This window comes from Acidilobus aceticus (genome assembly GCF_055392325.1).
Window position 1 is genome coordinate 449477 of record NZ_AP042407.1, and the last position, 57671, is coordinate 507147.

General features: G+C 52.2%; 59 protein-coding genes and 4 tRNA genes (2 of these 63 running past the window's edge). 39 read left to right on the forward strand and 24 right to left on the reverse strand.

Translation table 11 applies throughout. The annotated features are described in order from the left end of the window. The 3 genes from ACZ5OO_RS02415 to ACZ5OO_RS02425 all read left to right on the forward strand — a co-directional run. Positions 1 to 375: the final stretch of a hypothetical protein gene (locus ACZ5OO_RS02415; RefSeq protein ID WP_013267076.1), read on the forward strand. 1110 nt of this gene lie to the left of the window's left edge; 375 of the gene's 1485 nt are visible here — the last part of the coding sequence; its start codon lies off the left edge, out of view; its stop codon occupies positions 373 to 375. A 93-nt stretch (positions 376 to 468) separates the two neighbouring features. Further along, positions 469 to 1260: a KaiC domain-containing protein gene (locus ACZ5OO_RS02420; protein WP_013267077.1), complete on the forward strand. Its 792-nt coding sequence runs from the start codon at positions 469 to 471 to the stop codon at positions 1258 to 1260. A gap of 99 nt (positions 1261 to 1359) precedes the next feature. Beyond that, positions 1360 to 2580: a methionine adenosyltransferase gene (locus ACZ5OO_RS02425; protein ID WP_013267078.1), complete on the forward strand. Its 1221-nt coding sequence runs from the start codon at positions 1360 to 1362 to the stop codon at positions 2578 to 2580. 72 nt (positions 2581 to 2652) lie between these two features. Here the strand turns inward: ACZ5OO_RS02425 and ACZ5OO_RS02430 are convergent, their stop codons facing one another. Together ACZ5OO_RS02430 and ACZ5OO_RS02435 are read right to left on the reverse strand one after the other, a co-directional pair. Beyond that, a complete protein-coding gene (locus tag ACZ5OO_RS02430; protein WP_013267079.1) occupies positions 2653 to 4665 on the reverse strand; it encodes a DUF460 domain-containing protein in 2013 nt (670 codons plus the stop codon). A 1-nt stretch (position 4666) separates the two neighbouring features. Next, entirely contained in the window at positions 4667 to 5578 is a 912-nt protein-coding gene (locus ACZ5OO_RS02435; protein WP_464078409.1) for an RIO1 family regulatory kinase/ATPase domain-containing protein, read from the reverse strand. A gap of 262 nt (positions 5579 to 5840) precedes the next feature. On the opposite strand from ACZ5OO_RS02435, the gene ACZ5OO_RS02440 reads away from it, so the two are divergent. Next, the gene (locus ACZ5OO_RS02440) at positions 5841 to 6203 is read left to right on the forward strand and encodes an ArsR/SmtB family transcription factor (protein ID WP_013267081.1); all 363 of its coding nucleotides are present in this window, start codon (positions 5841 to 5843) and stop codon (positions 6201 to 6203) included. A 101-nt stretch (positions 6204 to 6304) separates the two neighbouring features. Here ACZ5OO_RS02440 and ACZ5OO_RS02445 read toward each other — a convergent pair whose 3' ends face one another. From ACZ5OO_RS02445 to ACZ5OO_RS02480, 8 genes are all read right to left on the reverse strand, one after another. Continuing rightward, complete coding sequence (locus tag ACZ5OO_RS02445) at positions 6305 to 6757, reverse strand: hypothetical protein (protein WP_464078410.1); 453 nt, start codon at positions 6755 to 6757, stop codon at positions 6305 to 6307. Positions 6758 to 7013: 256 nt separating this feature from the next. Continuing rightward, positions 7014 to 8444: an MFS transporter gene (locus ACZ5OO_RS02450; RefSeq protein ID WP_013267083.1), complete on the reverse strand. Its 1431-nt coding sequence runs from the start codon at positions 8442 to 8444 to the stop codon at positions 7014 to 7016. Positions 8445 to 8453: 9 nt separating this feature from the next. Further along, the gene (locus tag ACZ5OO_RS02455) at positions 8454 to 9842 is read right to left on the reverse strand and encodes a COG1361 S-layer family protein (protein ID WP_013267084.1); all 1389 of its coding nucleotides are present in this window, start codon (positions 9840 to 9842) and stop codon (positions 8454 to 8456) included. A 184-nt stretch (positions 9843 to 10026) separates the two neighbouring features. Then, positions 10027 to 10488, reverse strand: a complete 462-nt coding sequence (locus tag ACZ5OO_RS02460) for a helical membrane plugin domain-containing protein (RefSeq protein WP_013267085.1) — start codon at positions 10486 to 10488, stop codon at positions 10027 to 10029. 14 nt (positions 10489 to 10502) lie between these two features. Further along, entirely contained in the window at positions 10503 to 11672 is a 1170-nt protein-coding gene (locus ACZ5OO_RS02465) for an NAD(P)/FAD-dependent oxidoreductase (protein ID WP_464078411.1), read from the reverse strand. A gap of 101 nt (positions 11673 to 11773) precedes the next feature. Further along, positions 11774 to 12181, reverse strand: coding sequence for a DUF1641 domain-containing protein (locus ACZ5OO_RS02470; protein ID WP_464078412.1), 408 nt, complete (start codon positions 12179 to 12181; stop codon positions 11774 to 11776). A gap of 11 nt (positions 12182 to 12192) precedes the next feature. Then, positions 12193 to 13410: an NAD(P)/FAD-dependent oxidoreductase gene (locus ACZ5OO_RS02475; RefSeq protein WP_464078413.1), complete on the reverse strand. Its 1218-nt coding sequence runs from the start codon at positions 13408 to 13410 to the stop codon at positions 12193 to 12195. Then, the gene (locus ACZ5OO_RS02480) at positions 13407 to 13820 is read right to left on the reverse strand and encodes a DsrE/DsrF/DrsH-like family protein (RefSeq protein ID WP_013267089.1); all 414 of its coding nucleotides are present in this window, start codon (positions 13818 to 13820) and stop codon (positions 13407 to 13409) included. The genes ACZ5OO_RS02475 and ACZ5OO_RS02480 overlap by 4 nt, the downstream gene beginning before the upstream one ends. 152 nt (positions 13821 to 13972) lie before the next feature. Between ACZ5OO_RS02480 and ACZ5OO_RS02485 the strand changes: the two genes are divergently transcribed. The 9 genes from ACZ5OO_RS02485 to ACZ5OO_RS02525 all read left to right on the forward strand — a co-directional run bounded on the left by ACZ5OO_RS02485 (position 13973) and on the right by ACZ5OO_RS02525 (position 23936). Further along, entirely contained in the window at positions 13973 to 14398 is a 426-nt protein-coding gene (locus ACZ5OO_RS02485) for an AAA-associated domain-containing protein (protein ID WP_048812858.1), read from the forward strand. A gap of 166 nt (positions 14399 to 14564) precedes the next feature. After that, positions 14565 to 14668, forward strand: a tRNA-Lys gene (locus tag ACZ5OO_RS02490). Positions 14669 to 14832: 164 nt separating this feature from the next. Next, the gene (locus ACZ5OO_RS02495) at positions 14833 to 15084 is read left to right on the forward strand and encodes a DNA-directed RNA polymerase subunit H (protein WP_048812859.1); all 252 of its coding nucleotides are present in this window, start codon (positions 14833 to 14835) and stop codon (positions 15082 to 15084) included. Positions 15085 to 15097: 13 nt separating this feature from the next. Continuing rightward, positions 15098 to 18628: a DNA-directed RNA polymerase subunit B gene (locus ACZ5OO_RS02500; RefSeq protein WP_048813021.1), complete on the forward strand. Its 3531-nt coding sequence runs from the start codon at positions 15098 to 15100 to the stop codon at positions 18626 to 18628. Positions 18629 to 18639: 11 nt separating this feature from the next. After that, positions 18640 to 21309: a DNA-directed RNA polymerase subunit A' gene (gene rpoA1 / locus ACZ5OO_RS02505; protein WP_013267093.1), complete on the forward strand. Its 2670-nt coding sequence runs from the start codon at positions 18640 to 18642 to the stop codon at positions 21307 to 21309. A 77-nt stretch (positions 21310 to 21386) separates the two neighbouring features. After that, on the forward strand, positions 21387 to 22646 hold the full coding sequence (rpoA2, locus tag ACZ5OO_RS02510) for a DNA-directed RNA polymerase subunit A'' (protein ID WP_052296733.1): 1260 nt from the start codon (positions 21387 to 21389) through the stop codon (positions 22644 to 22646). Between the two features lie 10 nt (positions 22647 to 22656). Continuing rightward, entirely contained in the window at positions 22657 to 22971 is a 315-nt protein-coding gene (locus ACZ5OO_RS02515; protein WP_013267095.1) for a 50S ribosomal protein L30e, read from the forward strand. 22 nt (positions 22972 to 22993) lie between these two features. Further along, the gene (locus ACZ5OO_RS02520; RefSeq protein ID WP_013267096.1) at positions 22994 to 23446 is read left to right on the forward strand and encodes a NusA-like transcription termination signal-binding factor; all 453 of its coding nucleotides are present in this window, start codon (positions 22994 to 22996) and stop codon (positions 23444 to 23446) included. Between the two features lie 52 nt (positions 23447 to 23498). Beyond that, positions 23499 to 23936 (forward strand): 30S ribosomal protein S12, encoded by a 438-nt coding sequence (locus ACZ5OO_RS02525; protein ID WP_013267097.1) that lies wholly within the window; start codon positions 23499 to 23501, stop codon positions 23934 to 23936. A 230-nt stretch (positions 23937 to 24166) separates the two neighbouring features. Here the strand turns inward: ACZ5OO_RS02525 and ACZ5OO_RS02530 are convergent, their stop codons facing one another. Then, positions 24167 to 24658 (reverse strand): bifunctional nuclease family protein, encoded by a 492-nt coding sequence (locus ACZ5OO_RS02530; RefSeq protein ID WP_013267098.1) that lies wholly within the window; start codon positions 24656 to 24658, stop codon positions 24167 to 24169. Positions 24659 to 24784: 126 nt separating this feature from the next. Between ACZ5OO_RS02530 and ACZ5OO_RS02535 the strand changes: the two genes are divergently transcribed. The 6 genes from ACZ5OO_RS02535 to ACZ5OO_RS02560 all read left to right on the forward strand — a co-directional run bounded on the left by ACZ5OO_RS02535 (position 24785) and on the right by ACZ5OO_RS02560 (position 29618). Continuing rightward, positions 24785 to 25396 (forward strand): 30S ribosomal protein S7, encoded by a 612-nt coding sequence (locus tag ACZ5OO_RS02535; protein WP_013267099.1) that lies wholly within the window; start codon positions 24785 to 24787, stop codon positions 25394 to 25396. Positions 25397 to 25487: 91 nt separating this feature from the next. Beyond that, the gene (gene tuf / locus ACZ5OO_RS02540) at positions 25488 to 26801 is read left to right on the forward strand and encodes a translation elongation factor EF-1 subunit alpha (RefSeq protein ID WP_148217186.1); all 1314 of its coding nucleotides are present in this window, start codon (positions 25488 to 25490) and stop codon (positions 26799 to 26801) included. A 27-nt stretch (positions 26802 to 26828) separates the two neighbouring features. Continuing rightward, positions 26829 to 27140: a 30S ribosomal protein S10 gene (rpsJ, locus tag ACZ5OO_RS02545; RefSeq protein ID WP_013267101.1), complete on the forward strand. Its 312-nt coding sequence runs from the start codon at positions 26829 to 26831 to the stop codon at positions 27138 to 27140. 161 nt (positions 27141 to 27301) lie between these two features. Beyond that, positions 27302 to 27387, forward strand: a tRNA-Ser gene (locus tag ACZ5OO_RS02550). Between the two features lie 82 nt (positions 27388 to 27469). Then, the gene (locus ACZ5OO_RS02555) at positions 27470 to 29293 is read left to right on the forward strand and encodes an ATP-dependent DNA ligase (RefSeq protein WP_013267102.1); all 1824 of its coding nucleotides are present in this window, start codon (positions 27470 to 27472) and stop codon (positions 29291 to 29293) included. A gap of 13 nt (positions 29294 to 29306) precedes the next feature. Then, positions 29307 to 29618: a ribonuclease P protein component 4 gene (locus ACZ5OO_RS02560; RefSeq protein ID WP_013267103.1), complete on the forward strand. Its 312-nt coding sequence runs from the start codon at positions 29307 to 29309 to the stop codon at positions 29616 to 29618. Here the strand turns inward: ACZ5OO_RS02560 and ACZ5OO_RS02565 are convergent. Continuing rightward, entirely contained in the window at positions 29615 to 30418 is an 804-nt protein-coding gene (locus ACZ5OO_RS02565; protein ID WP_013267104.1) for an SDR family NAD(P)-dependent oxidoreductase, read from the reverse strand. The two genes, ACZ5OO_RS02560 and ACZ5OO_RS02565, sit on opposite strands and share 4 nt — an antisense overlap. Before the next feature lie 101 nt (positions 30419 to 30519). Further along, the gene (locus ACZ5OO_RS02570; RefSeq protein ID WP_013267105.1) at positions 30520 to 31353 is read right to left on the reverse strand and encodes a putative RNA uridine N3 methyltransferase; all 834 of its coding nucleotides are present in this window, start codon (positions 31351 to 31353) and stop codon (positions 30520 to 30522) included. Positions 31354 to 31583: 230 nt separating this feature from the next. Here ACZ5OO_RS02570 and prpB point away from each other — a divergent pair, with 230 nt between their 5' ends. Then, entirely contained in the window at positions 31584 to 32528 is a 945-nt protein-coding gene (gene prpB / locus ACZ5OO_RS02575) for a methylisocitrate lyase (RefSeq protein WP_013267107.1), read from the forward strand. A 93-nt stretch (positions 32529 to 32621) separates the two neighbouring features. Here the strand turns inward: prpB and ACZ5OO_RS02580 are convergent. Then, positions 32622 to 32709 (reverse strand) — tRNA-Leu (locus tag ACZ5OO_RS02580). Between the two features lie 84 nt (positions 32710 to 32793). On the opposite strand from ACZ5OO_RS02580, the gene ACZ5OO_RS02585 reads away from it, so the two are divergent. The 9 genes from ACZ5OO_RS02585 (at position 32794) to ACZ5OO_RS02625 (ending at position 37330) form a co-directional block, all read left to right on the forward strand. After that, positions 32794 to 33183 (forward strand): PadR family transcriptional regulator, encoded by a 390-nt coding sequence (locus ACZ5OO_RS02585; protein WP_048813024.1) that lies wholly within the window; start codon positions 32794 to 32796, stop codon positions 33181 to 33183. Positions 33184 to 33270: 87 nt separating this feature from the next. Further along, a complete protein-coding gene (locus ACZ5OO_RS02590) occupies positions 33271 to 33531 on the forward strand; it encodes a hypothetical protein (RefSeq protein WP_464078414.1) in 261 nt (86 codons plus the stop codon). A gap of 71 nt (positions 33532 to 33602) precedes the next feature. Next, positions 33603 to 34655, forward strand: coding sequence for a diphthamide biosynthesis enzyme Dph2 (gene dph2 / locus ACZ5OO_RS02595; protein ID WP_048812861.1), 1053 nt, complete (start codon positions 33603 to 33605; stop codon positions 34653 to 34655). A gap of 147 nt (positions 34656 to 34802) precedes the next feature. Beyond that, positions 34803 to 35405, forward strand: coding sequence for an METTL5 family protein (locus ACZ5OO_RS02600; protein ID WP_013267111.1), 603 nt, complete (start codon positions 34803 to 34805; stop codon positions 35403 to 35405). Next, on the forward strand, positions 35386 to 36015 hold the full coding sequence (locus ACZ5OO_RS02605; RefSeq protein WP_148217188.1) for an exosome complex RNA-binding protein Csl4: 630 nt from the start codon (positions 35386 to 35388) through the stop codon (positions 36013 to 36015). The genes ACZ5OO_RS02600 and ACZ5OO_RS02605 overlap by 20 nt, the downstream gene beginning before the upstream one ends. Further along, positions 36015 to 36626: a DUF2067 family protein gene (locus ACZ5OO_RS02610; protein WP_013267113.1), complete on the forward strand. Its 612-nt coding sequence runs from the start codon at positions 36015 to 36017 to the stop codon at positions 36624 to 36626. Before ACZ5OO_RS02605 ends, ACZ5OO_RS02610 begins: the two co-directional genes overlap by 1 nt. Then, positions 36616 to 36921, forward strand: coding sequence for an RpoL/Rpb11 RNA polymerase subunit family protein (locus ACZ5OO_RS02615; protein ID WP_013267114.1), 306 nt, complete (start codon positions 36616 to 36618; stop codon positions 36919 to 36921). The genes ACZ5OO_RS02610 and ACZ5OO_RS02615 overlap by 11 nt, the downstream gene beginning before the upstream one ends. Continuing rightward, a complete protein-coding gene (locus tag ACZ5OO_RS02620) occupies positions 36918 to 37211 on the forward strand; it encodes a hypothetical protein (protein ID WP_048812862.1) in 294 nt (97 codons plus the stop codon). The genes ACZ5OO_RS02615 and ACZ5OO_RS02620 overlap by 4 nt, the downstream gene beginning before the upstream one ends. Before the next feature lie 34 nt (positions 37212 to 37245). Beyond that, positions 37246 to 37330 (forward strand) — tRNA-Leu (locus tag ACZ5OO_RS02625). An 8-nt stretch (positions 37331 to 37338) separates the two neighbouring features. On the opposite strand, the gene ACZ5OO_RS02630 is transcribed toward ACZ5OO_RS02625, so the two are convergent. From ACZ5OO_RS02630 to hemL, 5 genes are read right to left on the reverse strand one after another with little or no spacing between them, the layout of a single operon-like run. Further along, complete coding sequence (locus ACZ5OO_RS02630) at positions 37339 to 39291, reverse strand: molybdopterin biosynthesis protein (protein WP_464078544.1); 1953 nt, start codon at positions 39289 to 39291, stop codon at positions 37339 to 37341. A gap of 12 nt (positions 39292 to 39303) precedes the next feature. Further along, a complete protein-coding gene (locus ACZ5OO_RS02635; RefSeq protein ID WP_013267118.1) occupies positions 39304 to 39978 on the reverse strand; it encodes a uroporphyrinogen-III synthase in 675 nt (224 codons plus the stop codon). Further along, a complete protein-coding gene (cobA, locus tag ACZ5OO_RS02640) occupies positions 39951 to 40736 on the reverse strand; it encodes a uroporphyrinogen-III C-methyltransferase (protein WP_148217189.1) in 786 nt (261 codons plus the stop codon). The genes ACZ5OO_RS02635 and cobA overlap by 28 nt, the downstream gene beginning before the upstream one ends. A 1-nt stretch (position 40737) precedes the next feature. Further along, on the reverse strand, positions 40738 to 41634 hold the full coding sequence (hemC, locus tag ACZ5OO_RS02645) for a hydroxymethylbilane synthase (RefSeq protein ID WP_013267120.1): 897 nt from the start codon (positions 41632 to 41634) through the stop codon (positions 40738 to 40740). After that, on the reverse strand, positions 41631 to 42890 hold the full coding sequence (gene hemL / locus ACZ5OO_RS02650) for a glutamate-1-semialdehyde 2,1-aminomutase (protein ID WP_048813026.1): 1260 nt from the start codon (positions 42888 to 42890) through the stop codon (positions 41631 to 41633). The genes hemC and hemL overlap by 4 nt, the downstream gene beginning before the upstream one ends. 189 nt (positions 42891 to 43079) lie before the next feature. Here hemL and ACZ5OO_RS02655 point away from each other — a divergent pair, with 189 nt between their 5' ends. Beyond that, positions 43080 to 43367 (forward strand): hypothetical protein, encoded by a 288-nt coding sequence (locus ACZ5OO_RS02655; RefSeq protein ID WP_048812863.1) that lies wholly within the window; start codon positions 43080 to 43082, stop codon positions 43365 to 43367. Here the strand turns inward: ACZ5OO_RS02655 and ACZ5OO_RS02660 are convergent. The 4 genes from ACZ5OO_RS02660 to ACZ5OO_RS02675 all read right to left on the reverse strand — a co-directional run bounded on the left by ACZ5OO_RS02660 (position 43357) and on the right by ACZ5OO_RS02675 (position 49418). Next, complete coding sequence (locus ACZ5OO_RS02660) at positions 43357 to 44943, reverse strand: HD domain-containing protein (protein ID WP_013267123.1); 1587 nt, start codon at positions 44941 to 44943, stop codon at positions 43357 to 43359. The genes ACZ5OO_RS02655 and ACZ5OO_RS02660 overlap by 11 nt on opposite strands. A 72-nt stretch (positions 44944 to 45015) precedes the next feature. Then, complete coding sequence (locus tag ACZ5OO_RS02665) at positions 45016 to 46020, reverse strand: SIS domain-containing protein (protein ID WP_464078415.1); 1005 nt, start codon at positions 46018 to 46020, stop codon at positions 45016 to 45018. A gap of 165 nt (positions 46021 to 46185) precedes the next feature. Then, entirely contained in the window at positions 46186 to 47274 is a 1089-nt protein-coding gene (locus tag ACZ5OO_RS02670; RefSeq protein WP_238523601.1) for a coiled-coil protein, read from the reverse strand. Between the two features lie 5 nt (positions 47275 to 47279). Next, the gene (locus tag ACZ5OO_RS02675; RefSeq protein WP_464078416.1) at positions 47280 to 49418 is read right to left on the reverse strand and encodes an acetate--CoA ligase family protein; all 2139 of its coding nucleotides are present in this window, start codon (positions 49416 to 49418) and stop codon (positions 47280 to 47282) included. 209 nt (positions 49419 to 49627) lie between these two features. Here ACZ5OO_RS02675 and ACZ5OO_RS02680 point away from each other — a divergent pair, with 209 nt between their 5' ends. Together ACZ5OO_RS02680 and cyaB are read left to right on the forward strand one after the other, a co-directional pair. Beyond that, entirely contained in the window at positions 49628 to 51838 is a 2211-nt protein-coding gene (locus ACZ5OO_RS02680) for a CDC48 family AAA ATPase (protein ID WP_013267128.1), read from the forward strand. Between the two features lie 10 nt (positions 51839 to 51848). After that, positions 51849 to 52388: a class IV adenylate cyclase gene (gene cyaB / locus ACZ5OO_RS02685; protein ID WP_464078417.1), complete on the forward strand. Its 540-nt coding sequence runs from the start codon at positions 51849 to 51851 to the stop codon at positions 52386 to 52388. Here the strand turns inward: cyaB and ACZ5OO_RS02690 are convergent. Further along, on the reverse strand, positions 52375 to 52830 hold the full coding sequence (locus ACZ5OO_RS02690) for a 30S ribosomal protein S19e (protein WP_013267130.1): 456 nt from the start codon (positions 52828 to 52830) through the stop codon (positions 52375 to 52377). The two genes, cyaB and ACZ5OO_RS02690, sit on opposite strands and share 14 nt — an antisense overlap. Positions 52831 to 52890: 60 nt before the next feature. Between ACZ5OO_RS02690 and ACZ5OO_RS02695 the strand changes: the two genes are divergently transcribed. From ACZ5OO_RS02695 to ACZ5OO_RS02725, 7 genes are all read left to right on the forward strand, one after another. Next, positions 52891 to 53487, forward strand: coding sequence for a PNPOx family protein (locus ACZ5OO_RS02695; RefSeq protein WP_464078418.1), 597 nt, complete (start codon positions 52891 to 52893; stop codon positions 53485 to 53487). Further along, a complete protein-coding gene (locus tag ACZ5OO_RS02700; RefSeq protein WP_013267132.1) occupies positions 53441 to 54151 on the forward strand; it encodes a hypothetical protein in 711 nt (236 codons plus the stop codon). Before ACZ5OO_RS02695 ends, ACZ5OO_RS02700 begins: the two co-directional genes overlap by 47 nt. 130 nt (positions 54152 to 54281) lie before the next feature. Further along, positions 54282 to 55556: a molybdopterin molybdotransferase MoeA gene (locus tag ACZ5OO_RS02705; protein ID WP_464078419.1), complete on the forward strand. Its 1275-nt coding sequence runs from the start codon at positions 54282 to 54284 to the stop codon at positions 55554 to 55556. 50 nt (positions 55557 to 55606) lie between these two features. Beyond that, on the forward strand, positions 55607 to 56383 hold the full coding sequence (locus tag ACZ5OO_RS02710) for a PIN domain-containing protein (RefSeq protein WP_013267134.1): 777 nt from the start codon (positions 55607 to 55609) through the stop codon (positions 56381 to 56383). Positions 56384 to 56457: 74 nt separating this feature from the next. Beyond that, positions 56458 to 57036: a vWA domain-containing protein gene (locus ACZ5OO_RS02715; protein ID WP_048812864.1), complete on the forward strand. Its 579-nt coding sequence runs from the start codon at positions 56458 to 56460 to the stop codon at positions 57034 to 57036. Between the two features lie 54 nt (positions 57037 to 57090). Next, the gene (locus ACZ5OO_RS02720) at positions 57091 to 57297 is read left to right on the forward strand and encodes a DUF5622 domain-containing protein (protein ID WP_013267136.1); all 207 of its coding nucleotides are present in this window, start codon (positions 57091 to 57093) and stop codon (positions 57295 to 57297) included. 60 nt (positions 57298 to 57357) lie between these two features. After that, a protein-coding gene (locus ACZ5OO_RS02725; protein ID WP_013267137.1) for a 50S ribosomal protein L6 crosses the window boundary here: on the forward strand, positions 57358 to 57671 show its 5' portion. 235 nt of this gene lie beyond the right edge of the window; the window shows 314 of its 549 coding nt (coding positions 1-314); the start codon lies at positions 57358 to 57360; its stop codon lies off the right edge, out of view.

Genomic DNA, 57671 nt, shown 5'->3' on the forward strand with positions numbered 1-57671 from the left:
CTAGCTGTGCTTAAAGGAGAGGCCGCGACCGTGCTGATAACGGCATGGTCCCTGATATACATGGCCAGGTTTATGATATCAGTTGCAATTTACTACTCCAAATTTGTCCCCGACTACGGGAAGTCGGTTATAAGAAGTTACGCTGGGAGACTTCTAGCTTATGCGGCTTTAGCCGTTCTGTTTTCGCTCCTCTTTAAGCCGCTGGAACCCCCCAGCAAGAGTCTCTTGAAATCAATATATGTTCTTGCGGAGATGGGCGTGCCATACCTTGCAGCTTATTATGGGGTTATAATATTGATAGACAAGAGCCTAAGGGCTACGGCTGTCAGGCTTCTTAGGTCTAGCTTAAGGCAGTGGGAGGCGGCGTCCAGCTGACGCAGGAAGGTTTTCAAGAAGCAAGAAAGAGATCTTAGGCCTAAAGTCAAAATATTAGCTTTGAGCCCTACAAAGTACTAGGAAGCGCGGAGGATGACCGTGCACATAGAGAGGCTTTCAACAGGGGTTCTTGGTATAGACAGGATGTTGGCAGGCGGTATACCTAGGGGCTTCTTTGTAGCAGTTGTTGGAGAGCCAGGCACAGGGAAGACCGTTTTTGCGCTTCATTATGCATGGCAGGGTATAAAGGATAACGACAAGGTGATTTATGTAACCACGGAGGAGAGCCGGGAAAGCATAATAAAGCAGGCCAAAATGTTTAACATGGATCTGGATAAGGCTGTTGACGAAGGCAAGGCTATAATAATTGACGCCCTCCTTAAGTCCCAGAACGACGAGTGGTCCCTGGAAGAGGTTGACGTTGAGGCTCTTGTAAACAAAGTAATAGAGGCTAAGAGGAAGCTGGGGTATGGCAGATCAAGGCTGATAATTGACAGTATGAGCACGTTCTGGCTTGACAAGCCTGCTATGGCGAGGAAGTACAGCTATGCCGTAAAGAGGGTCCTCTACAGGTGGGATTTTACCGTGCTCATGACAAGCCAGTACGCTATAACAACGTCCAGCGCCTTTGGGTGGGGGCTTGAACATGTGGCCGATGGCATAATAAGGTTTGGAAGGAAAGTTGTAGGTGGGGAGCTTAAAAGGTACATCTTAGTTGAAAAGATGAGGCAGACCCCTCACGATCTTAGGGTTAATTATATTGACATAAAGGATGGCGAAGGGCTTGTAATACTAGGGCCCGCCAACTTCAGTAAGGAGGATCTGGCGCTACCTGAGGATGTCAAGAGAAGGATAAGGTCTGCAAACAAAGATTTAGGCCCATGAGCAAATGTCGACATCAGGTTAACTTCCTTGAGCGTCCCGTTGAATTAGGGTATAATTTAAATTTGTGGGGGGTCTGAAACCCCGCAGGTGAGCGTATAAGTGACAAGGAACATAGTGGTTAGGCAGTTAAGTCAACAGCCCATAGAGGACACAGAAGTAGAGCTAGTTGAGAGGAAAGGCCTTGGTCATCCCGATTATATAAGTGACGCTGTGGCTGAAGAGGCCAGCAGGCAGCTTAGCGCTTACTATAAGGAGCACTTCGGCACCATAATGCATCATAATCTGGACAAGGTGCTGCTGGTAGGAGGTCAGGCCTCACCCAAGTGGGGAGGAGGTGATGTTATAACTCCTATATACATCATAGTGTCCGGAAGAGCCACGACGGAGGTCAGAACTTCGTCGGGAATAGAGGAGGTTCCAGTGGGAAGGATTATAATAAAGGCAGTGAAGGACTGGATATCAAGAAATCTCAGGTTCCTTGACCCCGAGGTCCATGTAGTGGTTGATTATAAGGTAGGGAAAGGCAGCGCGGACCTCAGGGGAATATTCGAGTCGAGAACCGCATCTTACAGGGCGAACGATACCAGCTTCGGAGCGGGCTTCGCGCCCCTCAGCACGCTTGAGAGGCTGGTCTTTGAGACCGAGAGATTGCTCAACAGCAAGGAGTTCAAGTCAAGGGTTCCAGCCTCAGGCGAGGACGTCAAAGTAATGGGTCTCAGGAGGGGCAAGAGCATAGAGCTGACAGTAGCTGATGCCATAGTCAGCCGTTTTGTGAATGGTCCGGAAGAGTACATGAGCGTGAAGGAGGAGATAAAGGACGCCGTGCTTAATCTAGCAAGCAAGCTGGCACCGGGCTATGACGTGAAGGTTTACATAAACAGCGGCGATATACCTGAAGAGGAGGTCTTCTACCTTACAGTCACGGGAACCAGCGCTGAGCATGGGGACGACGGAGCCACAGGAAGAGGCAACAGAGTTAACGGGCTGATAACTCCCATGAGACCTATGAGCCTCGAGGCAGCGGCTGGCAAGAACCCTGTAACCCACGTAGGCAAGATTTACAATGTGGCAGCTATGGAGATCGCACAGCTGATATACGCTAAGGTGCCCAACATAAGGGAGGTCTATGTAAGGCTCCTCGGACAGATAGGGAGGCCCATAGACGACCCGCTAATAGCCGACGTGTCTGTAATACCGGACAAGGGCGCTCAGCTCACCTCTGACTCCAGGCAAGAAATCGCCAGCCTCATCGACGAGTACATGTCCAGACTGCTAACGCTCTCGGACAGGTTCCTTAAGGGGGAGGTACAGCTCTATTAGAGTTAGCGCGTTCATTTTCTTTGCCAGCCCGCACGGAGTTCTATTAGGGCCGCATATCCGCAACTAAGATCTTTAAGGCGTGGAGCCTTTGCCTCTCATGGCTCTGTACTCGTTAAGCAGGCTTAACAGAGCGGCGTCAGAGCTTTCCTGGGACTTGAGTTTTGCTATGAATTCCATGGCATCACTTATTACTTTAGAGCTAACGAAGTATAGCCCTGCTACCTGTATTATAGCGTATTCGTTAACTCTGAGGGGGGCTATTCTGCGATTCTTGGCCGCGTTAGCCAGCGGCGAGTCAGCATCGTTGACAAGTATGGCCTTCACTCCAGCTTTAGAAAGGTACTCTACTGCGTTACTGTCAAATGCTGTAACATTGTCTACTATAACTACTTCGTTAGCGCTTATGGGGCCGAGTTGCTCCTCAGACCTTTTGAGCTGCGAGCTTCTCAGCTCACTTACTCTCCGGGCGACAACCAGTCTTCCCGAGGCCACATCAACGAGTACCCTTCTGAGGCTCTGAATTTCCTCTTGAAGGTGTTCCTGCTCTCCCTGAAGCTTAGCAAGCGAGGATTCAAGCTCTGAGACCCTTCCCTTGAGAGCCCTTATCTCATCATCCTTAAGTAGTTCGGCTTTGAGCTGCTTCTTGGCAAGATAGAGCTCTCTTTCCTCATAGAACAGCCTCTGGCGCAGGTCTTCAAGCTGCTTCTCGAGCGACATCTTCTGAGCTTCGAGGAGTTCAACCTTTGAACTATCTGCGCATGGCTGTTGCACTTGTTGCCTATTAATAACGTTCATGCTTTCGTATTTCTCATCAATATTGCCTAAAAGCTTTGCTATCTGTTTCTCTACAGCCTCAGCCAGGGTGGCCCCCTTCACCACATCGGCTTTAAGCTCATCTATATCTATGTCAAACTCTAGCTTTGAAGCGTAGGCCTCCACCTGTGAGAGCTTGTTGTGATATTCTATGAACGCCCTATATGCTGCTGCAAGGGAATCCCTTTCATGTGGGGTCTTTGGTTTAAGCTCTGAATTCGCGGTGGCTCTTGAAGCGAGGTACTCCTTCTCAGCCACGGACATGTTATAATTAGGCAGGTAAAGCTGAGCGCCTAACTGGGCGGCGAGCTTTCTAATGAGCTCAGGCGGGTCTGCGACATCTGTAGTCACAATAACGGGCTTTCCAAGGCTTGAGACTATGCTGACTATCTTACCTCTGTCAAGCTCTTTATAGCTGCCCAGGTGCAGTACCCTGCCTTCAAGGTCAAGCACGGCAAGGCCTGTAGTCATGCCAGCGTCGACGCCAACTATAAGGGGCCTTGACGGCTTCGACGTCGCGCCGCCAAAAACAAGCTCGCCTTCGTATTTGGTCTCTATCCTTATGGAATAATCTATGCCGCGGTGCGGCCTGACTATTCCTATCAGCTTCTCGCGGGGCGCATATACAATGAATATGGCTGAATCAAGCCCTCCTTCGCTCGTCTTGTAGAAGACGTCATAGTCTATGTTGGCATTATCTAGGGCCTCCTTCACTTTGTCTGCCGCTATTTTGACAGAGGCCCTTATCCTTCTCTGATATCTTGCCTGGCTCCATCCCCCACTTTTAGTGTTTCGTCCCCTGCTTACTACTATGTACGTCTTCTCCCTGCTGAAGCCTACACTTTGGCCTCCTCCTTTAGCCACTACGGCAGCCACTATGAACGCCGTCCTCATTGGCGAAAGCTTGGAGGAAGCGACGTCAATGCCAGCCCTCCTAGCAGCTTCCAGAACGTCAACTAGGCCATCCTCAGTGGCGGTCGCCTGAACGAGCTTAGTGCCAGGTGGCAGCAGGGAAAGAAGCCTGGCTATGCTCTCTGTCGAACCGTCAAGGGAGAGCTCCATGACATTATCTGAAGCTATGGATCTGGGCCTATATTCCCACGCTAGCCTTATAATTGTTGCTAGGGGCACGGACTGATGCTTTGCAATGAGCTTAAGGGACTGGTCTATGATAACTACCGAGTACTTAGCTCTATTGGTAGACGAGAGAGGGCTCCCGGACTCTATGTCTACGCCCATGTAAAGTTCCTGGGGTGCCCCCTCTGAGGACATGTCAGCCGTTCCCCACAACTCTCCTGATTAGGTCCTCAGCTGAAAGTTCCAGGCCAAAGCTTTTATTAAAATATGAGGCAAGCCTTCTTAGATCCTCCATGAGGGCCTCCCTAGCTCGCGGGTCTGAGGCATCTATGTATTGAGGCCAGTCTATTATGTAACCGTTTATATCATCATTTTTCTGCACAACCATTATGTTATAAGGGCTTAAATCGCCGTGCACAATGCCTACTTCCTTGAACGCTATAGTGACGGTGTTTATGACGTCATCGAGCACCTTGAGAGCCTGCTCCCTGCTGAGAGCCCTATACGATATAAGTTCGGTTCCATCTAAATATTCTGTAACAACACAGTGTAGCTCAGAGGTTATAGGTTTAGGCACCAGGCCTCCCATCCTGCTTACCATAACTAGGGCTCTCAGCTCTCTCCCAGCGCTTTCTATAGCTACGTCTATCCATTGCGCTCTCTCGAGGACCCTTCCATAGCTTCTTTTCTTGGCTAGCGTTCTGAAAGATCTGGCCCCCTCCTTGTGGAACTTCAGCGAGACAGGGCTGCCCGAAGGGGTCCAGGCCAAGTACACATCGCTTTCCTTGCCGACACCTACTTTATCGCCAACTCTTTCAATAACGCCCCTTCTGATAAGTCTAACTACTGAGAGGACGTCAAGGCCAGCGAAGGTGAGCTGATAGGCGTGCTCCCCAGACACTATTTTTGATCTCAGGAGGCCCGAGTCCGTTAACCCGGAAAGGGCCTTGACAGTCAACTCGTGAGGTACCTTGGATACGGCCTCTATAACGCTAATCGGTACAAACGAAAACTTCCTGTGCATCCTATAGATGGATATGAGTAGCTCGCGTGAGACATCATCAATAGCCCGTATTCTATCGTTTAATGTCAGCGTTGGGAGCACCACCTCAGCTTTAATTGGGAGGCGAAAAAGCTTAAGCACATGGGCTTTTTAAACCCCTACGTCCTTTTAATTTGGATTTTATTAAGTAGAGCTTTTATCATAAGGTTACAAGGATGTTCTTTACTACCTCATGATGAGGTTTTATATGTATGCATGAAGCCTGTTTAAGTATGTGTACCGCACATACTAAGCTTGAATACAAAAAAATATTAACTCAGTACAAATATAGTAACATATGACTGCTAAAGAAAAGGTGAGGGGGCATATGGAGGAGAGCATACCAACAAAAGAGGGAATTTATCCGAGAGATGGTACCCTTTACGTTGTTGGCTCACGCGCAATAGCAAAGGTCTCATCTGCACTGGCAAGCGAGAGCAGGGCAAAAATTCTGGCCATACTCCAGAAAGGGCCTACAGACCTTGAGGACATAGCCACGCTTATAAACCAAAGCAAGGCCAACGTGAGCAGCCAGATAAGGAAGCTTGAGGAGGCAGGCATAGTCAGGTCTCATTACGTGCCGGGACAGAGGGGTATCAAGAAGGTAGTGGAACTTATGATAAACAAGATAGTATTTATGATAACGCCTGAGCAGGAGCACGGTATGAGCCAGACAGGCCCCAAGAGCTGAAAGGGATAGGTTCAAGGGCCGAAGTTAATTAGGACCTCGCAGATGGAGTTTCTTCCGTTACGCGCACGTCATAGCATGAGGTCCACATGTTAGTTTGGCCATTAGAATTTTACAATGTAAATGTCTCTCTTTGATATGTTAACATACATGGCTCCTGAGATCTTGCAGTCGGAACCTTTATTTAGTAGCAAGGCTTCCCACTTATCGCCGAAGAAATCCCTTACCTTGGAGCCAAGTACCTTAAGCTCGTTTAAATTAGTCGCGCCAGTTAAGAGCGCTCGGGGTATGGGGAGCCTCAAATAAGAGGGGGTTGCCACGTAGAATTCGTCGGCCGCGCAGGAGTATTTAAGAGCCTTCACTGCTATCTTGGCTTCCATGTATTCTTCTGCTCTGTCAATGAACATGGGAGGCAGGTAGCCGGTCTCAACCTCTACAATTAGACTTCTATCATAGCCCTGAGCATAAACATCAGCAATATGGACATCGTCTATCTGGTGTTCGATTGACACGTCGAACCCCAGCTCCCTTAGCTTCTCAGCGACTATCAGCTGCACGGTAGCGTGAAACCTTGAAACCTTAGAGAGCCTCTCTCTTTCGATGACCTCAGAGGTCCTTTGCCTCGAGGCGCCCCCGTCTCTTAGAAAGATAGCTAAAGCTTTACATTACAACTTCTATAAATTGCATCAGAACAATGTAAATGCTAAAGTCGCCACTCATACCGTTATTATGGCCACGACGCAATTGAGAATACCTACATCTCAAAAATTTAATTAACATGGAATGACCAAGATGGCCGTTGCAGGCTAAGCTCTAAAAAGCTGTAACGTGACGCTTCTGTCTGAGGACATAGTTCTTAGTGAAGAGTGAAACCACTAGTGTAGCAAGTGACGCTAAAGCTCCAATATAGAAGATGTAGTTAAAGGCAGTGCTGCTGCCCTCTGAAAACATGAAAAGCCTTCCAGAGAACTCGAAGGGCAGGTAAGCCCTGTAGGTTGTCAATAGCGTAGCAGCTAGGACAGGGCCAACTGAAGAGCCCAGGAACCTAACCATGGTGTTGAACCCTAGGCTCACAGTCACGCTGTCAGCGGGCACTGAGACAGCTATCATGTTAACTATGGGCACCATTATGGACACTATGCCTACCCCCGTCACGAAGGAGTCTATGGCAAGCTGAAGGGGCCCTGACCTGTTTATAACGAAGAGCATGAAACCAACTGTTGAGACCAGTGAGCCATATATGAGGACCGGCTTGGGTCCCAGCGTTGAGGTGGCGTGGCCAACAAGGGGAGAAATGACTATCATTGCGAGCGTCGCTGGGAGCAAGGACATGGCAGCATCGATGACCGAAAGGCCCAGACCATAAGGCGGAGACTCCTCCGCGAAGTATATAACTCCAAGGTAAAGCATAAACATGGCAACGCCTGATATGAGGCCTGCTATGTTAGCTACCATCACATTTCTCTGTCTAAGTAGGTCAAGCCTTATCAACGTCCTTGTAGACCTGGTCTCATATATAAAGAAGCTGAAGTAAAGCGCTGCTCCCGTAATTAAAAGCGGCAGCTGGGCTATCGTAGTCCATCCTCTGTAGGGAGCCTCGGTTAGGTACAGAAGGATTAGCGCTGTGCCCAAGGAAAGGAGCACCGTGCTGACATAGTCTATGCGTTCATGGCTTACAGGGGGGTAGGACTCCAACACTATCAATGAAGCCATGAGCATCACTATTGAAAGCCCAAAAGCTATGTGAAACATGGCACGCCACCCCAGGTACTCCTCTATGTAGGCGCCTGCTATCATGCCTATGGTCATGCCTATGGCAACCATAGCGCTCAGTATTCCCTGCGCCACGGCAACTAAGCGACGCGGGAACGTGTCGGTTATTATGGAAAGCCCCAGCGGGAACAGTGTGAAGCCGAATCCCTGAACGGCTCTGGCGGCTATGAGCGCGAATATGTTAGGCGCGAAGCCAGCGGTGAGAACTGCTATAGAGTAGAAAGACAAGGCAATCATGTAGAGCTTCTTCTTGCCATAAACGTCGCCCATCTTTCCAAAGAGAGGCGCCACCGCAGCGCCAACCACCAGGTACGCTGAGACGACCCACGCGGCCTCCTCATTGGTTGCTGCAAGCGCTGACTGAATGTGAGGCAACGACGGTATGACCATGGCTTCAACGTACATCGTTAGCATAGTTACTAGCGTCAGGTCAGCCAGTATGACATAGGGGCTTCTAGAGGCCCTTTCCATTAAGCGACATCACCTTCTTCTTGCGCCCACCACAGCCATGGCCACCAATATTATGATTACGACAGCTGCTATTACATATAGTATAGTGTTAGACGAGCCGCTAAGCGACGACATGCTAAGCTGGAAGCCAGCGCCAACCTTTACCGGGACCAGTATAATTTGATGCATCACCTGCATAGTTGGAGGCTGATACCAGGTTATCATCAACGGCAAGTAATAAGTCCCAGGCCTTATACCGGAGCTCACGGAGATGACGAATGTAACGTTTTGGGCCTCGCCACTGCTGAGATCTCCAACGCTTTCATTCATGAAGTCAACTGCCAACAGGGGGTTCTCGCTGGAGGGCACGTATGGCGTGAAGATAGGGTTGGGCAGCAGTGTTGCGGTGACGTACTCAGCCTTACCATAACCTACGTTGGCCAGCTCCACAGTTACATAGGCGTTTGAGGCGCCAACGGATATTGGGCTGTGGTATGCATTTATGGCTGCAAAGTATGCCGAAGGTCTTAGATATAGGCTTATTGGCACTAGGTAGTATCCCCCGGAGTAAGTTACATTAATGTAAACTGTGGTGTTGAGAGGCTTTGGTGCACTAAAGTAGCCGAAGGGGTAACTTGTTACCTGTGTAACGTTAGCTATAGCCAGCGGCACGCTAAGGTTAACTATGTGGCCTGGCGGCAGGTAGCCCAGCTTTATTGTTGACATGTTAGGGTACAGCATGCTCAGGGGGCTCTGAGGCTCCACTTTAACCGTTACGTTGGAGGCCAAGCTATTGCCCTCATTTTCAAGGTATATCTTGAGGACAGCAGCGCTTTCGCCGGCGTAGAGGACCTCTGGGTAGGTGCTGTAGCTCACCACTACAACCTTCGAGTACCCAGTTATTGCCACCTCAACAGGAAGCGAGCTCGTCCCCTTCACAGTCACTGTTTCGCCCGTAGGCAGCCGTTCCTCAACGTAGTAAGTCAGGTTAACGGTTACATTGTAAACCCCCGGCGTGGCATTACTTGAGACGTTGTAGAGGGACACCAGCCTCAGGCTGCCCCCAGGTTCAAGCAGCGGCACAAATGCCTCAGGGGCAGGCTCGCCCTTCACCAAAGTTAATGGGTAAGAGTACTTCACGTAGGCAGTGACGTTAAACAGCTCTACTGGACCCAGGTAGTAGATCATGACGGTGAGCGGCAGGAACGAGCTTCCAGGGGATGCCTGAAGAGGCTGTGAAGAGTTAAGACCCCAGTAACTTATAGCTGTAAAAGTAGGCTTTAGGCTCTGTGCAGAGGCATTAAGCTGGCCGCCGCTGACCATCATCAGCGTCGACATCGCTAAGAAAAACATGATTGCTATGAGGATCACCCTTAAATTTCTCGGCACTGCGTTCACCGCTAATATTACGAAGCTCAATATATAAAAGTATTACTCTTAGATAGTGGTCGCTGTTGTTAAACTTAGGGCGTGAGGACATCATAAGAGTCCTATCTAACGTCATCCGCGCTAATAATTACCATGCTATTAAGAAAATGGTTGTCAACATGGCATCCTAGCTTATCAAAAAGCTCTGGTTGGGGTTACAGCTTGCTATGAGCGTCTACGATTTAGATTGACCTTTACTTCTTGCGCAGGCACCTAGCTGTTTTGCTATATCTAGCAGTATCCCAAGGCCCTGGGATATGTCTGGGTCGCTCAGCGCGCTCATCAAGCCTAGGAGGCCGACCTTCCTTGGATGACTTAGGTCGAGCTTCGCCAGGGACTCTATGGTACATGACGTCAGGTCTGTCAGGGTGTTCTGGGCGTTTGCCAGGTCCATGGCGTCAACCTTGGTTATGCCGTTGCTTACTGAGGCCAGTAGGGCCATGAGCCTCATCAGGGCTGGGTCGGTGGCTGCCGAGAGGAACGAGTCCTCCGCCTTGTCCGCGAGGTAGGAGATCATGCCCAGCAGGCCGCTCCTCTTCAGATTTACTATGGCGTCGAGGAGCTCGGCAAGGGCTTGGGCCTGAACCTCAGGCGGGACGGACTCTGCAGGGGTCTCCTGCTTCTTGGCCTCTGCCATATCCTCTCACCTCCTCAGAACTTAAGCCCGTCTATCCAGCCGTGGTAGAAGGACTGCTTGAGCAGCCTTCCAATCGAGTAGACGCCGGTGAAGTAGCACTTGAAGGCGTACGTTCCCTTGTTGGGGTCGAATGGCAGCTCGCAGGTGCCAGCCCAGCCCTTGTCGCCGGCGTAGCCAACGCACGACACTGGGCTTGGGACAAACGATGGTCCGAAGCCTCCAATGAGGTCGCTGACTATATTGGTTGCGGCGGTTATTGCCACTGACTCTACAAAGACGCCGGCCAGCCCTATGCCCATGGGGGGCAGCGAGTGCTCGCTGACCATATAAATGTCGTCATACTTGGGATGCCTTGCGTTAGGCAGGGCAGGGGCCCACCTTGGGTCCTGCTTAAAGACGAAGTCCTCGCCGCTGTTGGCAAGGGCCTTTGGGAGCCTAGGCGGGGGCACTTTAACAAGCAGGTCATACTTGAACTCGCCGCTGGCAGTTATTACTTCCTTCTTGCTCGGGTCCACCTCCCTGAGCTTCGAGTTAGGCACATATTCCACTCCGTACTGCTCCAGCTGGTCAGCAAGGAACCTAGATATGGAGGGTCCCAGCGGCGCTATGGGAGCTGGCATCGGATCTATTAGCCTTATGCTGACCTTCTTGTTTCTTGCCCTAAAGAAGGCTGAAAGCGCGGTGGCAGCCTCGTATGGATAGATGCCACACCTGAATGGCAGCTCTGGTATCAATATAGTTATGTTCTGGCCGTCTTTAACTTGGTTCAGGGCCTCCTTCATCTTAATGGCACCATCAAGGTCGTAGTTGTGAACGCCATCCTTGTCTAAGCCTGGGTAGGCACTCCACCCGTAATCTATGCCTAAGGCTACCACTAGATAGTCGTACTGGTACTTGCCTCTAGCGCCCACGATGGTCCTATTAGCGGCGTCTATGGACTGTATTTCATCTACAGCAGCCTTAATTCCATACTTTTCCATGTTCTGTATAGGCGCCCTTGTATCGTCAGAAGTAGCGTAGCCGAGCGCCACATCGAAGAAGAGTGGTGGCATAAAGTGATATGGGTCCTTATTTATAACGGTGACTTCTGCATCAGCGCCGCTCTGCTTAATGCCGTCAACAATCCTCTTTGCGGCGACGTAACCACCAATGCCTCCTCCAGCTATTACTATCCTCTTGGTCAAAATCCCACCTTTCTTTTAGGTGGCCAGGAAACAGGCGTACAAAGGCGTATAAAAATAATACATCACGGACTTTCTTGACGTTTTAAGTAAACGCGGAGAGGCTACTTCGGGTTCGCTGGGCGTGCCGCCCCAATCGCCTTTGCAACGTTAAGCACTATGGCCAGTCCCTTTATGACGTCCCTGTCGCCCAGCAGCCTCATTAGGTCACTTAAGTTGTTAGCCTGAGCCTCAGCGGACAGGGACGAAGCTAATGACCTTAGAACGCCCACGTCAAGGCTATCTATAGCGTCGGCTACAGCGTTGAGCTTCTCCAGGGTTTCAGGTCTAGTAAGCCTCTCAAGGAGCTGCATTATCTGAGGTAACCTATCTATTATGAGCAGGGTCTCAGGCGTCACCAACAACCTAGCAACGGCCCTCAGCAGCTCCTCGTCTGAGAGCAGCTCGTTCAGCGTGGAGGCTATGTCAAGAAGCCTCTCAAGGGCCTCCGCCTGCCTTTCGACCTGCGCCATGGGGCCTCACCTCACGGGAACATCTTCCATAGCTTCTCAGGCGACGTGGCCTCAAAATAGACGTCAAATATGGGGTCCCAGAACTCTGGGTGCTTTAGGACGTCCCAGTAGGTGTCCGCGAAAAGCCTCTTCATTATGAAGAACACCCCCTTAGGCGGCAGCTTGACGGAGGGGTGATTGAAGTCGCTTATGACGAAGGTGCCCATTTCAAACCCTATCTCTGTGGGGCAGTTGGTTCTTCCAGTGTTCTGGGCGCTGAGGCCAAGCAGCCTCTTCTCGACGACCTTGGCCTCCAGGTGCGCTGTCACCCCAGTTCTAACAGTGGTTGACGTGGAGGAGTCGCCTATTGCAAACGCGTCGTCAAAGTCCCCTATGCGGTTGGTCAGCTTGTCCGCCTTTACGAATCCGTCTTCCGTTTTTAGGTCTTCCGGGACCACCTTTACCTTTGGACCCCTGTGAATAGGGACAACTATAGCTGCATCAAATGAGAGCTCCCCTCCCTCAAGCGAGGTCATCTTCCTGTTATCAACGTCCACAGTATCAACTGTAAAGAAAGTCTCTATATTAATTCCCCTCTCCTTAAGTATGGGCTCTAAGACTTCGTTAAACGTCTCGGCAGGGTAAGCCCTTGGGTATGGGACCGCTAAGGTTATCTCGACCTGGCCTCTCACGCCCCTGGCCCTCAAGGCCTCATCAGCCAGCAGGGCGCCCTCGTAAGGGGACGGAGGGCACCTGTGGCCAGGGTCGGCCACCGCTATTACAAGCTTGCCCTTCTTAAGGCTGTTTATCACGTTAAACGTCCTCCAGGCGTTGTCGGGCGTGGAGTGGAAGTCGCCATAGAGGGAGACCAACTTGTCATTTCCTTTAATTGCCGTGTGATCTATGGATAGTCCTGGAGCTAAGACAACTACATCATAGTTGATGGACCTGCCTGACCTTGTAAGGACTGTCCTGTTATTAAGGTCCACGGTTTCAACGGAATCTATGAGAAGGTCCACATTTTTCTTTACTAGCCCTACAAGCTCCCTTTTCAGCTGCGAGTCATCGCCCCTGAAGGCTATCTGAAGCAGCTGGGGCAGGTAGTAATGGTACGGGGTGTCATTTATTAGGGTTACGGAAAACCCCTCCCTCCTTGCAAGCGAGTTTGCAAGTATTAGGCCTCCAGCGCCGCCGCCCACTATTACAACCTTTTGCCTTTTCTGGGGCTGCATGAGGCCCCACCAGCTCATATGAAGATAACCTGCCCGCCCTCGGCCTCCTGCAGGAAGGTTGCCACGCCAACCACGTCATCAATAAGGCTTGGGTCAAAGTCCTCCTTCTTAAGGCCCATCACTTGCGACATCATGCTGCATGCATAGATCTTGGCGCCCATGTTCTTGGCCTCCTTAAGCATGTCAAGCCAGCTTGGCACGTTATTCATCTGCATGCCTTTAGCCAACTCTGGCACCATAGCTTCGAACTCCTTGGGCCAGGTGGGCTGAGCTGGCTTCTTGAGGAACCTCAGCAGCGCCCAGCCCGTCACAAAAACCCTGACTTCATAACCTAGGGCAGCGGCCCCCTGTGATATGACCCCAAGGGGTATAAGCTTGTCCTCCGTTCCCGAGAACACAATAATCGAGAGCTTACTCAACCTGTTCACCTCTATATAGAGAAAGGGTCCCTGAGATTTAAAAAGTTATGCAGGACGAAGATCTATACATAGGAAAACGTGGCCTTCCTACTGCTAAAAGGCTATAAGTTTGCGCTCAGTAACTTACACATTAGGAATTGGTGAATCATGAAGTGAAAACTTTGCCCCCCGTAACTCTTGACCAGGTGCTAGGGCTAGTGAGGTATATAGCCACCTCAGGAGGAGTCGTTGACTCGTCCAGGTTAGACGAGCTCCTTAACGTTGATATGGACTTATTGCCTCACGTCGTCGACGCAGCGGTCTCCTTGGGCCTCCTGAGGGAGGACAAGGGAAACCTTGTAATAACCAGCGAGGGCAAGAGGGCTGTGGAACTGCAGGGCAGGGAGCTCAGGCTGCTGATAAAGTCACTGAGCGATGATGTAGAACCATTTAAGGATATATTTGATGTAATAGGGGATTCTGATTCGATAAGGAGGTCCCAGTTAGAGAGCATCCTAAGGCACTCAGGCTATACAGACATAGAGGCCGCACTCCCAGTATTTGTGGAGTGGCTGGCCTACATGGGGATAACGACCATAGAGGATTAAGGCGTTATTAACGTTGTTCTAGTCCTGTTAGGAGGATCTAATTGCAATGCATAGGCCGTGCATTTATCTACTCTACTATGATCAGGTATAGCATCAATATCATCATTAGAATCGCTGACGAAATTGATCAGATTTAAAAAACTTCTTAGGGACTACGGGCTTTGGTGGGCCCGTAGCTCAGCCAGGATAGAGCGGCGGGCTTTTAACCCGTAGGCCGCGACGCCCAGCCGCGGGCGGAAGTCCCGGGTTCGAATCCCGGCGGGCCCGCCACAGCCCTGAAGGGCTCCTCCATGTTCTACTGTGCAGCGGTTCGAGGGCTTATCCTCATTGGACGATCCATAGTTAGGCGCAAATCTCCTGAGAGACGTTAGCGCTTCAGTTAACTAGATAACCTCGGGGTCCAACCAGAGGCTGTAGGAGGGGTGCTAGGTAGTTTGCCATCTGCTAGACCAGATGAAAGGATACTTAATCACGTACTTGTGCCAAAGCATCGTATACTGAGCATAGAGGAGGCGGTTGAAGTGCTTAATAAGCTTGGCGTTAAGCCATGGCAGCTTCCGAGGATCAGCGCCAACGACCCCATTATTAAGCTGCTGGGAGGCAAGCCAGGAGATATTGTTGAAATAGAGCGCAACTCGCCCACTGCAGGGAAACACGTAGTTTATAGGGTAGTCGTGTCCTATTGAGTGGGTGAGCTTAATGACGTCTGAGCAACTAACCAAGGATGACCTATGGATCGTATTCAGGCAGTACATACGCGAGACAGGGCTTGCCAGACAGCACCTGGACTCGTATAATGCCTTTGTGACGGAGCGCATGCAAGAGATAGTTGATTCCTTTGGGGAAATAAGGCCTCTTTATAAGCAGGTCAGCAGGAGGAGGGAGGCAGCCCCAGAGGAAGGTCCTGATATAAAGATAGTGCTTGGGAAAATACGCATAGGCGAGCCCCAGGTAAAGGAAGCTGACGGCAACCTGAGACGCAAGGACGTAACGCCCCTAGAGGCAAGGCTCAGGAACTTCACGTACTCTGCTCCTCTCTTCCTTCAGATGAAGCTTGTAGAAAATGGCACCGAGGTCTACAGCGACGAGGTAAAGGTGGGAGACTTCCCCATAATGGTTAAGTCTGTCATCGACCCGCTCTCTAAGGCCAGCTACAGGGAGCTCCTGGAGGCCGGCGAGGACCCTAACGATCCCGGAGGCTACTTCATTATAAATGGCAGCGAGAGGGTAGTGGTGGCTCAGGAGGACCTGGCAGTAAACAGGATAATAGTGGGGGTCTCAACGGCTAACACCGCAAAGATAACGCACAGCGCTAAGACCGTTTCAACAATACTTGGCCTGAGAAGGCAAGTTATAGTAGACAGGATGAGCGACGGATCCCTTGAGGTAAGCATGAGCAGGCTTAACTATAGAATACCATTCATAGTGATGATGAAGGCCCTCGGGCTTGAGAAGGACGCGGAGATAGCGGCCGCAGTTTCGCCAGACCCCGACGTGCAGAGGGAGCTGCTGCCGAGCTTTGAGAAGGTTAGCGCTGCCATAAGGACTAAGGAGGATGCCCTGGAGTTCCTTGGCAACAGGATAGCGACTGGGCAGCCCAGGGAGATAAGGATACAGCGCGCGGAGGAGTTCATAGACACCCAGTTCTTACCCCACATAGGTCTGACGCCCGCCGACAGGCTCGCTAAGGCATACTTCCTCGGTGAGATGGCGAACAGGGTCCTGCAGCTTTACTTAGGCAAGAGGCAGGAGGATGACAAGGATCACCTGGCTAACAAGCGCCTAAGGCTCGCGGGTGATCTCATAGCAGAGATCTTTAGGGACGCATTCCAACAGCTTGCGACCCTGATAGCAAGCGAGCTCGAGGAGTACATAAGCCAGCACAGGAAGGTGAGGGACCTGAGAAGCCTGGTGAGGCCTGATATCATAACTGAGAGGGTGAGGGCTGCCCTGGCGACAGGCAACTGGACCGGCAACAGGACTGGAGTGAGCCAGGCGCTTGACAGGACCAACTGGATGAGCCTGCTCAGCCACCTGAGGAGGGTCATATCACCGCTGAGCAGAGGGGAGTCGAACTTTGAGGCCAGGGACCTGCATGGAACTCACTGGGGAAGGCTTTGCCCGTTCGAGACGCCGGAGGGCATAAACTGTGGCCTGGTCAAGAATTTGGCCATGACGGCCTACATATCGGTTGGCGTTAACGAGCAGCACGTGAAGAACATACTAATGAGCATGGACTTGATACCTCTGGACGATGCAATTAAGGAGATAGCAAGCGGTGAGCCTGAAGCCATAGAGAAGTACACTAACATGGCCAAGGTGTTCCTCAACGGTAAGCCCATAGGCTACGTTCAGGACGGCGCGGAGCTGCGCAGGAAGCTTATAGCTATGAGGAGGTCAGGAAGCTTAAGCTATGAGGTGAGCGTCGCCTACATAGAGCAGGGCGGCATCAAGGAGGTTTACATAAACACCGATGAAGGTAGGTTGATGAGGCCCGTCATAGTTGTCGAGAACGGCAAGCCAAAGCTGACGAAAGAGATGGTCGAGAAGGTTAAGCGCGGCGAGATGTCCTTCTGGGACCTGGTGAGAAACGGCGTTATAGAGTTCCTGGACCCTGACGAGGAGGAGAACGCCTATGTTGCCGAGTCCCCCGAGGAGGTGACCCCTGAGCACACCCACCTGGAGATGTGGACGCCAGGCATATTCAGCGTGGTCACGTCAATAACCCCGTTCTTGGAGCACAACCAGAGCCCGAGGAACACCTACCAGGCGGCCATGGCAAAGCAGGCCCTAGGCCTTTATGCGCTGAACTACCAGTACCGCATGGACAGCCACGCCTACCTGCTTCACTACCCGCAGAAGCCTATAGTTCAGACGAGGTCGCTTGAGGAGATAGGCTATAATGATAGGCCCTCGGGGCAGAACTTCATTGTTGCAATAATGCCCTACATGGGCTACAACATGGAGGACGCAATAATAATGAATAAGACAAGCGTCGATTATGGCCTTGGAAGGGCTCACTTCTTTAGGGTATATACAGTCATGGAAAACACCTATGCTGGTGGCCTTAAGGACACCATAACTGTCCCCTCACCAAAGCTTTATGATCATAAGGGAGATCAGTATTACACCAAGCTAGGTCCAGATGGAATCATAGAGCCTGAGGTTGAGGTTGATGGCGGAGACGTGCTTGTAGGCAGGGAGAGCCCGCCAAGGTTCCTCGGCGAGGAGCGCGTTATGAGCTTAGGAACCTTAACCAAGAGGGACACGAGCGTGCAGCTGAGGTATGGGGAGCACGGCGTAGTAGATACAGTGCTCATAACTCAGACCACCGACAGGAACCTGCTGGTGAAGGTAAAGGTCAGGGACCTGAGGATACCTGAACTTGGCGATAAGTTCGCAAGCAGACATGGACAGAAGGGAGTCGTTGGCATGCTTTACCCCAAGTACGACATGCCTTACACCGAAGACGGCATAGTCCCTGACATTATAATTAACCCGCACGGAATACCTTCACGTATGACCGTGGGACAGATACTTGAGCTCATAACGGGTAAGGCTGCAGCCATGGAAGCTAGGTATGTTGATGGCACACCGTTCTATAAGGATGACGTTGATCAGTATAAGATCATACTAATTAAACATGGTTACAGCCCTGACGGAACAGAAGTTATGTATGACGGCCGTACAGGCCAGCTGCTTGAGACGCCGATTTCCATAGGTGTAGTCTTCTATCAGAGGCTGTACCACATGGTAGCCGACAAGATGCACGCCAGGGCTACAGGTAAGGTGCAGCTCCTCACAAGGCAGCCTACAGAGGGCAAGGCCAGGCAGGGAGGTCTAAGGTTCGGAGAGATGGAGAGGGACTGCCTCGTAGGTCACGGAGCAACCATGCTGCTAAGGGACAGGATGCTCGACGGCAGCGACGCCTACACAATGTATGTCTGCACGCTGTGCGGTCACGTAGCTTGGTACAACAGCAGGAAGAACGTATATGAGTGCCCGATACACGGTGAGAACGGTGACATAAAGCCCGTGAAGGTGCCTTACGCGTTTAAGCTGTTCCTGCAGGAGATCATGAGCATGGGAATTAAGCCCAGGATTGAAGTCTCTGACAGGATCTCGCTCCTGGACAGGATCTCGCAGGCTGGCATGTCTAAGCTAAGCGCCGCCACTAATGGAAACCAGGGTAACAATGACAAGAGTAACGGCAATGGAAGCTCTTCGTGAGGTGACAGGCCATGTCGTACAGCCCGGGCGAGGAGCGCGAGAGGTACACAATTAGCGGCATAAGGTTCAGCCTCCTGAGCCCTCGCGAGATCAGGGAGATGGCCAAGGTAACTGTGATAAGACCAGAGATATACGAGGTTGACGGCTCCCCAGTAATGGGAGGGCTCAGGGACCCGCACTTCGGCGCTATAGAGCCTGGTGAGAGGTGCCCCGTCTGCGGCAACACTAGGCAGGACTGCCCTGGGCACTTCGGTAAAATAGACCTTGCCAGGCCTGTGGTGCTCCCGCACCTTGGAGACAAGATCTACCAGCTGCTGCAGTCAACGTGCAGGAGCTGCGGAAGGATACTTATCCCGCCCCAGAAGGCGGCGTACATGCTAGGCATATATAGGAGGCTCAGGGAGAAGTGGCCACTGCTCGCTGACATATTTGTAGAGGAGGTGATAAAGGAGGCGTCCTCTGCCACCGAGTGCCCGCACTGCGGCGCCAAGCAGTACAAGATAAAGTTCATCAAACCGTATAACTTCTATGAGGTTAGACCTGAGGGCGAGGTAAGGCTAACGCCAAGCGACGTCAGGGAGAGGCTGGAGAAAATACCAGATGATGATGTGGAGCTGTTGGGCTGGGACCCCAAGTCGGCCAGGCCCGAGTGGGCCGTCCTCACTGTGCTGCCCGTGCCACCGCTCTCGGTGAGGCCCTCAATAACTATGGAGAGCGGTTCAAGGGCTGAGGACGACCTGACTCACGCGCTTGCGGAGATAGTTAGACAGAACGAGAGGCTCAAGAACTTCATCTCATCCAGCGCTCCGGAGTCGATGATAGAGGAGGCCTGGCAGGCGCTTCAGAACGTGATAGCGGCATATATAGACAACGAACTGCCGAACATCTACCAGCTCTCGCACAGGGGCAGAAAACAGCTCAAGACGTTGGCACAGAGGCTCAAGGGCAAGGAGGGCAGGCTGAGGGGCAACTTAAACGGCAAGAGGGTTAACTTCTCTTCAAGGACTGTGATATCTCCAGACCCACTGATAAGTATTAACGAGGTAGGCGTCCCAATAGAGGTAGCAAAGATACTGACAGTGCCTATGGTAGTTACGAAGTTCAACATAGAGGAGGCCAGGAAGTACGTCCTGAACGGCCCCTACCAGTGGCCAGGCGCCACCATAGTGTACAAGAAGAGGGAGGGGGTTAAGCTGGACCTGAGGTACCAGCGCAACCTGAGGCAGTTAGCGGAGAGCCTCGAGGTAGGTGATATTGTTGAAAGGCACCTGATAGATGGCGACATAGTGCTCTTCAACAGGCAGCCCAGCCTTCACAGGATGTCAATAATGGGTCATAAGGTAAGGGTTATGCCCGGTAGGACGTTTAGGCTCAACCTACTGGTGTGCGCGCCTTACAACGCCGACTTTGACGGTGACGAGATGAACCTGCACGTGCCAAGGCTCGAGGAGGCCCGCGCGGAGGCCTTGAACCTGCTGCTGGTGGAGAACCACATACTGACCCCGAGATACGGCGGGCCTATAATAGGCGGAAGGCAGGACTACATAAGCGGCGCGTATCTGCTCACCGTTAAAACTACATTGTTTGATAGAGAAGCCGTGGGCAGGCTGTTAGCAGCGGCGAGTTACAGCGGCGAGCTGCCGGAGCCAGCAATACTTAAGCCAAGGCCTCTGTGGACTGGCAAGCAGCTGGTCAGCCTCTTCCTGCCAAGCGACTTCAACTTCAGCGGCCGGGCGAAGATAAACGCTGGGGACCTCAAGTGTGACGGAGAAGACTGCTTCTTCGACTCATATGTAGTGATAAGGAGAGGGAGGCTCCTGGAGGGCGTGTTCGACAAGAACACCATAGGTGCTGAGCAGCCGGAGAGCGTGCTCCACTACATAGCGTTGGAGTATGGCAACGCAGCCGCAAGGCAGTTGCTTGACACCATGTATAGGATGTTCATAAGAATGCTGGAGCTCAGGGGCTTCAGCATATCGATAAGCGACATAGAGATACCTAAGGAGGCCAGAGACAAGATAGCTAAGATGACCGAGGAGGCTAAGGAGGACGTCATGAAGTTAATAGAGCAGTATAGGAACGGAACTCTTGAGATAATACCTGGCAGGACCCTCGAGGAGAGCCTGGAGCTCAAGATAATCCAGAGGCTCCAGAAGCTGAGGGACGACGCTGGTAAGACAGCTATAGGCTATATGAACCCATTCAACAACGCCTTCATAATGGCCAGGACAGGGGCCAGGGGAAGTGACATTAACATAACACAGATGGCCGCTATGCTGGGCCAGCAGACGGTGAGAGGGAGAAGAATAGTAAGGGGCTTCAGGACCCGCACGCTGCCGCACTTCAGGCCAGGCGACCTCTCGCCAGAGGCGAGGGGCTTCGTTGTTAGCAACTTCAGGGACGGGCTGAAACCACACGAGGTGTTCTTCCACGCGGCAGGCGGCAGGGAGGGCCTGGTGGACACAGCGCTGAAGACCTCACAGAGCGGCTATATGCAGAGGAGGCTGATAAACGCCCTGCAGGACCTCCACGTTGCATATGACGGCACCGTGAGGGACTCGCAGGATAATATAATTCAGTTCAGATACGGCGAGGACGGCGTGGATCCACAGAAGACCTATCATGGCAAGGCAGTAAATGTGGACAGGCTTATTGAAAAGGTTAAGCAAGGGGGTGCATGAAGGTGGCCAAGAGAACATCGGACGAGGGGAGAAGGGTGAGGTCTAGGAAGACCAAGAAGGAAGCGGAGGCCTCCGAGATGGAGCTTGGAGAGACGCTTAAGAGAAAGCTTGACGCTGCTAAGTCGCTGCTGCCTCCAAGCTTATATGATGAGCTCTACAGCAAAGTGGTCGAGAGCCAGGAGCTGAGCGCCGAACAAAAGATTAAGGTTATAGAGGATGCCGTGAGAGCCTATATCTCGTCAATGGTTCAGCCAGGTGAAGCTGTCGGCGTGGTAACAGCCCAGTCCATAGGGGAGCCAGGAACTCAGATGACGCTGAGAACCTTCCACTATGCGGGCCTCATGGAGTTCGACGTTACCTTAGGACTTCCAAGGCTCATAGAGATAGTTGACGCCAGGCACGAGCCCTCGACACCTATGATGAAGATTTACCTTGAAGAAAAGTATGCTGACAACCTGGAGATGGCGCGTAAGATAGCGAGGGAGATAGAGTATACCACGATAGGCAACATAGTTGATGAAATAAGCTACACATTGGGCGACAGGACCTTCATAGTTAAGTTAGATCCAGACATGGTAACCGACAGGGGGCTCACCGAAGACGAGATAATGGAGGCCTTCGAGCGGCTTAAACTGGGCGACGTGGGCAAGGGCGAAGATGAGTATACAGTAGTGCTTAATGTCAGCGAGAGCGTGTTACCTGACGACGCGCTTTATGACCTTCGTAGTTACTCTGAGATAGTATCAAAGATAAAGAAGGGCTACGTGAGAGGGATAAAAGGCATCAAAAGGACAATAATACAGGAGCATACAGATGAAAAGACTGGTAAGCATGAGTACGTCATAATAGCCGAGGGCAGCAACTTAGCCGAAGTCATGAGGGTGGACGGAGTGGACGCCACAAGAGTGGAGACTAACAACATATACGAAATAGCGGATGTTTTAGGCATTGAGGCCGCCAGGAACTCTATAATAAAAGAAATAATGGACGTGCTGCAGAGCTCAGGCCTAGACGTTGACATCAGGCACGTCATGCTAGTGGCCGACATAATGACGTGGACAGGCAAGATAAGGCAGATAGGCAGGTTGGGAGTTGTAGGTGAGAAGCCCAGCGTCATAGCTCGCGCAGCATTTGAAGTGACGGTTAACCAGCTTTATAACGCGGCGGTCAAAGGCGAGGAGGAGAAGTTCAGCGGCGTCACGGAGAGCATAGTGGCAGGGCTACCTCCCAGGGTTGGCACCGGCATAGTGATGTTATCGGTAGGCATCAACGCTCTTAAATCTCTGCAACCTAAGGTAAGCCAGCAGGAAGAGCCAAGTAAGACAGGGCAGGAGTGAGGTGACCTAGGTGTCAGAGGCGCTGTTTGAGAGGGAACTTAAGGCGGCGGCCAAGAGCGGGAAGCTAAGCTTAGGAGCTCGCAGGGCGCTGAAGCTGCTTCTTAAGAATCAGGCTAAAGGCATCATAGTTGCTGATAACGCTCCGCCAGACGTCAGAAAGAATATAGAGTCCTTGGCCAATATAAATGGTGTTCCATTGTACGTCTACAAGGGAACGTCAGCGGACCTGGGCTCACTCATAGGAAAGCCATTCAAGGTCTCAGTAATAGCAGTTCTAAACCCTGGCGACTCGAGGATCCTTGACGTTCTCTCAGAGGGCAGGTAAAGGCAGGTAAGGGGAGGTTGGGGTGGCGCAGTCCGACGCTAACTCTAAGGGAGACAGGATAGGACTTGAGGAACTGCGCTTCATATCGCTCTTTCAGGATATCACAGGGGCCATGGTTTACAGGGCGATAGAGGACGCCGAGGGCAACAGGATATTCTATTTAGTCGATAAGAATGACATAGGGAAAGCCATAGGAAAGGATGGAAGAAACGTGAAGACCTTGTCTAGAATATTGAACAAGAACGTTGAAGTTGTCGAGTATTCTGCGGATCTCGAATCAATGGTTAGAAACCTCTTTCCCGGTGTAACGGTACTTAAGGTGGACGTAGTTGATAAGAACGATGGCAAGGTTGTTTACGTTAAGGTTAAGGATGACGAGAAAGGCAAGGCCATCGGAAGGGACGGCAGAAACGTCAAGAGAGCAAGGATAATTCTGACCAAGCTCTTTAATGTGGACAAGGTGGTCATCAGGTAACTGATGGAAGTTTTTAAATTCATGCCTGGAGCAGAGTGAGGGGATTAACGGAATGCCAGAGGGGCCGAATGGGCTGTTCGCGGCGCGCAAGCTCAGGAAGAGCAGGCTCAAGTTCAAGTGGGCCAAGAGCGAGTTCAAGATAAGGATGCTGAAGCTCAAGGAAAAGTATGATCCGCTCGAGGGCTCACCCATGGCTAGAGGAATAGTGCTTGAGAAGGTAGGTATACCCTCAAGGCAGCCCAACGCCGCGCTGCGTAAGTGCGTTAGGGTTCAGCTGGTCAAGAACAAGAAGGTAGTGACGGCATTCGTGCCTAAGGACGGAGGCATACTATATATAGACGAGCATGACGAAGTTATAATTGAGGGTATAGGAGGCCCTAAGGGCAGGGCTATGGGCGACATACCTGGAGTGAAGTATAAGGTAATAGCTGTTAACGGAGTTTCCCTGGACGCTCTGTGGAAAGGTAAGAAGCAGAAGGTTAAGAGATGAGCAGTCGCCGCTTCTTAACTGCCTTATGGTTTATGGTTCTAAGATTATCTATGATATAAGTTAATTATATGGTCGCCATCTAAGTTCATGGCCTTTTATATAATGTGGCCTGGCACTCTTTAGTTCACGCGTTAACCTAGTCCCCTTGGCTAGAGCTCTTATTAGCCTATGTTTACGGTTTTCACTCGTATAGAAGGAGAGCGCCGCACTAAGGGCTAACGCGCAGACAGCTAAGGCTGATCCCCTTCCTCGCCCTCACCACTCTCGCTGCTCCACCACTTTTCCATATCGACAAGCTTTTTACTAACAAATATGGGTTTATCACTTATAAGTGCTAGATATACTGCATGGCTGGGTATCATTTTAACGCTTATGCTTATGCCTCCGTCCTCGAATTCCACTGTTGCTGTGTAAACTCCGGTGTCAACCTCAAATTCATCTATTACGACTCTCTTTAAGGTCTTTCTCAGCATCTCCTTAAAGTCCTCGTGGGACGATAGGAAAGTGTATATACTCTGTCTCCTGGGCGGCACGTCACTGTCATTTATGAGCTTTATAGCTTCAGCTACATCCATGGGTATGTTAACCATCGTAAACTCCTCGTCATTCTCAAGCAGCAACGAGAGTCCCACCACGTAGGCCCCGGCTCCGCTGTTGACGTCCCGCAGAAGCTTGTAGAATGGTTGGACGTACTTGACTTTTAGCAGCTCGTCCTCTGGCAATGCTTAAGCGCCCCTTACACTACTAGCCTCTAAGGCTCTTAAGTCCATCTTCACTGACTTGACAAGCATTTATAGTCTTGAAGTTCGCTTAAAAACTACAGCCGTAAAGGTGTAAGGGGTGCAGCCATGGCAGAGCAGGTGAAGCTCCCAGAGCTCTCTGAGGTGGGCAATCTAGGTGCAATAAGGCTCTTCGGCAAGTGGAGCTGGGAGGGAGTTGAGGTAAGGGATCCAAGCCTCAAAAAGTACATAAGCCTAAGGCCCGTCGTGCTCCCCCACACAGGAGGGAGGCACGAGCACAGGAGGTTTGGCAAGGCTGAGGTGCCCATAGTAGAAAGGCTCATAAACAGGCTGATGCAGCCGGGCAGGAACGGCGGCAAGAAGGCTCTGGCCTACAACATAGTTAAGGCTGCCTTTGAAATCATAAACCTGGAGACGGGGGAGAACCCCATTCAGGTGCTTGTCCGTGCTATAGAGAATGCCGCGCCGAGGGAGGAGACCACGAGGATAATGTACGGTGGAATAGTCTATAGGGTCTCAGTGGACGTCTCAGCCCAGAGGAGGGTGGACCTGGCCCTCAGGTTCATGGCTGAGGGGGCCAGGCTTTGCGCCTTTGGGTCCTCCAAGACTATAGAGGAGTGCCTAGCCGCTGAAATAATAGCTGCGTCGAAGGGAGACCCCTCAAGCTACGCCATAAAGCAGAAGGAGGAGATAGAGAGGATAGCCCTCAGCTCAAGGTAAACTCCTCTCCTTCGTTCCACATCAAGACCTTCAGCTGCATTTTTAAATCCCTCACACTTCACTAATTGCAGGCGGAATGAAGAGGTGAACCATAGTGCCCGAGAAGCCACACCTTAACCTAGTCGTGATAGGGCACATAGATCACGGTAAGAGCACGCTCACCGGTAGCCTGCTTTACAGGCTTGGGGTCATAGACCCCAAGATAATGCAGCAGCTTGAGGAGCAGGCCAAGGCCGCTGGAAAGGAGTCGTTCAAGTTTGCCTGGCTGCTGGATAAGATGAAGGAGGAGAGGGAGAGGGGTATAACAATAGACCTCTCCTTCATGAAGTTCGAGACTAAGAAGTACTACTTCACAATTATCGACGCCCCAGGCCACAGGGACTTCGTGAAGAACATGATAACCGGCGCCAGCCAGGCGGACGCAGCGCTGCTGGTGATCTCATCGAGAAAGGGAGAGTTTGAGGCGGGAATGAGCGCAGAGGGCCAGACCAGGGAGCACGCCCTCCTGGCCAAGACCTTGGGCATCGAACAGCTGATAGTAGTCGTAAACAAGATGGATGCCCCTGACGTCAACTACAGCCAGCAGAGGTACGAGGAGATAGTAAATACCATGAAGAAGTTCCTGAAGGGGCTTGGCTACAACGTTGACGCCATACCGTTCGTGCCTGTCAGTGCGTGGACTGGCGAGAACCTAATAGAGAGAAGCCCCAACATGCCGTGGTACAAGGGACCAACGCTCGTGGAGGCCCTCGATAACTTAAAGGTTCCACCAAAGCCCGTTGACAAGCCTCTGAGGCTGCCAGTGCAGAGCGTGCTAAGCATCCCCGGCGCAGGCACCGTAGTGACGGGCAGGGTTGAGACGGGCGTGCTCAAGCCAGGAGACAAGGTAATAGTGATGCCTGAGGGCGTAGTGGCCGACGTCAAGAGCATACAGATGCACTACCAGGACCTGCAGCAGGCGGAGCCTGGAGACAACGTGGGAGTTGCGCTGAGGGGCGTTGAGAAGAACCAGGTCAAGAGAGGTGACGTGATAGGCAAGACTGACAACCCACCCACCGTGGCTGAGGAGTTCACGGCAAGGGTAGTGGTGGTCTGGCACCCAAGCGCTATAGCAGTTGGCTACACTCCAGTGATTCACGTCCACACGGCTTCGGTGGCCTGCAGGATAACCGAGATAGTCGCTAAGCTAGACCCAAGGACTGGAAACCCGATAGAGCAGAACCCACAGTTCATAAAGGCTGGTGACACCGCCATAGTTAAGTTCAAGCCAATAAAGCCGCTGGTCATCGAGAAGTTCGGTGAATTCCCACAGCTCGGCCGCTTCGCTATGAGAGATATGGGTAGGACCATAGGCATCGGAATAGTTACAGATATAAAGCCTGCCAAGATAGAGGTTAAGAAGTGAAGCTAACGGCTCAAGCGGTGCCTCACAATGGCATTTAACGTCAGAATATGGCTATGGAGCACTAATGCAAAGAGCCTAGAGCAAGTAGTGGCGCAAATAAAGGACATAGCTCAGAAGACAGGAGTTCCCATGAGAGGACCCATACCGCTGCCTACTAAGAGACTAGAGGTTCCTATCTTCAGGCTCCCACACGGCGAGGGCAGCAAGCACTGGGAGCACTGGGAGATGAGAATACACAAGAGACTCATTGACATAGAAGCTGACGAGAGGGTCTTAAAGAAGCTCATGAGGATACAGGTACCGAGTGACGTCTACATAGAGATAAAGTCCGGCAGATGATTTATTATCTTTTCAAGTAGTGATATATGAAGTTCCTTTTTAGAGTTAAGGCATTCGGAGCTCCATAAGCCATTTCATTAGCTGTGCGCGATTTTGCGTCGCGAGCCTCTGCCCGGATGCAAATAGCTTTTTAGAACCCCTTCTTCATTAAGCTATCTGGCGCCGGGGTGCCCGAGCGGCCCAAGGGGACGGGCTTGAGACCCGTTGCTCCACAAGGGGCGCGTGGGTTCAAATCCCACCCCCGGCGTTCCCTTAGTTATTACATGACACGTTTAGGTGCTCGCTTCTCTGCGTTTTAACTCCGAGCGGCTTATACTATATTGGGATAAATGTTGCCCTCAGACATGATGTTCGAGGACATAGCTAACACGTTCAGCTCAATGGAGGGCATAACTTCAAGGATTCAGCTCACCCAGCTCTTGGCAGGCCTGCTGAAGAGAACTCCCGCTGACGTTATAGATAAGGTCGTTTACATGATACAGAGCAAACTGGGCCCTGACTGGAAGGGCATACCCGAGCTAGGGGTAGGCGATAAGCTCCTGGTGCAGGCCATAGCTTTGGCTTATGGCAAGAGCGAGGGCGACGTCCAGAAGCTTGTGGACAAGCTTGGGGACCCAGGGAAGGTGGCCGAGCAGCTGGCCCAGACCGGCGGTCACCTGAAGAGCAACCTGCTGACCTTTATGGGGGGCGGCTCCTCGCAGCTGACCGTCAGCAGAGTCTTCGACTCATTCATGAAAATAGCCTACGCTACGGGGGAGAGCAGCAGAGACCTTAAACTGAAGACGCTGGCGGGTCTCCTGAAGGACGCCAAACCGATAGAGGCAAGATATATAGTCAGGTTCGTTGAGGGCAGGCTAAGGCTTGGCATAGGTGACGCGACAATACTGGACGCCCTTGCAGTGGCATACGGAGGCTCCTCGGCCGTGAGGGACTTAATAGAAAGGGCGTACAACCTAAGGGCTGACCTGGGGGAAATAGCCAAGATAGTGGCGACGCAGGGCGTTGAGGCCCTCAAGGGCCTCAAGCCAGAGGTTGGCACGCCTATAAGGCCTATGTTGGCTGAGAGGGCTAACGATGTTAAGGAGATACTGGCTAAGGTAGGCGGTAAGGCCTATGTTGAGTATAAATACGATGGTGAAAGGGGCCAGATACATAAGGATGGTGATAAGATAAAGATATTCTCCAGAAGGCTTGAGGACATAACTCCTATGTACCCTGATATAGCTGATGGCGTGAGGGAGGCCATCAAGGCCAAGAAGGCGATAGTTGAAGGAGAGATAGTAGCCATAGATCCAGACACGGGTGAGCTCAGGCCATTCCAGGAGCTGATGCAGAGGAGAAGAAAGTATGATATAGAGAAGATGATGAAAGAAATACCGACTAGGTTGTTCCTCTTTGACATAATAATGAAGGACGATGAGGATCTAACTACCAGGCCCCTGCCCTACAGGAGGAAGGTCCTCGAGTCAATACTTGAACCGAACGACCGGGTTGTCATGAGCAATTACATAGCGAGCTCCGACCCTGACGAGATAATGAACTTCTTCCTTCAGGCAATAGCTGACGGCGCTGAGGGAGTTATGATAAAGGCTATACATGATGAGAGCGTCTACAGGGCGGGCGTGAGAGGCTGGCTTTGGGTTAAGCTGAAGCGCGACTACAGGAGCGAGATGTCGGACACTGTGGACCTAGTCGCTGTTGGAGCCTTCTATGGTAAGGGCAAGCGCGGCGGCAAGCTTGGCACGCTGCTGTTAGCCGCTTATGATCCTAACAATGACGTCTTTAAGACAGTGTGCAAGGTAGGAAGCGGCTTTACCGATGAGGATATAAATAACATGTACGACCTGTTCAAGCCATATATAATAGACCACAGGCATCCCAGGGTAGTGTCAAACCTTGACGCTGACGTCTGGTTCGAGCCGGTTAAGGTTGCAGAGGTAATAGGCGCTGAGCTCACCCTCTCCCCAGCTCACACGTGCTGTATGGACGCCGTGAGGAAAGGAGCTGGCATCTCAATAAGGTTCCCAAGGTTTATAAGGTGGAGGGACGACAAAGGTCCAGAGGACGCCACGACCGAGCAAGAGCTATTGGAGATGTACAAGAGGCAGTTGAAGAAAATTGAAGAGAAGCCACAGCCGGAGGGCGAGGCCTAATAGGGCTGAGCTGGTGTTAGAGGATATTATGAGGCTGTCTCAGTTCTCCTTTAGCGCCGCCCAAGAAGGTGACTTCGATCTATCGTCGAGAGTTAATGAGCTCATAATTAGGATATCCCAGATGACAAGGGTTAGGCTGCCGCCTGAGATAAAGAGGACCTACTGCAAGAGGTGTAAGGTGTCGCTCATACCGGGCGTGACCCTCTCAGTGAGAGTAAGGTCGCAGGGAAGGCAAAAGTATGTAGTAAGAAGGTGCCTGGTGTGCGGCTATATACATAGGATGCCCCTGGGCCGCCAGAGCGGCGGCAAGGAGCCTGCGGCCTAAGTCATCCCAACGCCGAGGGACGCCCCTGCGTCAACTACTATAACTTGGCCCGTGACCCCGCTGGCCTCAGGGCTTGCTAAGAAGGCCACTACGGAGGCCACTTCTTCAGGAGTCACCAGCCTGTGAGGGGGTATCCTGCTCAGGTATCTGTCTAGGCTTCCGGCCCTCCCGGTTTTCTTGTCCAGCCACTCGAAGTAACTAAGTCCCAGCCTAGTGTTCACAAAGCCTGGAGCGACTACGTTGACAGTTATGTTATACTTTATGAGCTCTATTGCGAGGGACTTGGCTAACCCTATGAGCCCTGCCTTGGCAGCCGAGTAGGCTGTTAAAAAGTCCAGGCCATAAATGCCGGCCACGCTTGATATGAAGACGACCCTCCCCCATTCCTTAGATATCATATCTTTCAGGACCTCCCTAGTTATAAGGTATGGGCCTGTTAAGTCGTAGTTTATCTGTGCATGCCATGACTCGGGGTTCATGTCAAGGAATTCAGAGGCATACCCTACGCCTGCGTTATTAACCAGGATGTCTATGCCGCCAAGCTCCCTTCTCGCCTGCTCCACAGCAGATTTTATGTCATCCGGAGAGCCCAGGTTCATCCTTATTGCAATGGAGGGAACGCCCATCTGCCTAATCTCTTCCAGCGTCTTCTCAGCTTCATCGGCGGCCTTCCTGTAAGTTATAGCCACGCTGGCGCCCATGGAGGCCAGCCTAATAGCTATGGCCTTTCCTATGCCCCTATCGCCTCCAGTGACAAGGGCTACCTTGCCTTTGAGCTGAGCAGGGCGGTCAGAAGCCATGCACTCACCATCCCCCGTTAGGGGTCTGTTCCCGAGTTCCAGATCATCCCTAATCCAAGGGAGCGCCTTTGAGATTATAAACGCTGCTAGCCCGAGCGCTCTCAGTCGGTAAGGAATGTGTTAAGCAGCGTTAAGGATGCCAGGAGGGCCTCCTCGCTCCTTAAGGTCTCGGTGCCCTGTAAGGGCGCAGCGTTAATCAACAGGTCAAAGGCCTTACGTGAGGTGTACTGAAGTAGGCCGCTCTTCGGGCCACCTAATACCAAGGCTATGGGTCTTCCTAGGAGCCCTCTGAGGAGCCAGTAGTCGGTAGATCCATACTTGCTAGTGCCGACCAGAGCCACTCCCTGTTCCTTAAGCTCTTGAAGTTCCGTTAGGAGCTTACCAGAGCGTAAGACCTTGTACCCAGTGTATATATTGCCCCATGAGGAGGGCTCTAGTTCAAACTGCCTCCCAGACCTCCTTATAACGCGCGCAGTGACTATGTCGTTGACATCGAAGTGGCAGGGCTTTAACAGGCCCTCGCCAGCCTCTCCCATGTAGACGCTGCACTGAGAGCCCTTCCTTGTAATTATTAAGACGTCTATAAGGTCCCCCTCATTGAGGTCTCTTGGAGGTAAATGGTTGGGGAGGTTTAACGGCGGCATAATGCCAGCGTACTTAAGCTTTTCGCTTAAGCCAACAACTCGCTTCTTAAGATGCGGCGGAACCACCTGATAATTAAGTAGCTCTGAGAGCGTCTCCTGATCATCATGTGTTGAGTCCTCATCCAGGAATATTCTGACCTCGTCAACCCTGAATATGGCCAGGGCCCTAGATATTAGCCCGGCCTTGTAAGTTTTGTCCCTTAGGTCCTGTTCAACGCTAAGCACGCTAGCAGGCAACAAAACTATGAGCTTGTGCTGCCTTCTAGGCGATGGCCACGGGGGACTTATCAAGCTGAACTGCCTTCCTCCTTGCTCTTACCGCCTTTCCTTTCCGAGCCCCTCTGCTCTTTAGTCATGAAGAGGGTCGTCCTCTGCCTTCCTCCCATGTGGTTCACCTGCGCAGTATCTCTGAACTTGAGGCTTAAAGCCGTTATTTCAGGGCGTTGCGCCCTCAGCTGCACATGCAAGGATTACGTGAAATCTAATTAATTTCACAAGCACATAGCTGACGGGCTGGGAAGTTGGCATACCTTTACAGGAGAAAAGGCGATGTTCATCCAGCGGTCAGGCTAAGGGAGCTCATGAAGGGCAGCGGCATAATTATAGTTCCAGGGGTCTTTGATCCAGCATCAGCCCTCCTGGCAGAGAGCGTTGGCTTCAAGGCAATTTACTTATCAGGCGCCGCACTAACTGGAAGCCTTGCGATGCCCGACCTCAGCATAATAACCTTCTCTGAGGTCCTTGACGCCACGAGAAGAATAATGGAAGTGGTTGACCTGCCTATGATAGTTGACACAGACACGGGCTTCGGTGAGGCGATAAATGTCTACAGGACCGTTAAAGAGCTCGAGGAGGCAGGGGCGGCTGCTGTTCAGATAGAGGACCAGGTGCTTCCTAAAAAGTGCGGTCACCTCTCTGGTAAACATGTAGTTCCGGCTGACGAGATGGTTAAGAAGATAATGAGCGCCGTCGAGGCCAGACGTAATGACATGGTTATAGTTGCCAGGACCGATGCGCGCGAAGTGGAGGGCCTGGACGCTGCCATAGAGAGAGCTCAGATGTATGTGGAGGCCGGGGCGGACGTTATATTCCCAGAGGCCCTCCATAATCTAGAGGAGTTTAAGGAGTTCTCACGTAAGGTGAAAGCGCCGCTTTTGGCTAACATGACAGAGTTTGGTAAGACCCCCTATATAACAGCTAAGGAGTTCGAGGAGGCAGGCTATAAGTTCGTAATTTTCCCAGTGACCACATTTAGGGCAGCCATGAAGGCCATGAAAGACGTCCTGTTAGAACTTAAGGAGAAGGGCACGCAGAAGTACATACTAGACAAACTAATGACAAGGCAGGAGTTCTATGAGCTCATAGGTTATTATGAGTACGAAAAGAGGGATTCACAGATAGCAGAAAAGGCTGAAGCTCTGATGAGTGAGCTAAAGCGCAGGACCCAGGGATCGACACAAAAATGAGGTTCTATTTATCTCGATTCATCATATGATCAGTTTTTGGTAAATTCTTGGAAACACAATTAATAGTAAGGAAAGTAACAATTAGTATACCCGTGGTGCGGGGGGTGGGCTTCGAACCCACGCAGGCCTACGCCATCGGGCCCTCAGCCCGACCCCTTTGACCAGGCTCGGGCACCCCCGCACCAATGTTCTCTGGCGTACGGAAGGCTATTTAAGTAGTTTGCTTATTTTAACTTCTCAGGGAAACAAGTAAAGCGTGGTAAGCATGGAAAGGGAGAAGACGAATGACGGTTTCAATAAGGCAATAAACAGGCTTCTGGTAAACATAACCGTTAGAACTCTTTGGATATACGTGTTGGCAACCTTAAAGGAGAGCCCCACGTATCCATACCAGCTAAAGAAGATAATAAGAGAGAAGTTTTCATTTAACCCACCCACGGTAACTCTCTACACGGTCGTCTACAAGTTAGAGAGGGATGGTTTGATAGAGAAGACTCCAGACGGCATGTATAAGATAACTGGCGACGGTCTAAAGGCCCTTAGCGAGGCATCTAAACTACTCATGGAGATAGCTCAAAAGATAAGCAGCGTGGAGAGCCCTGCCATTGTAGAGAGGACTACGGAAAGCTCCGAGGAAATTAGAAGGCCTCAGTGAGATCGGTGCTCCTCATACCGAGCAGTCAGTGCAGGTCAGCCTAATCATCGGCCCAGTTATTTAAGGCTAGGAGCGCTAAAAAGTCCATTGGTGCAAACTGGTCTGGGACCTGACATGGAGCAGGGTAACTTGAAGGAGGTCACGGTAGAGTTTTCGGGCTCCAGGTTCAGGGCATTTATAGATACCAGCTCAGGCCTCCTGGTGTGCCCCATCTGCAGGAGGACCAGAGTAACATCGCCAGAAGACCTAGTAGCTCACATACTAGCTCATGCGATGAAGAGCCTCGATAAGAGGAGGGAGCCTCCCCAGAGGGCCCACGTTACTTCTGAGAGCTCTTCTGAGGAGTGACAAGACCTTTATGAAGCTTTGGAGACATTTACCTTCAAATTAAACTTCCCTCTGCAGCAGCGACGTGTAGCGTGAAAACAGTGAAGCTGAAGTGCCGAGAGATACCATACGTGTTAGAGCTGCCTGACGACCTAGATAAAGGGCTAGCTGGTGCCACCGCCATGCTTCAGCTGCCTGACGGTTTAAAGCAGTACTCCAGAGAAATAGCTGACTGCCTCTCCGATGCTATAAAGGCCAGGATCCTCATACAGGGGGACAGCGTTTTCGGCGCCTGTGATCTACATTATGGAGAGGTCTCATCGCTGGGCTATGTGGACGCAATACTTCACGTGGGCCACACGCCATATCCTGATTATCTAGGCGATAGGGTTAATGTAAACCCTAAGGGCAGAGTTAGAGTGTTCTTCATAGCTGCAAGGTATGTAGGGCTCCCGAGCGAGCAGGCCATGGAGTCCCTGCTAAGTTTATTGAGGGCTAGGTCACTTAGAAGGATAGCGGTTGCTACTACAACCCAGTATCTGTACGCTTACAAATTTGCCGTGAACTACCTCAGAGAAAGGGGTCTTGAGGTTGTTACATTTCGTGGCCCAGCCAGCTACTACGAAGAGGGCCAAGTTATAGGTTGTGACTACAGCTTTGTCCCAAGAGGAGTGGAGGGTTATGTAATCATAAGTGGGGGCGAGTTTCACGCTTTAGGCCTTTACTTGGCAACCTTTAGGCCTGTGATGCAGTTGGACGTGTATAAGGACAAGGCTTATGATATGACTGGGGCTGGGGAAAAACTTTACGCCTCGAGGCTTTTCAAAGTGTCCATGGCGATGAATTCGAGCAGGTGGGGGATAATAGTGGGTACTAAGACAGGCCAGCATAGACCTTGGGTGGTCTCAGCGTTGGAGGCCATGCTATCCAGGCGCGGTCTGCATTATAAGGAGCTTTATGTTGGTATGCTAACTCCTCAAATCCTTGCGAACTTCGACAGCGACTGGTATCAGGCCTTTGTTATAACTAGTTGCCCCAGGCTTCCAATAGATGACTTTAACGAGTACCCTAAACCTGTGCTGACCCCAGGTGAAGCCTTTATGGCAATAGAGGGGAAGCTGAGTCCTTACAGGTTTCCATGGTGATAAGAGGCCTAACCGTTAGAGCACGATAACTAGACCCCATTAGACTTAGCCCTGATTTAGAAGCGGGAACGCATGTATTCTTAACTTCGAGTCGTATTTAAGGAACAAGGGCGCTGGCTGCCAGCGCAGCTAAGCAGACTTAAGGTAGTGCTTGAGAAGTATGTGCCAAAAATAGAGTTCCCCTCGGTCAAATTGGAGCAGTATACAACGCCTGCAGAGCTAGTGCTCGCTATGTTAAAGGTCCCCCTGTTTAGGGGTCTTATTGATGGCGCTACGGTGGCTGATCTTGGCTCAGGCACTTGCAGGATAGCTATAGCATCCCTTCTTTTAGGGGCGAGAAGGGCCATAGCCGTTGACTACGATTATAGGTTCGGCAGCATCTGTAAGCTTTCGGCAGAGAAATTAGGTGTCAGCGAAGGGTTGGCTTTCATATCTGCATGGATAACGGAGCGCTCCGGCCCCCTCAGGCAGGGCCTTATAGACATCGTGATAATGAACCCACCCTTCGGGGTATGGAGAAAGGGGGCCGACAGGGAATTCCTTGAGTATGCCATGAGCCTTAATGCTAGGGAGATAGTGGCCCTCGTGAAATCAGGAAACCTCGAGTTTCACGCCAGGTTAGCTAAGGCTAGAGGGTACTCATTCAACTTTTTAGGTACTCACGAGTTCCCTATACCTGCGGCTATGCCGCACCACAGAAGCAGAATAAGGAGAATAAAGGTGGACCTGGTTGAGCTCTCAAGGAGTTAGCTACGTGGTCCCAGGCGACGTGGTTGCCGTTGAAGAGGAGTACTCCGAGGGCCAGAATGTGTACGTTGATTACGACACAGGCGTTCTCAGAGTGGCATCAGTAGGAAAGCTTAAGCTTGATAACATTAACAAGGTAGCCGAGGTCATACCTGCAAGGAGGCTCAAGAGCCCAAAGAAAGGGGCCACAGTCCTTGGCTTGGTGACACAGGTAAGGGAGAACCTGGCCTTCGTTGATATCTACGGCGAGGTTGCACTTGAACCTAGGCCAGGCCGCTTCATAGAGTATTCTGGCGTTCTAGACGGTGTTATAACTCCAGACAGCGTAGGCGCTGACAGGGTAGATGATGTTATGAACTTTGTAAGGCCTAATGACATCATATTGGCGAGAGTAATGAGCACTATAAGTCCCTACCTACTTAGCTTAAAAGGCCCCCAGCTCGGCGTAATTTATGCCCTATGTTCAAGGTGTGGCGAAGTTCTAACCTTAGAAGGTGGTAGCCTCAAGTGCCCGGCCTGCGGAAACGTGGAGAATAGGAAGCTCTCAACCTTCGCCGGCTCAAAGCTAATAAGGCTTGACATAAGGCGGTTAATTCTCAGGAGGTTCCAGTAGTGGCCTCCGGGCAGAGGATCATAATTAAGTTGCCGCGTAACACCGCTGATATTGAGGCCTTACTGGAGAAGATAAGCGAGAAGGCGTCGGCCAGCATAATTTCAACCGAGATCAGGAACAATAGACTTGTAATTGAAATACAGGGCTCCGTAAGGGCCTCCAAGGATATTAAGAGGACGGTTCACGATATATTAAGGGATCAAACATCTAGGAGCTTTAGGTCTGTAATCACGGAAGACAGAATTAGAGATATGGGGTATAAGGGGCCCATGGATGTGCTTTCCTTTACACTAAAGAAGATGGGGTTTGACACTGAGTGGGAACCTCCGGTGCTCAGAAGCAATGCACAGGTAAGTGTCATAAGACAGGTGGCTCAGAAACTTTCTGATGCGCTGAAACTGGTAAGCGGCCTCAATCTCAGCGAGTCCGCCAGGAAAGCTGTGATGGCCGTGCTAGCCCTTTCTGGGGCCTCAACAGATGTGGAAAGGGTTATTTCTGTAGGTTTATCAAAGGGCGTCCTGGCCAGGGATAGAAATAATAAAATACTCTCGGTAACTGAGTGGAGGGAAGCGGCTGACCTGATAAGGGGGTCGTTAGGAGTTGACGGATGACCTTAAGATCTACAGATCGGGCAACAGCTACGTAATAGAGATAGAAAACGAAGATCATACTTTGGGCAACTTGCTCTCCTCTACTTTGGCTGGAGTTAAGGGGGTAGTAGATGCGTACTACGAGTTGGAGCACCCCCTGTTCAGGAGAATCAAGGTCTACGTAAGGTTAGAGGACGGTTATGACATAAAGGAGGTTTTGAGGGAGGCATTAAACAGGATAAAGGATATGAACGAAGCCTTTAGGAAGGAGTTCATCGAGCAGGCGAAGTCCCTGGGCGTAGAGGACCTCTCTTGAAGCGTGAGGCCAGAGTTCTAGTGAGCAAATGCCGTGGGCAGTTATGTGTCGGTATAGTGGTCAGGCTAAACTCAGTAGACGGTTTAGCTATCTCATTTGAGAGCTGTGAGGGGCTCTGCAGGAGGCTTGGCCATAAGGGGTTCCTCGATGAGATAAGGTATTACATTGGTGATTGTAACTGTGGCTTAGCGTTAATGCCAGGCCCTCAGGAGAAGCTTGGCTGGGCAATTGCCTTTGCAGAAGATATAGTCAACTCCTTAGCTAGGGCGAGGGACCTTCTAGGCGAATAATTTAAAGGGAGCCAAAATATTTTGTAAGCCTGGTGCGGGGGTGCCCGAGCCTGGCCAAAGGGGACGGGCCTAAGACCCGTTGGCGTAGGCCTGCGTGGGTTCGAAGCCCACCCCCCGCACCGCCCTATTAAGGATAAATGGCTTTGCCGCTTTCTGGTAGGGTCCTATATCCTGGAAGCGCCCTACTCAAGGCCTCTGAGAACTCAGGACTCTTTAGGGTCTCTAGAAACGCCCTCACGCTTGGCTTATTAATTCTGTCTTTCCTTACCACGAAGTCATATATCTCCTCACCCACAGGTATGAAGTCAAGGTTAAACATTCTCGCCACGGCCTCAAGTGAGAGGCCTACGTCAGCCCTTCCCTGTACTATAGCTGTTGCGACGGCCGTGTGGGTCTTGACCTCGTAGGTGTACCCATTTATCGCCTTCTCTGGCCTCTCGCCCTTGAGCAGAGGCCTGAGCTTCATGTCAAGAAGTACCCTCGTGCCTGAGCCCTTGTTCCTGTTCACTATGACTACGTCAGGCCTCAGGAGGTCCTCAAAGCCCTTGATGTTCTTTGGGTTACCCTTCTTCACCAGGAGACCTATCCTCCTGGCATAACCTCTGTATATGTAAACTTCGTTCTCGAGGCCCATTATCTTAGGCATGTGCACGTTATACTGCATGGTGTTCTCATCAAGTATGTGGGTTCCGGCTATGTCTGCATCCCCTCTCTTGATCGCTATCCACCCACCCATGGAGCCAACGCTTATTACTCTGGAGCTCTTTGTCAGGCCGGCAACCCTAAGAACTACCTCAATGCCAGGGCAGTTGCTGCCTATTATGTTAAGCTCAGGTATCCTGAGGCTGGGCGAGAACAGATTGACTGTTACCTCCTCATTTTCATCGAAGTACTCCCTGTTCTCCTCTGCTGCGATGAAGCCGTCGGAGAGGCCTATACCTGCGACTGATCCAGAGCCTGTCATCAGCGGGTAAGCGGAGAGGCTGCCGTCGACGTTTTGCACCAGCTGGACAGGTATCAGCTCCATGAAGCCCCTCCCGGCTGGGAACCTGAAAGGTATCCTGGCCTTAACCTTAGGCAGCTCAACGTTAGGCTCTAGGCCCCTCATAATCATTATAACAGGGGCGACTATGGTATACATGTTCATCATGGCTGACAGTGGGAACCCAGGAAGGCCAAAGAGTATCTTACGGTCCTTCACAGCTATAGCTGTGGGCTTCCCCGGCCTGGCCTTAAGGCCATGTACTATCAGCTCCGCGCCTAGGTCCCTAAACACCTTATATATCATGTCGCCGTAGCCTGCTGAGGTGCTCCCCGTCGTGATAACAATGTCAGACTTTTCAAGGGCGTCAGCTATGGCGGACTTCATCGCGTCATAGCTGTCTGGCAGTATGCCTTTGAACGTGGCCTCCGCTCCCAGCTCGTTAAGCATGGAAGTTATAACGTATCCATCCACGTCATAAAGTTTGGCCGTGGCCAACAGCTCCCCGGGCGGAACTAGCTCCACGCCAGTTGAGAACACGGTGACCTTAGGGGGCCTATACACTTTGACTCTGCTTATCCCTAGGCCCGCCAGGACCGCTATCTCCCTTGAAGTTATTAAGGTGCCAGCTCTGAGGACATAGTCACCAGCCGAGATGTCCGACCCGGCCTGGTTTATGTTCTCGCCAGGGGCCGTTGGCCTGTAGACTGTTAGCGTGTCACCCTTTCTAACTACGTACTCCTCCATAACAACGGAGTCCGCTCCTCTAGGTATCATGGCCCCTGTCGCTATCTCAACAGCCTCGCCAGGACCTACATGGCTCTCTGGAACAGAGCCTATGGACGCCTTGCCTACTATTTTAAGCTGAACAGGCGTCACGTCGCTCGCGCCGGCCACATCGAAGCTCCTTATAGCGTAGCCGTCCACCATAGAGCGGTCAAAGGGCGGGTAGTCTATGGGGGCCCGTATATCCTCAGCTAAAACCTTGTTGAGCGACTCTAGCAGGGGAACCTCAATAACTCCAAGAGGTCTTATGCCTCCTAGTTTCTCTTCGAGCAGCTTGAGGGCCTCGTTTACAGAGACCAGCTTATGAAACACTAGCGCCAAGGTTCACCTGCACCCGAGCGCTTTCAGTAGCTCTCCAATGGCATTAAACGTATACCGGGACGGGACAAGAAGCCTGGCCTCAGGGCACATGGAGCTAACAGCCGAGGCCGCCTTAGGTCCCATCGCTATAACTATGGCATCGCCCAGGTAAGGTCTTACATGATTACATGAAATTCTGGCTATCTCGGCAGAGGACACTATTATTAGGTCAAAGCGAGAGGCCAGCTCATTTATGTCTATGTCTGCTGGAACCTCACGATATACATCAACCCTGTTTACCTCAATCCCCGCCTCCCTAAGCTTTTCCTCAAGCTCGTGGTCCCCGGCCTCGGACCTTAGGCTCAGGACCCTCCTGCAGTGGGACAACTTAATGAGCTCAGCAAGTCCGCCGCTGCTGTAGGTCTCAGGGTACGGGGCATCTATGCCAAAAGCTTCCCTGACGGACGCCGCCGTGGAAGCGCCAACTGCGAACGCCCTGACATTAGGCGGCCAGGAGCTCATAAATTGCCTTAGAAACCTCGGGGACCTTGGGCTCAGGAAGGCAACACAATCATAATCACCTCTGACTACATATTCAGCTGCAGCCCTCAGGGCCTCGGGAAGAGGCAATATCTCAACAGACTTTATCCACTTGATGCAGCTGAAGCCGCTCAGCGCTGTTGGGAGCTCTGGCCCCAAGTAGAGTACTCTGCACCTCTTCTCCAAAGTTTTACCCTCTTGTTGACGCCCCTGCCAACATATATGACCGCCGGATTAATTATTACTCCCCTTCTCCAGGCGTCCAGCAATGAGGACATAGTGCCGGCAACGGTTAGCTGTCTCTCTGTGGTGGCCCACATCACGGCAGCTGCTGGTTCGTCCCAGCCTCTCACCTTAGCGATTTCGCTGAGTATTAGGTCAAGGTTCTTAACTCCCATAAGTATTACTAGCATGTCTGCGGCCTGCGCTAGGCTTCTTACCCTCCCCAGGTACTCCTTCATGTCCTTGCCTTCGGCCAGGTGGCCAGTTATCACTGCAAACGACGAGGCAAAGCTCCTGCCGGCCAGAGGAATGCCTGCATACGCTGAAGCTCCTACAAAGCTTGGTATCCCTGGCACCACCTCGCACTCCACATTATTTGAGAGTAAGAACTCGCACTCCTCCTCGCCCCTCCCAAAAGTGTAGGGGTCCCCTCCCTTCAGTCTCACTACAAGTTTATCCTCCCTGGCCAGCCTCATTAGGAGCTCGTTTATCTCCTCCTGGCTCATTTCATGTCTCTGAGGTTCCTTGCCAACATAGATCTTGATTGCCCCAGGTTTTGCATGACTCAGGAGCTCGGTCGGAATTAGCCTGTCATACACTATCACGTCAGCAGCCTTGATGGTCTCAAGGGCCTTAACAGTGATCAGGGTTGGGTCGCCCGGGCCGGCCCCCACTATCACAACCTTACCACGCAAGTCATGGCACCTTCAGGTTCTCGACCAGCTCCCTGGCTATCCTTTCAGGTTCCCCTAGGCTGCCGGAGGCCCGGGCAAAGTTCATAACTTCGCCGTCAGGCGAGGCCGCGGCCGCTATCATCGCTAGCCTGCCGCCTTCCAGTATGGAGACGGCTCCTATGGGCGTGTGGCACCCAGCACCTATGAGCTCCACGAATTTCCTCTCGGCCATAGCCATGGCGTAGGTCACCTCGTCCGAGGCCCTGCGTAAAAGATCGAAAAGCGGTGATGAGGAAGGGGCCACGACCGCTATTATCCCCTGGCCTGGCTCGGGCGGGAACTTGTCGAGGGGCAGCATAACCCTTTTCTGGGGTATGTTGAGCCTCCTCAGGCCTGCCTCGGCCATTAGTAAGTAGTTAACTTCCCCCCTGTTAAGTTTAGCTATCCGTGTATCTACGTTGCCCCTCACGACCTTCGTAATGACGTTTCTGTTATAATGTCTCAGAAACGCTATTCTCCTCACGCTTGATGTGCCGACGCTGAGGCCTGAGGGCACGTCCTCCACGCCGGTGACCTCAGGGGATCCTGCGCCTATTACTAAGGAGTCGTTAGGGACCTCCCGGGGAGGCACCATTGCTATCTCTAGGTCCTCCTCAAGTTGCGAGGGCAGGTCCTTCATGCTGTGGACCGCTACGTCGGCCTCACCGTTAAGAACCGCCCTGTTGACCTCCTTCTCAAAGACGCCCTTAACGCCTATGCTAAAAAGGGGCCTATCCTGCATCACGTCGCCCCTGGTCTTAACTATCACCGGCTCATATTCTACTCGTTCTCCGAGCCTCTGCTCAAGGAACCTCATAGCTATGACTACCTGTTCAAGGCTTAGCTTGCTGCCCCTAGTGGCCACCTTGAGCTTTATCATTTCAGTTCACTCGCTGCCTTCCTGAGGGCCTCCTCCGTGGTCAAAATGACCTCATCATCGTGAACTGCGCTGGTGAACTGGGACTCAAATTGGCTTGGAGGGACAAACACCCCGTATTTTCTCATAAGTTCATGGAACTTGGCGTACTTTTCGCGGTCGCTTGCCCTGGCATCATCGGGGCTTACAACACTGCGCTGCGTGAAGAACAGTTGGAACATGCTCTCTACCCTGTTAACGCTAGCAGCGCCGTTGAAGGCAGCTTCCGCATACTCAGCGATCTCCTTTGCAGCCTTTGAGGCCTTTGAGAGGGCGTCCGTTGCCTCAATGGTCTCTATTGTTGCTAATCCTGCGCTCATAGTTACTGGGTTAGCGTTGAAGGTGCCGGCGTTGAACACCGGCCCTCTGGGTGACAGGAGGTCCATAATTTCAGACCTGGCAGTTACAGCGCCTATGGGGAAGCCGCCGCCTATGATCTTGCCTAGCGTCACTATGTCAGCCTTGACACCAAAGTACTGCTGGGCGCCCCCCATGGAAAGCCTGAACCCGGTAATAACTTCGTCAAATATTAACAACGAGCCATACCTGTCAGCTATCTCCCTGAGACCTCTGAGGAACTCCCTATCTGGAGGTATGACGCCCATGTTACCTATTACGGGCTCCACTATGATAGCGGCCAGGTCGTCGCCCGCCGCCTTGGCGGCCCTATCCGCGGACTCGAGGTCGTTATACTTGGCCACCACAGTAAGCGCTGCCACCTGAGGGGGCACCCCTCTGCTGTTGGGCACCCCATACTCGCTGGCCGCGCTGCCGGCCTGAACTAGAACATAATCATGCGCGCCGTGATAGCAGCCGTCAAACTTCATTATCTTGTTCCTTCCAGTGAACCCCCTGGCAAGCCTTATGGCCGTCATTGTGGCCTCCGTGCCAGAGTTTACAAACCTTACCTTGCCTCCAGGCATCACATAGCTGACGACCTTCTTAGCCAGCTCAAGCTCAACTCTAGTTGGCGTTCCATAAAGCCAGCCCCTCTCTATCTGCTCTATGACTCTCCTCTTGACGGCCTCATTTGCATGGCCAAGTATGAGGGGCCCGTATCCCAGAACATAATCTACAAGCTTCTCGTTGTCCTCGGTAATTATGTAGGGCCCAACGCCCTCCTTGACGAAAAAGGGGTAGGGCCTGACGGCGGCGCGCACTGGGCTATCAACGCCACCTACGAGGAACTTTGAGGCCTCTTCGTAGAGCTCCTTACTCATCCCCAGCACCCCAGGGAATGCGCTTCTAGGGCTTTAATAGGAGGAACCTAAAAGGCGCCTTGTATGAAGCCTATTTCAGCCCTTGTAATTGACCATAGCCTTCGTGTTCATGAGGTCTCTAGTGGTATTACAGGCCAGCCTACACCTTGTGGGGAAGTTAGGTAGTAAATGTAAGAGGGTGCAACCCTTATGTTGAGTCGAACTGACTGGGAGCTCTCGAAGGAGGCCCCGGCGGCCGTCATTGAGGCAGCGATGAGAATAGCGGGATCCGATGATTTGCCAAACTTGGTGACTGTGCTCAAATCAATGGCCGACTCGGGGGACTCTTGGGTTTCGAGAGTGGCGGCCGAGCTTTCCAGTAATGTGCAGGAGCTGAGCGCTCTAGTAAAGGACATGAAGCATGGTCTTAGGCCTAGGGAGGAGCTCGTAAGGGAGGTCCTCGGCAAGGTTAAAGGGGTCACTAAGCCTAAGATCTGATATCTTTAACGCCTTCATTTAACACGTCCTGTAAGATCTTCTTGGCGGTTTCCCTTACGTCTTTAGCTCTTGCCCTGATTAGGCTTAGATGGTCATCCATGTAGTCGGAGTATGCGTAGAGCAGAAGCACGGGGATGGAGCTCTGATCTACGATAGCTCTTAGGTAGGAAGACTCGCTCCAGTTGAACATGTTGGAGCCCCTCCGTAGCCTGTCCAAATTTATTATGGAACTGGAAAAGCAGTCTACCATTATATTGGAGTTACCTATGGCCTTCCTAAGGTCGTCCTGGATGGCAGAAACTCTGTTACTAACGTAGTTTAGTAAGTGGGATAGATTAGAAGGCGACGGCTCTAAACCGCGCTTCCTTAGGATCTCCGTGGCCAATACCATTACTTCTTCGCTCCTCTTTATTAACGAAAGCGGAAGGAGGTCGCGCCTCTCTAGGAGGCTCAGCGCCCACCGCTTGATCAGCCTCTCCTCGCCGTGCGCCGCCGTTCTGGCTATAACGTCCAGCTCCGAGTCGTCAAAGTAATAGAGGTCATCAGCTATGGCTTTAGCCAGGGAGCTGGGCTTTATAGCTTCTCTTAGGTTCCCGCCGTAGGCCTCGGGCAGCTGTATGTGTGACTGGGGTAGCTCCCTTATGAATCTGGAGACTGATTTAGATATAGCTATGACCTTATGGTGATAATATACCGAGCGGTACATCTTGTACCTTGCGTCAAAGACGTCCTCGAGAGGTTGAAGGCTCTTTATGTCAAGCGATAGGGACGGCCTTCCATCGTCGAGTAGCGAGACGCCTATTCCCTCCACCAGCCTGTCCAGGTCTATGTTGCCATATACTATCCCTGTGGCCTGTGCGTCCCTCTGGAGATAGTCGAGCCTGTCAGCGTCCGCTATTTCATTGGATATGATATCGTGAATAATGTCGTAGGCCTCAGGCCTTATGCCGAGCTCCTCCAGGGGCTCCCTCACAGTAGGCCCTCCAGGCTTTAGGAGCTCTGCAACGGCGGACAGGTAGACCTCAAGCAAGGGTCCTTCAAATGAGGACGAGAGGCCCTTTAGCTTCGAGAGGAAGGAGACTCCATAAGCTTCGTGTACTTTAAGTGTACTGCCTGAGAGCTCGGTTAACTCCTTGAATAGTCCCTGCGAATGCTGATCTTCGATATACTTGGCCATGTACTCTATGGCCTCCTCGCTCATGTGGCTATAGGCCAGGTGCCCTACGTCATGAAGTAGACCGCTGAACCTAGCTGTTTGCACGAAGTTGTTAAGATGTTCATAGTCGCAATCGTAGAGAACTTCAGAGCAAAGCTTATCGTTACGCGACAGCGAGCCGGCTATCCTCTGGGCCATACGTGAAGCTATATGCATGACCCCCAGCGAGTGCTCAAGCCTGCTGTGGCGGGCCGATGGGAACACCAGGAACGCCATGCCGAGCTGCTTTATGTTGTGAAGCCTCCTCATGAACGCCGTCTGAAGGAGCCAGTATTCGGCTTCATTTATCGGTATAAAGCCGTGCACGGAGTCCTGCACTACGCCCTTCTGCTGATATGCGCCTACCAGCTCGCCCTGCATTAACTGCACCTAAACGCTCTTCCGCTTGCCGGTACCTTACGGAACCTTAAAATGCATTGCTAAACTCTTAGTTTAGGAAAGTCCTGCCTTCTCGAGGGCCTCCTTATACCTTCCCGTTATTGAGGTGTCGCGCGGGTCCACGCCATTAAACATAGCTAGATAGGTTGAGGTGTAGCCTCCAAGCAGAGAGCCCTGGAGCAGCTGGGCCAAAACTCCGTTGCCTCTGGGCGTCACTCTAACAACAGTGTCCCTCTGGTCGTTATAGATCTGCCTTAGGAGGTCTTCAAGGACCGCGCATACCCTGCCATCACCCTCTATGAGCACAAAGCCCTTCCTCACGTTGTGCAGCAGCTGCCACACAACCATATCATTATGGGCTGACTCAGGGTAGAACTCAGTCTTAGTTATAGCCTTAGCGTTCTCGCTGAACTCCTGCCTCCACCTGTGGGCCACTATGTCAAAGAGGCCGCACCCCGCGACTATGTATATGTCCTTGCCGGCGAGGGCCCTCGCTATGGTTTCGCCCTCACCCCTTGAGGTTGACCTAAGGGCGTCAGCTGCATCCTCAACCTCCTTATCAGTGGCTATCTTAATTCCGGAGGAGTTGATGATACCTATAGTAGCCCCAGCCAGCATTCCGAGCGCTGTCCTTGGGTAGTAGCCCGGCTCTATAAGCGCGAGCGGGAGCCCGTTCTCTTTAGCCCATGATGCCAGCTTGCCGCCGCTTGTTACAGACAGTACTGTGGCCCCTCTGGCCTTAGCTTCCCTTGCGCAGCTCACGGTCTCATAGGTGTTCCCGCTGTAGCTTATTGCAACAACCAGGTCCTCTGCCGTTACCCAAGAGGGAACGCCCTCGGCCTTGTGAACTATGACTGGGAACCTTAGGGCCTTGGCTGCGGCAAGTGCCCAGATGTAGTCCCCTGTGACCCCGCTGCCCCCCATGCCGCATAACAACAACGCACGGGGGCTCACCTGAGGCGATTTAATCGTAACTGCGCTGTTGTATGACGAGAGGAGCTGAGAAGGCCACGTATCGTAAAGCTTCAACATTTCCTCAGCAGCCGCCTGTGCGCTCAAGCCTTTCACGCGAGTAACCTGAGTTCAAAAACCAATTAATAAGGACTTACAACGTTGCAGAAATAGTAAAAGGCTTGGCCCATTTGTGCCTGAAGCGCAGCACGAATTAATTAAAAGTCCTGTGGGGCCTTAACGGTAGTCCTTAATCTCTGGGTCAGCGAGCTCTTACGTTAGGTCGAACTCTCCATACAGTATCCTCATTTCATCAAGGCTTAGGGCCTCTCCTCTCTTGGCCTTCTCCTCTATCTCCTTGCGCCTCTCCTCAAGGGCTTTGAGCTCGATGCCGCGCTGCCTTGATACCTTAAGCTCCTTTAACTTCACCATCAGCTCCCTGTACTTGTTGTAGAGCGCGTCAAGCTCCCCGGACAGGATATCTATGTTCTTGCTCTTCTCATCGATGGTCTGCTTGAGCGAGTTTATCTGCTTGTTAAGCTCGTCAATCTTAGGCGTTAATGATGCTATCTGGGCCTTGAGGTTCCCCGCCTTCTGCCTGAGCTCATTTATCTTCGTATTGAAGTCATTAAGCTTCATCTTGAGCGCCTTAACCTCAGCCTCTATCTCCATTATTGAGATCTCCTCCTGGCGCGCCTTCCTTATCCTCTCTGCAAGCTCCTCAAGTCTTTCAATTTCCTCTACAAGTCTCCTTTCCTCCTGCGGAGGCAGGACGGAGGTCTGCTGCCTCCACTCGAGTTCCTCTATCCTCTTCTGGACCCTCTTGAGGCTGAGCTTAGCTACGTTGCCCTCCTTATCAAGCAGCTGTCTGGCCTCCCTAAGCTGCTCTATCTTAGCCTTAAGGTCATTGAGTGTTGAACTCCTGTCCTGGTTAAGTTTGGCCAGCTGGTCAAGTACTTCCTTACGGTCGGACCTCAGCTTAAGCAGTTGGCTCACAAGCTCCTTCTTTTGCTCAATTAACTTGACCCTCTGGTCACGCAGCCCCTTAACCTCATTAATGAGCTGCATTCTGTTGTTTTTGACCTCAATAATCTTATCCCTTATCGCATCTACAAGCTTGTAAAGGTCCTCCTCTTTCATGTTAGACGTGTCCGTAGTTACCAACTGCCTTATATCTTCAGGGAGGGCCTCTGGCGGCAGAGGCTCGGGAGCTCTCCTAGGCCTCCTGACTTCTTGTTGACTTCCTGTCTGCTGAGCCTGCGCAGCCTCAGGGGGAGTTTGAGGTTGAGTGTTCTTAGGCTCGTTGCTGTTTGTGTCAACGTTCTGGGCCTTCTCAGCAGCCAGGCGGTCACTTCCCTCCAAGCTTTTTATCCACCTCCAACTATTATGCGTGCGTCAACAGCTGTCGCTTGTTCTATGCGTGCCAGAACGGGATTTATATCTACCTCTTTTATAGGTAAGTGGTTGTAAAGTAGGATACTTAACCTAGAGATTATCTCTGCCACGCTTTCTAGGTTGGCCCGCTGCATGCCTCTGTAGCCCTTGAGCAGCGTGTACGCCCTAGTGGTTGAGATCATCTGTAAGGCTTGCTTCAGGCCAACAGGAGCCAGCCTCATGGCAATGTCAGAGACGAGCTCCACCAGGAGGCCTCCTAAGCCGAAGGTAACTATGGGACCAAACTGGGGGTCGCGCGCACCTCCTACCATAACCTCATATCCATCCCTGACCATTTTCTGAAGTAGAACTCCCCTGACATCGGCGTGAGGCGCGCGAAGCCTAACGTTGGAAAGTATTGACATGTAGGCAGAGGTCGCCTCATCAACGCTATTTATGTTAAGCACAACGCCCCCCACGTCGCTCTTGTGGATGATGTCAGGGCTTATGACTTTCATTACAAGGGGAAAGCCAAGCCCCTGCGCGCACGACTTTACATCATCCTCATCAACGGCAGTGCAATAATCGGCAACAGGGATCCCATAGGCCCTCAGGACCTCCAGCGACTCATCTTCAAGCAGCTTGTTACGGCCCTCCTTGATGGCGCGGGCTATTATATTATTTACCAGCTCGGCAGCGCTGCTATTAACGGTCGGCATAGTGTCATTACTATTACTTTCAGCCTCGACGCAGAGCCTGCACTTCCATAGGTCGGACAGGGCCCTGGCAGCGCGGTCAGGGAACTCGAACGTTGGTATCCCCGCGGCCTCGAGCATCTCCGCCAGCTTCTCGCCATAGCTGGCGCCTATTGTAACTACAGCTAGGGGCAGGTCAGGGTGACGCTTCCTGACGTTTATTATGGTGTCAAAGGTCTTGTTAAGGTCCATGGTTGGCGGCTGTACGAGAGCCACAAGCAGAAGGGCGTCAGCGTCGTTATTGGAGAGGAGCGTTTCTGCTACAAGTTCTACCTGCTCAGGCCTCGCGTCGCCCGTCAGATCAAATGGGTTGCGCAGCGACACCCGCTGAGGGAAGAGGCCCTTGAGCGCATCCAACGTGGCCTGCGATGGCTGAGGTACTTGCAGTCCCCTGGATACCAGGTTATCGGTGGCTATAACGCCGTGGCCCCCCGAGTTGGTTATAACTGCCACCCTGGGGCCCCTTGGCAGGGCGCCTGAGCTGAGGACCTTCGCAGCGTCGAACATCTCCTGGAGGTCCTCAACGACTATTGCGTTAGCCTCGCTCATAGCCTCCTTGAAAACGTCGTAGGAGCCCGCTATTGATGCCGTGTGGCTAAGCGTGGCCCTGGAGCCTTCGGCAGTCCTGCCCCCCTTGAGCACGAGCACTGGCTTCCTGCTGCCGTAGGTTACCTTCCTAATAGCGTCAACCAGCTCCCTGCCTTTTGTGACCCCTTCCAGATACATTAGTATGACCTTCACGTCAGACGCGCCGGCAAGGTAGTTTAGGCTGTCAATCTCGTCAATATCTACCTTGTTGCCAAAGTTTATGGCTTTAGATATACCTACGTTGTTAGCGGCTGCCCAGTCCATGAGAGTTGCCAGCAGAGCCCCGCTCTGACTTATTATTGCTATGGGTCCAGGCCTGGGTCTCCTCATTCTCTCCTCTGGCAGGAAGAAGGTGTCAACGCCGTTTGCAGAGTTATAGACCCCTATGCAGTTGGGCCCAAGGATTCTCATGGAGTACCTCTTGGCTATCGAGACTACCTCCTCCTGAAGCCTTATGCCCTCCTCGGTGCCCGTCTCGGCGAAGCCCCCGCTAAATATTATGGCCCCCCTGACGCCCTTCTTGCCAGCGTCCTCTAGCACTGAAGGCGTCAGTGCAGCGTTAACTGCAACTACAACCAGGTCCACATCTTTATCTATCTCGTTAAGGGAGCGATAGCTCCTCAGGCCTTCAATATAATCATATTTAGGGTTTACTACGAATAGCTCGCCCTTATATTTGGACTTCAGGTTAGAAAGTATTACTCGGCCCATGTTGTCAGCTCTCGGCGAGGCGCCTACTATAGCTATGCTCTTTGGCTCAAAGAATACTTTGGCGTCAGCTGTATACATTTTACACCATCACTTGCTACCCTGCATATCGAGTTTAATAAGGCTTAAGATTTGAAGGTCAAGGAAGCCGAGGCCCTACACGTTTAAATAAGAGTCGTGGTGCTAATCACGGGATTCTTTAAAGCAACTTATGAGGGGTCGATTGTCTCTCAGGCCCTCGTTAGGAATACATATTAGTCCTGTGGAGTCGATATATCAGGGGCTTATTAATGGTCTCGCAGAGCGTAACGCTAACTGTGGAGGAAGCCTACAGGAGCGACAGGCCAGGAAGAAAGATCGTGAGGATAAGCGACTCGGCCATGGAGAGGCTCGGCATAGAGACAGGAGACTTCGTGCTGATAAGGAGCTCTAAGGCAGAGGAGGTCGGCGTGGCGTGGCCGCTCAGGGACGACAGTAACCCTGACATAATAAGGATAGACGGCCACATGAGGCAAGTCCTTGGGGTTAGCGTGGGTGACAAGGTAGAGGTCATGAGGGCTGACAACGTTAAGCCGGCGCACAGGGTGGAGCTTGCCCCAGTGGGCCAGGCCACGGTTCAGACGTTCTTCGGGGCCGTTCCAATAAACATGGTCGTGTCGCCCGAGGATCTGAGGGATGAGCTCATACGTAAGCCCCTCATCAGGGGTGACCTGGTGCCGCTCTCTGACGAGATACAGTTGGCTGTGGTAAACACTAACCCCTCAGACCCAGTTTACGTAACTGACGATACGGAGATAATCATAAGGAACGAGCCGGTCAAGCCTTCAGAGTACCCATTGTTGAGCAGGGGCACTAGGGTCACATGGGAGGACATAGGCGACCTTGAGGAGGCGAAGCAGCGCATCAGGGAGATAGTGGAGCTCCCCATGAAGCATCCTGAGATATTCCAGAGGCTCGGAATAGAGCCTCCCAAGGGAATACTCCTTTACGGTCCGCCTGGCACCGGCAAGACGTTACTTGCTAAGGCGCTAGCTAATGAGATAGGCGCTTACTTCATAGCAATAAATGGACCCGAGATCATGAGCAAGTTCTACGGCGAGAGCGAGGAGAGGCTGAGGGAGGTATTCAAGGAGGCGCAGGAGAACGCGCCATCAATAATCTTCATTGACGAGATAGATTCCATAGCGCCCAAGAGGGAGGAGGTGACAGGCGAGGTTGAGAAGCGGGTAGTGGCCCAGCTCCTCACGCTGATGGACGGCATACAGGAGAGAGGAAAGGTGATAGTAATAGGGGCCACCAACAGGCCCGAGGACCTGGACCCTGCCCTCAGGAGGCCTGGGAGGTTTGACAGGGAGATAGAGATCAGGCCGCCAGATAAGCAGGGAAGGCTTGAGATACTTCAAGTTCATACGAGAAACATGCCGCTTGACAGCGATGTAAATCTTGCAGAGATAGCAGACCTCACCAAGGGCTATACCGGCGCCGACTTAGCTGCGTTGGCCAAGGAGGCCGCTATGGCTGCAGTGAGGGAGTTCATGAGCTCAGGCAAGGTAGACCTGTCAAAGCCTGGGGAGATAAAGAAGGAGATCCTTGAGACACTCAAGGTGAGCAGGAGGCACTTCCTTGAGGCTATGAAGGTGGTCAGGCCAACGCTCATACGTGAGGTCTTCGTGGAGGTGCCAGAGGTTCACTGGGACGACATAGGTGGCCTCGACAACGTGAAACAGGAGCTGAGGGAGGTCGTCGAGTGGCCTCTTAAGCACCCAGACGTGTTCCAGAAGATGGGCATTGAGCCTCCCAAGGGGGTCTTGCTCTTCGGTCCGCCGGGCACCGGGAAGACGATGCTTGCCAAGGCGGTGGCCACCGAGAGCGGGGCCAACTTCATAGCCATAAGGGGGCCCGAGGTGCTGAGCAAGTGGGTCGGCGAGAGCGAGAAGGCCATAAGGGAGACCTTCAGGAGGGCGAGGGAGGTGGCGCCTGTCGTGGTTTTCTTTGACGAGATAGATTCCATAGCGCCTGCGAGGGGCTACAGCTTCGACAGCGGGGTCACGGACAGGATAGTGAACCAGCTCTTAACAGAGATGGACGGCATAGTTCCGCTCTCTAACGTGGTCATACTGGCAGCAACAAACAGGCCCGACATACTGGACCCCGCGCTCCTCAGGCCAGGGAGGTTTGACCGCGTGATCTACGTGCCGCCGCCTGACAGGGAGTCCCGCAAGCAGATATTCAAGGTGCACCTCAGAAAGGTGCCGCTTGCCAACGACGTCGACATAGACAGGCTCGCCGACCTGACAGAGGGCTACACTGGAGCAGACATAGCGGCCGTCGTAAGGGAGGCAGTCTTTGCAAAGCTGAGGGAGAAGCTGGAGCCAGGCCCTGTTGAGTGGAAACACTTCGAGCAGGCGCTCAAGAGGGTCAAGCCGAGCCTCAGCCGTGAGGACGTCATGAGGTATGAGCAGATGGGCGACAGGCTCAAGAAGATGATAATGTCCGTCTGAGGCGATTTACTTGGATCATGTAGAGGTGGAGGTCAAGCTGAGGGTGCCCTGCAGCCAGCTTGAACTAATAGCCAACAGGGCCATACAGGCGGGCGGCAAGGTGGAGGGACCCTTAGAGGAAGTTGACGTCTATTATCAACATCCCTGTAGGGACCTTAAAGTCTCCGATGAGGCTTTGAGGGTCAGGTACGTTAACGGAAGCCCTCGCTCCATAACCTATAAGGGGCCTAGGGAGGCAGGCCAGTTCAAGGCAAGGAGGGAGGTTATAGTAGACGTGGGCTCCGACCCCGATGTGCTTCTGAGGCAGCTGGGCTTTGAACCAGCCATAAGGGTATCTAAGGCCAGGACTTACATAAGGCTAGACAACGTAGAGCTCACGCTCGACAATGTAGAGGGGCTTGGGTGCTTTGTTGAGGTGGAGTCGCTAAGAGGTAAAGATGAGGACGTGAGCGCGGCCATCAAGGCACTTGATATACGCGGCGAGGTTGTAAATCGTACATATGCGGAGCTTGTGGCGGAGCTTTCCTCAGGATCTGTTAGAAGTACTTAGCTAGCTCAGGCCTTTCCTTTACTATCTCGTTGGCTATTTCCTTGGCGACCTCATCAAGGAGCGAGCGTCCCTTGGGGCTTAAGACCCTCCCGCGCCCTGTGCTTTTGACCAGGCCTGCCTGCTCCAGCTGCTGCAGTATCCTCCTTATGTTACTTCCCCCTCCTTCAGCGAAGTGCGCGGGCCTAACGCCGTTGCGCTTCCTGCCACCATATATGACCCTGAAGGCGCCAACTCCTATTGGCTCCTCGGAGAGGTAGAGCTTCCTCAGTATTGAGGCGGCCCTCGTGTACCACCAGTTTGGATCGTCAGGGGGCCTCTCCCTTGAGACGCCGGTCTTAGCGTAGAGCGTCCACTCTGGCGGCTTCACCTGCTCAATGTTCTTCAGTCTGGCCGCAAGTCTCTCGATGAACTTGTCAGCCGGCACGTCAGCCACGGTTACCATATCTACTCCCACCAAGCCCTTATTCGCCTAGGGGATTAAAGCGTTTTGGGCGAGCAAGGGTTGATAAAGGGCGCATACTATGAGTTCATAGCGTTTCCATGCGCGGCTAACGCGAGGTACTCGATGCCTTTAGGCGTCCTGTGGGGCGATGACAGGACGTTCTCCGTGTACCGCAGCGCCGGCCTCCTTAGGTTCCTCGCTGACAGGGGGACCTTAATGCTGCTTTCGCCGTCTGACCCCTTGCTCTTCGTAAAAAGCGTCAGCCACTCCTTGGAACACGAGGTTGAGTGGGAACCTGACGGCTGCCCCAGGCTTTCAGGCCTGGGCGGCATCTACAGGTGCGAGTACCGGAGACTGAAGGAGTATCCTGAAGAGGTGACCTTCAGTTGCAGCTTAACAGAGGTGGAGAGCCCTCACGTGCCCTACACTAGAGCTTATGGATGCCTTGTTGAGTTATTAGTCCTGCTAACTAAAGCTAGGGCTGGAGTTGTCGAGAGCTGGTACGTTGACTATGCCAGGGGGCTCAGGTGGTGCGTTGAGAGGTCGACCAGAGGATTACGGAGCTACGTGGACGCCGCTGACGCAATACTGCGCGAGCTTGAGGGAATTGTTGGCAAGAGCAGAGGTAGGGGTCAGGGCCTACAGGGAGATAGCTGAGAGGATGTTAGGATATCCTGAGGTTAACGAGCTCAACAGTGCAATGCATTTTGATGGCTTTATTTCATGCGACGAGCTGTGCGCCAAGCTCCTTGAGATCATGAGAAGGGTCTCCGGAAAGGAGGTCTGCGTGGTGGGGCCCCTGGCCTCACCAGATGAAATTAGGGGCTGCGACACAATAATGGCGCCCGAGGGCGGCATTATTTCACTGCTCGAGGCGGGCCTCAGGCCCCTTGCGGTCACCACAGACGGAGACTCATCCCCTCAGGTGCTTTATCAGGCAGTGGAGGTCTCAGACTACGTGTTGTTGCACATACATGGAGACAACCTGAACAGGGCCTCGTCGCTGGCTAAGGAGATTCCCAGGAGCAAGCTGCTCCTAACGTCGCAGGTCTACACGCCCTACTGCGTGTACCCTTCAGGCGCGTTCACAGATGGTGATAGGGCAATAGCTATATCCATGGAGATGGGGGCTAGCGAAGTCAAGGTATTTGGATTTAACTTCGATTTCGTCTCATGTGTTCACAAGGACTACTGCGCTGATACAAAGCTTCAGAAGCTCAGAGCTGGCAGGGAGGTGCTCCTTAATATAGCGTCAGAGCTTGGGTATGGCGTGAGCATAAAAAATAACTTAATGGTTTTTAGTAGGGTAAACAAAGCCTAGCCTCAACACTTGAACCTTATAAACTTAAAGTCTAGGCTTCTTGCAGGAGAAGGAAAAGTGCGGGCGCGGAAAGGGGAATATAGAGCGCAGATGGAAAAAGCCTACCAGACTTAGAACGTGGGGAGAGATCATGTCAGTAAAGAGAACAATGGAAGGCTTTAAGATGCTCGTCAGCGTTGACGAGGCGCTCAGGAGCATCTTAGATAATATAAACTTAACACCAGATGTAATAGAGGTAAACATACAGGATGCCTTAGGCCTGCCGGTGGCTGAGGACGTGGTAGCACCGTTGGACGTGCCGCCCTTTGATAGAAGCGCCGTCGACGGCTATGCTGTGAGGTCATCCGACACCCTCGGGGCTACCCTCCTTAACCCTGTGAGGCTCAGGATTGTGGGCGAAGTTCAGGCTGGTGATGACCCATCAAGGCTCCCACGGGTTGGCGAGGGTGAGGCCGCAACAATATACACCGGGGCGCCGCTGCCCCCAGGAGCTGATGCTGTAGTAATGGCCGAGGATGCGTCCAGGGTCGGGGAGTATGTCGAGGTTAAAAGGCAGGTGACTCCATATATGAACGTCTCGAGAAAAGGCGAAGACTTCACTAAGGGTAAGATAGTGATTAGAAGGGGCTATAAGGTTCAGCCATGGCATGTAGGCGCCCTGGCCTCGCTGGGCATAAGGAAAATCAAGGTATTCAGAAGGTTAAAGGTTGCCGTTCTCTCCACTGGCAGCGAGGTAGTGGAGCTGGACGATCCGCGCGCGGGCACCCCGGGAACAATAATAAACAGCACGAAGCCCATGCTGATTTCATTGCTTAGACAGGACGGCTTTGAGCCCATAGATATGGGTACGGTGCCTGATGACGCTGACATGATAAAGTCAAAGATATCTGAAGGGCTGAGGGTCGCCGACGCCATTATAACTACGGGGGGCACCAGCCTGGGGGCCTACGATCTAGTCCCTGACGTTATTGCTCGCATGGGCAAGGTGCTTTTTAACGGCGTCAGGATGAGGCCTGGGAAGCCCACGGGCGCCGGCATAATCAACGGCAAGCCTGTTTTCATGCTCTCAGGGTTCCCAGTGGCGTCTCTTACAGGCTACATAACGTTTGTAAGGCCGACTCTGAGGCATATGACAGGCACCCCCGAGGACCCGGTGCCCATAGTAAAGGGCAAGATAACTAGAAGGGTGGCTAACGTGGCGGGCATAAGGACCTACTTGAGGGTGAGAGTGTACCCCAATGAAAGAGGGGAACTCATGGTTGAGCCCCTAGCGATAACAGCGTCAGGGGTGCTCTCCACGCTAACGGACGCTAACGCAATACTAGTACTTAATGAGAACGTGGAAGGCTACGATGCTGGGGATGAGGTCGAGGTCATGTTAATTTCCCCACTTGAAGCTTACTAACTGCTAAACTTATTTGTTCTTCAGGTAAACCTCTGAGAGGGCCCTCTGTATTGGTAACTAACATAGAGATTTCAGGCTTCACTGAAGAGGTGCTAGAGGCCCTGGTAAAGGCTGGAATCTATGGAAGCAAGACAGAAGCCATAAGGGACGCCATAAGAAGGCTCCTAGAAAGCTACGACCTTAAAGAAATATCTCTTAGGGCATACAAGAACGGGAGCATCAGCTTTCAGCTGGCAGTAGAGATAAGCGGCCTTAGTGTGGATGAACTCACGTGGTACTTTCTCTCAAGGGACACCGCCCCGCTACTTGGGTCTGACGACGCTTCTGAGATTGTATCGGGGGAGGAGCAGCTGAAGTCTAGGGGCTCGATAACCTTCGACCTCTCGTCCCTTTATGCGATGCTTGAGCTGAACGCGGTTGACCTCGTGTCGCAGCTGGGCAAGAAACTCTCCATATCGTCTAAGACTATGGAAAGGGCTAAGGCTTTGGTCCTGAGGCTCTCCAAGGCTAAGGGCGTTGCATACACGTTAAGTAGCTTCGACGTAGTCAGCATAAACAAGTCGCTCATGGAATTCTCCAGGAGGAACGGCATATCGCTTCAGGAGGCCCACTCAATTTACATAGCTAAGAAGTTAAATGGCATTTTAGTTAGCGACGATGCTAAGACTAGGCAGGTTTCAAGATCCTATGGGGTTCCTGCAGTCCCTACGCTCTCTCTTCTGTCCTACGCCAGATCCCAGGGACTTGTAAACAATAATTACTTCAAAGAACTTGTGATGAAGATGGCCACAATACCCTTTATGGTCCCCAAGGACTTCATAGGCTAGTAGATAGCCATGAGACCTACCCCTTTAAGGCTTATTACTGCGATGTTACAGTAAAGAACTAAGGTACTTGAGTATTGAGCGCCAAAACCTCCCCAAAGGGCCTAGGTCTCGCACTAGTAATAGCCATAGATAGCAGCGCCAGCATGATGCTCAAAGACGTGAAGCCTAATCGGCTGGAGGCCGCAAAGAGGAGCGCTATTGTAATAATTAGGAGCGTTGTGGGGAGCGGCATTCCAACGTTGGTTGGCGTGATCTCTTTCTATGGCAACTCCTTCCCAGTGATGGATCTTACGGACAGCGTAGAAGAGCTCGAGGAGGCGGTCAACTCAATAAAGGTCTCAGGCAAAGCTACAAATCTAAGCATGGCTGTGAAGGACGCGTTTTACATGTTCAAGGACTCGCCGCCTGGCTACTCAAGGAGGCTCATAGTAATAAGTGACGGCGACTTCAACGAGGGACCTGGACCCGACGAGGTCCAGTTCCTTGCCAAGTCCAGCGGCATGAGGGTCGACTTTCTAGTGATAGGTAATTCCCAGCACGTTAAGTCCGACCAAATGACTAAGCTTGCTAACATAACAGGGGGCAAAGTTGTCTACGCCAGGTCCCTCGAGGAGGCAATAAAGAACGCCTACAAGATAGCTATAGGCGAGTGAGCGACTCCTTAGCCTTTTAAATCGTCCAGACCCCTTCAAGCCTGGTGCGAAGGCATGGGAGACAGGAGGAACAAGGTAGTCTTCATATTCATGGGAAAGGGCAAGGGCTACCTCAAGGTCAGGCTCTTTAGGAAGAGAAAGGAGGAGGACCCTGACAGGGTTGTCGTGCTTGGCAAGGTCGAAAAGCCCCTCCCAGGGTACCAGGTAATAAGGCTTGAGGAACTGGAGGCGGCTGTCAGGGAGAAGCTCGAGAAGGCTTAGAATGCTTAAAAAGCAGATCTCAGCCAAGGGAGCGAGGAGCTGATAGGTAGGTGCTGAAAGTTGCCAAAAGCGCTCTACGTCAAGAGGGAGGTCGAGGTCCCGCAGGGCGTGACGGTGAGGATAGAGGGCCTTAAGGTCACTGTGAAGGGTCCCAAGGGCGAGGTTCAGAAGGACTTCTCCCATGCCAGAGGGGTAGAACTGAGGCTTGAAAACAACAAGGTTATAGTGGAGGCCAGGCTCGCAGATACTAGAACTAAGGCGCTAGTAGGTACTGTGGCCGCGCACATAAAGAACATGATAACCGGAGTTTCCAAGGGCTTCAGGTATAAACTTAAGATAATATCAACTCACTTCCCTATAACTGTCAAAGTTGA

Coding starts and splice junctions, on each gene's coding strand:
- ACZ5OO_RS02420 (WP_013267077.1), top strand. CDS start 469: ATGACCGTGCACATAGAGAGGCTTTCAACAGGGGTTCTTGGTATAGAC.
- ACZ5OO_RS02430 (WP_013267079.1), bottom strand. CDS start 4,665: ATGTCCTCAGAGGGGGCACCCCAGGAACTTTACATGGGCGTAGACATA.
- ACZ5OO_RS02440 (WP_013267081.1), top strand. CDS start 5,841: ATGGAGGAGAGCATACCAACAAAAGAGGGAATTTATCCGAGAGATGGT.
- ACZ5OO_RS02450 (WP_013267083.1), bottom strand. CDS start 8,444: ATGGAAAGGGCCTCTAGAAGCCCCTATGTCATACTGGCTGACCTGACG.
- ACZ5OO_RS02460 (WP_013267085.1), bottom strand. CDS start 10,488: ATGGCAGAGGCCAAGAAGCAGGAGACCCCTGCAGAGTCCGTCCCGCCT.
- ACZ5OO_RS02470 (WP_464078412.1), bottom strand. CDS start 12,181: ATGGCGCAGGTCGAAAGGCAGGCGGAGGCCCTTGAGAGGCTTCTTGAC.
- ACZ5OO_RS02475 (WP_464078413.1), bottom strand. CDS start 13,410: ATGAGCTGGTGGGGCCTCATGCAGCCCCAGAAAAGGCAAAAGGTTGTA.
- ACZ5OO_RS02500 (WP_048813021.1), top strand. CDS start 15,098: ATGACGTCTGAGCAACTAACCAAGGATGACCTATGGATCGTATTCAGG.
- rpoA1 (WP_013267093.1), top strand. CDS start 18,640: ATGTCGTACAGCCCGGGCGAGGAGCGCGAGAGGTACACAATTAGCGGC.
- rpoA2 (WP_052296733.1), top strand. CDS start 21,387: ATGGAGCTTGGAGAGACGCTTAAGAGAAAGCTTGACGCTGCTAAGTCG.
- ACZ5OO_RS02525 (WP_013267097.1), top strand. CDS start 23,499: ATGCCAGAGGGGCCGAATGGGCTGTTCGCGGCGCGCAAGCTCAGGAAG.
- ACZ5OO_RS02535 (WP_013267099.1), top strand. CDS start 24,785: ATGGCAGAGCAGGTGAAGCTCCCAGAGCTCTCTGAGGTGGGCAATCTA.
- rpsJ (WP_013267101.1), top strand. CDS start 26,829: ATGGCATTTAACGTCAGAATATGGCTATGGAGCACTAATGCAAAGAGC.
- ACZ5OO_RS02555 (WP_013267102.1), top strand. CDS start 27,470: ATGTTGCCCTCAGACATGATGTTCGAGGACATAGCTAACACGTTCAGC.
- ACZ5OO_RS02565 (WP_013267104.1), bottom strand. CDS start 30,418: ATGGCTTCTGACCGCCCTGCTCAGCTCAAAGGCAAGGTAGCCCTTGTC.
- ACZ5OO_RS02585 (WP_048813024.1), top strand. CDS start 32,794: ATGGAAAGGGAGAAGACGAATGACGGTTTCAATAAGGCAATAAACAGG.
- hemC (WP_013267120.1), bottom strand. CDS start 41,634: ATGATAAAGCTCAAGGTGGCCACTAGGGGCAGCAAGCTAAGCCTTGAA.
- hemL (WP_048813026.1), bottom strand. CDS start 42,890: ATGAGTAAGGAGCTCTACGAAGAGGCCTCAAAGTTCCTCGTAGGTGGC.
- ACZ5OO_RS02655 (WP_048812863.1), top strand. CDS start 43,080: ATGTTGAGTCGAACTGACTGGGAGCTCTCGAAGGAGGCCCCGGCGGCC.
- ACZ5OO_RS02660 (WP_013267123.1), bottom strand. CDS start 44,943: ATGCAGGGCGAGCTGGTAGGCGCATATCAGCAGAAGGGCGTAGTGCAG.
- ACZ5OO_RS02675 (WP_464078416.1), bottom strand. CDS start 49,418: ATGTATACAGCTGACGCCAAAGTATTCTTTGAGCCAAAGAGCATAGCT.
- ACZ5OO_RS02680 (WP_013267128.1), top strand. CDS start 49,628: ATGGTCTCGCAGAGCGTAACGCTAACTGTGGAGGAAGCCTACAGGAGC.
- ACZ5OO_RS02690 (WP_013267130.1), bottom strand. CDS start 52,830: ATGGTAACCGTGGCTGACGTGCCGGCTGACAAGTTCATCGAGAGACTT.
- ACZ5OO_RS02705 (WP_464078419.1), top strand. CDS start 54,282: ATGTCAGTAAAGAGAACAATGGAAGGCTTTAAGATGCTCGTCAGCGTT.
- ACZ5OO_RS02720 (WP_013267136.1), top strand. CDS start 57,091: ATGGGAGACAGGAGGAACAAGGTAGTCTTCATATTCATGGGAAAGGGC.